Origin of the sequence: Nitrosopumilus sp. (genome assembly GCF_025699125.1) — an archaeon.
Taxonomy (GTDB): Archaea; Thermoproteota; Nitrososphaeria; order Nitrososphaerales; family Nitrosopumilaceae; genus Nitrosopumilus.
In genome coordinates, this window is sequence record NZ_JAILWC010000003.1 from 113658 (window position 1) to 169983 (window position 56326).

The 56326-nt window shown below is 32.4% G+C and carries 71 protein-coding genes and 2 tRNA genes (2 of these 73 only partly in view); 40 read left to right on the forward strand and 33 right to left on the reverse strand.

The window, feature by feature from the left end:
- Both K5783_RS08120 and cobJ read left to right on the forward strand, forming a co-directional pair.
- Positions 1–274: the end of a hypothetical protein gene (locus tag K5783_RS08120; protein ID WP_297473607.1), read on the forward strand. 1190 nt of this gene lie to the left of the window's left edge; only the last 274 of its 1464 coding nucleotides appear in the window; its start codon lies beyond the left edge, outside the window; it ends in the stop codon at positions 272–274.
- 48 nt (positions 275–322) lie between these two features.
- Positions 323–1117, forward strand: coding sequence for a precorrin-3B C(17)-methyltransferase (gene cobJ / locus K5783_RS08125; RefSeq protein WP_297473610.1), 795 nt, complete (start codon positions 323–325; stop codon positions 1115–1117).
- Here the strand turns inward: cobJ and K5783_RS08130 are convergent.
- Positions 1114–2160 (reverse strand): tyrosine--tRNA ligase, encoded by a 1047-nt coding sequence (locus K5783_RS08130; RefSeq protein ID WP_297473611.1) that lies wholly within the window; start codon positions 2158–2160, stop codon positions 1114–1116. The genes cobJ and K5783_RS08130 overlap by 4 nt on opposite strands.
- A 95-nt stretch (positions 2161–2255) precedes the next feature.
- Between K5783_RS08130 and K5783_RS08135 the strand changes: the two genes are divergently transcribed.
- Positions 2256–2465: a hypothetical protein gene (locus K5783_RS08135; RefSeq protein ID WP_109877536.1), complete on the forward strand. Its 210-nt coding sequence runs from the start codon at positions 2256–2258 to the stop codon at positions 2463–2465.
- 11 nt (positions 2466–2476) lie between these two features.
- On the opposite strand, the gene K5783_RS08140 is transcribed toward K5783_RS08135, so the two are convergent.
- Both K5783_RS08140 and K5783_RS08145 read right to left on the reverse strand, forming a co-directional pair.
- Complete coding sequence (locus K5783_RS08140; RefSeq protein ID WP_297473613.1) at positions 2477–2665, reverse strand: C2H2-type zinc finger protein; 189 nt, start codon at positions 2663–2665, stop codon at positions 2477–2479.
- 54 nt (positions 2666–2719) lie between these two features.
- Complete coding sequence (locus tag K5783_RS08145; RefSeq protein WP_297473614.1) at positions 2720–3295, reverse strand: hypothetical protein; 576 nt, start codon at positions 3293–3295, stop codon at positions 2720–2722.
- Between the two features lie 82 nt (positions 3296–3377).
- On the opposite strand from K5783_RS08145, the gene K5783_RS08150 reads away from it, so the two are divergent.
- Positions 3378–4460 carry a DegT/DnrJ/EryC1/StrS aminotransferase family protein gene (locus K5783_RS08150; RefSeq protein WP_297473616.1) on the forward strand — a complete coding sequence of 361 codons (1083 nt, stop codon included), beginning with the start codon at positions 3378–3380 and terminating at the stop codon, positions 4458–4460.
- The gene (locus tag K5783_RS08155; RefSeq protein ID WP_297473617.1) at positions 4457–4933 is read left to right on the forward strand and encodes a tetrahydromethanopterin S-methyltransferase subunit A; all 477 of its coding nucleotides are present in this window, start codon (positions 4457–4459) and stop codon (positions 4931–4933) included. The genes K5783_RS08150 and K5783_RS08155 overlap by 4 nt, the downstream gene beginning before the upstream one ends.
- Here the strand turns inward: K5783_RS08155 and K5783_RS08160 are convergent.
- Genes K5783_RS08160 through K5783_RS08170 form a run of 3 tightly spaced genes read right to left on the reverse strand, consistent with a single transcriptional unit; the run spans position 4930 to position 6674 of the window.
- Positions 4930–5265, reverse strand: coding sequence for a dUTPase (locus K5783_RS08160; RefSeq protein WP_297473619.1), 336 nt, complete (start codon positions 5263–5265; stop codon positions 4930–4932). The two genes, K5783_RS08155 and K5783_RS08160, sit on opposite strands and share 4 nt — an antisense overlap.
- 51 nt (positions 5266–5316) lie before the next feature.
- Positions 5317–6210, reverse strand: a complete 894-nt coding sequence (locus K5783_RS08165; RefSeq protein WP_297473623.1) for a PfkB family carbohydrate kinase — start codon at positions 6208–6210, stop codon at positions 5317–5319.
- Positions 6211–6221: 11 nt separating this feature from the next.
- Entirely contained in the window at positions 6222–6674 is a 453-nt protein-coding gene (locus K5783_RS08170; RefSeq protein WP_109877531.1) for a hypothetical protein, read from the reverse strand.
- 131 nt (positions 6675–6805) lie between these two features.
- Between K5783_RS08170 and K5783_RS08175 the strand changes: the two genes are divergently transcribed.
- Both K5783_RS08175 and K5783_RS08180 read left to right on the forward strand, forming a co-directional pair.
- Positions 6806–7291, forward strand: coding sequence for a hypothetical protein (locus K5783_RS08175; protein ID WP_297473625.1), 486 nt, complete (start codon positions 6806–6808; stop codon positions 7289–7291).
- Positions 7292–7489: 198 nt separating this feature from the next.
- Positions 7490–7666 (forward strand): hypothetical protein, encoded by a 177-nt coding sequence (locus K5783_RS08180; RefSeq protein WP_297473627.1) that lies wholly within the window; start codon positions 7490–7492, stop codon positions 7664–7666.
- Here the strand turns inward: K5783_RS08180 and K5783_RS08185 are convergent.
- Together K5783_RS08185 and K5783_RS08190 are read right to left on the reverse strand one after the other, a co-directional pair.
- Complete coding sequence (locus K5783_RS08185; RefSeq protein WP_297473628.1) at positions 7653–8549, reverse strand: hypothetical protein; 897 nt, start codon at positions 8547–8549, stop codon at positions 7653–7655. The two genes, K5783_RS08180 and K5783_RS08185, sit on opposite strands and share 14 nt — an antisense overlap.
- Positions 8550–9026 carry a peptidylprolyl isomerase gene (locus tag K5783_RS08190; RefSeq protein WP_109877528.1) on the reverse strand — a complete coding sequence of 159 codons (477 nt, stop codon included), beginning with the start codon at positions 9024–9026 and terminating at the stop codon, positions 8550–8552.
- A gap of 248 nt (positions 9027–9274) precedes the next feature.
- On the opposite strand from K5783_RS08190, the gene K5783_RS08195 reads away from it, so the two are divergent.
- Together K5783_RS08195 and K5783_RS08200 are read left to right on the forward strand one after the other, a co-directional pair.
- Positions 9275–9505: a hypothetical protein gene (locus K5783_RS08195; RefSeq protein ID WP_109877527.1), complete on the forward strand. Its 231-nt coding sequence runs from the start codon at positions 9275–9277 to the stop codon at positions 9503–9505.
- An 85-nt stretch (positions 9506–9590) separates the two neighbouring features.
- Positions 9591–10061, forward strand: a complete 471-nt coding sequence (locus K5783_RS08200; RefSeq protein WP_297473630.1) for a hypothetical protein — start codon at positions 9591–9593, stop codon at positions 10059–10061.
- 572 nt (positions 10062–10633) lie between these two features.
- On the opposite strand, the gene K5783_RS08205 is transcribed toward K5783_RS08200, so the two are convergent.
- The 3 genes from K5783_RS08205 to bluB all read right to left on the reverse strand — a co-directional run bounded on the left by K5783_RS08205 (position 10634) and on the right by bluB (position 12037).
- On the reverse strand, positions 10634–11158 hold the full coding sequence (locus K5783_RS08205) for an NADPH-dependent FMN reductase (RefSeq protein WP_297473632.1): 525 nt from the start codon (positions 11156–11158) through the stop codon (positions 10634–10636).
- 51 nt (positions 11159–11209) lie between these two features.
- Positions 11210–11302 (reverse strand) — tRNA-Arg (locus K5783_RS08210).
- Positions 11303–11326: 24 nt separating this feature from the next.
- Positions 11327–12037, reverse strand: coding sequence for a 5,6-dimethylbenzimidazole synthase (bluB, locus tag K5783_RS08215; RefSeq protein ID WP_109877524.1), 711 nt, complete (start codon positions 12035–12037; stop codon positions 11327–11329).
- Positions 12038–12104: 67 nt separating this feature from the next.
- Between bluB and K5783_RS08220 the strand changes: the two genes are divergently transcribed.
- Positions 12105–12178 (forward strand) — tRNA-Val (locus tag K5783_RS08220).
- Positions 12179–12180: 2 nt separating this feature from the next.
- Here the strand turns inward: K5783_RS08220 and K5783_RS08225 are convergent.
- On the reverse strand, positions 12181–12675 hold the full coding sequence (locus K5783_RS08225; RefSeq protein WP_297473634.1) for a hypothetical protein: 495 nt from the start codon (positions 12673–12675) through the stop codon (positions 12181–12183).
- A gap of 81 nt (positions 12676–12756) precedes the next feature.
- On the opposite strand from K5783_RS08225, the gene K5783_RS08230 reads away from it, so the two are divergent.
- Positions 12757–13254 carry a CopD family protein gene (locus K5783_RS08230; RefSeq protein ID WP_297473636.1) on the forward strand — a complete coding sequence of 166 codons (498 nt, stop codon included), beginning with the start codon at positions 12757–12759 and terminating at the stop codon, positions 13252–13254.
- Here K5783_RS08230 and rtcA read toward each other — a convergent pair.
- A complete protein-coding gene (gene rtcA, locus K5783_RS08235; RefSeq protein WP_297473638.1) occupies positions 13234–14259 on the reverse strand; it encodes an RNA 3'-terminal phosphate cyclase in 1026 nt (341 codons plus the stop codon). The genes K5783_RS08230 and rtcA overlap by 21 nt on opposite strands.
- Before the next feature lie 63 nt (positions 14260–14322).
- Here rtcA and K5783_RS08240 point away from each other — a divergent pair, with 63 nt between their 5' ends.
- From K5783_RS08240 to K5783_RS08250, 3 genes are read left to right on the forward strand one after another with little or no spacing between them, the layout of a single operon-like run.
- The gene (locus K5783_RS08240; protein ID WP_297473640.1) at positions 14323–14817 is read left to right on the forward strand and encodes a nicotinamide-nucleotide adenylyltransferase; all 495 of its coding nucleotides are present in this window, start codon (positions 14323–14325) and stop codon (positions 14815–14817) included.
- Positions 14818–14856: 39 nt separating this feature from the next.
- The gene (locus K5783_RS08245; protein ID WP_297473641.1) at positions 14857–16002 is read left to right on the forward strand and encodes an alanine--glyoxylate aminotransferase family protein; all 1146 of its coding nucleotides are present in this window, start codon (positions 14857–14859) and stop codon (positions 16000–16002) included.
- Between the two features lie 41 nt (positions 16003–16043).
- On the forward strand, positions 16044–16802 hold the full coding sequence (locus K5783_RS08250; protein ID WP_297473643.1) for an FKBP-type peptidyl-prolyl cis-trans isomerase: 759 nt from the start codon (positions 16044–16046) through the stop codon (positions 16800–16802).
- On the opposite strand, the gene K5783_RS08255 is transcribed toward K5783_RS08250, so the two are convergent.
- Positions 16799–17863, reverse strand: a complete 1065-nt coding sequence (locus K5783_RS08255; RefSeq protein WP_297473645.1) for an NAD(P)-dependent glycerol-1-phosphate dehydrogenase — start codon at positions 17861–17863, stop codon at positions 16799–16801. The genes K5783_RS08250 and K5783_RS08255 overlap by 4 nt on opposite strands.
- A 76-nt stretch (positions 17864–17939) precedes the next feature.
- On the opposite strand from K5783_RS08255, the gene psmB reads away from it, so the two are divergent.
- Both psmB and K5783_RS08265 read left to right on the forward strand, forming a co-directional pair.
- Positions 17940–18572: an archaeal proteasome endopeptidase complex subunit beta gene (gene psmB / locus K5783_RS08260; RefSeq protein WP_297473647.1), complete on the forward strand. Its 633-nt coding sequence runs from the start codon at positions 17940–17942 to the stop codon at positions 18570–18572.
- 7 nt (positions 18573–18579) lie between these two features.
- Positions 18580–20520, forward strand: a complete 1941-nt coding sequence (locus K5783_RS08265; protein ID WP_109877516.1) for a beta-CASP ribonuclease aCPSF1 — start codon at positions 18580–18582, stop codon at positions 20518–20520.
- Here the strand turns inward: K5783_RS08265 and sepF are convergent.
- Both sepF and K5783_RS08275 read right to left on the reverse strand, forming a co-directional pair.
- A complete protein-coding gene (gene sepF, locus K5783_RS08270) occupies positions 20512–20790 on the reverse strand; it encodes a cell division protein SepF (protein ID WP_109877515.1) in 279 nt (92 codons plus the stop codon). The two genes, K5783_RS08265 and sepF, sit on opposite strands and share 9 nt — an antisense overlap.
- Before the next feature lie 74 nt (positions 20791–20864).
- Positions 20865–21878, reverse strand: a complete 1014-nt coding sequence (locus K5783_RS08275) for a tRNA (5-methylaminomethyl-2-thiouridylate)-methyltransferase (protein ID WP_297473651.1) — start codon at positions 21876–21878, stop codon at positions 20865–20867.
- A 71-nt stretch (positions 21879–21949) separates the two neighbouring features.
- Between K5783_RS08275 and K5783_RS08280 the strand changes: the two genes are divergently transcribed.
- A complete protein-coding gene (locus K5783_RS08280) occupies positions 21950–23014 on the forward strand; it encodes a Xaa-Pro peptidase family protein (RefSeq protein WP_297473654.1) in 1065 nt (354 codons plus the stop codon).
- Positions 23015–23016: 2 nt separating this feature from the next.
- Here the strand turns inward: K5783_RS08280 and K5783_RS08285 are convergent, their stop codons facing one another.
- From K5783_RS08285 to K5783_RS08315, 7 genes are read right to left on the reverse strand one after another with little or no spacing between them, the layout of a single operon-like run.
- A complete protein-coding gene (locus K5783_RS08285; protein ID WP_297473655.1) occupies positions 23017–23499 on the reverse strand; it encodes a hypothetical protein in 483 nt (160 codons plus the stop codon).
- A 15-nt stretch (positions 23500–23514) separates the two neighbouring features.
- A complete protein-coding gene (locus K5783_RS08290; protein WP_297473657.1) occupies positions 23515–24360 on the reverse strand; it encodes a methyltransferase domain-containing protein in 846 nt (281 codons plus the stop codon).
- Between the two features lie 2 nt (positions 24361–24362).
- Positions 24363–24536, reverse strand: a complete 174-nt coding sequence (locus K5783_RS08295; protein ID WP_297473660.1) for a hypothetical protein — start codon at positions 24534–24536, stop codon at positions 24363–24365.
- The gene (coaBC, locus tag K5783_RS08300) at positions 24533–25780 is read right to left on the reverse strand and encodes a bifunctional phosphopantothenoylcysteine decarboxylase/phosphopantothenate--cysteine ligase CoaBC (protein ID WP_297473662.1); all 1248 of its coding nucleotides are present in this window, start codon (positions 25778–25780) and stop codon (positions 24533–24535) included. The genes K5783_RS08295 and coaBC overlap by 4 nt, the downstream gene beginning before the upstream one ends.
- Positions 25770–26609 carry a 3-methyl-2-oxobutanoate hydroxymethyltransferase gene (gene panB, locus K5783_RS08305; protein WP_297473664.1) on the reverse strand — a complete coding sequence of 280 codons (840 nt, stop codon included), beginning with the start codon at positions 26607–26609 and terminating at the stop codon, positions 25770–25772. The genes coaBC and panB overlap by 11 nt, the downstream gene beginning before the upstream one ends.
- Positions 26602–27366, reverse strand: coding sequence for a 4-phosphopantoate--beta-alanine ligase (locus tag K5783_RS08310; RefSeq protein ID WP_297473665.1), 765 nt, complete (start codon positions 27364–27366; stop codon positions 26602–26604). Before K5783_RS08310 ends, panB begins: the two co-directional genes overlap by 8 nt.
- A gap of 10 nt (positions 27367–27376) precedes the next feature.
- On the reverse strand, positions 27377–28288 hold the full coding sequence (locus K5783_RS08315) for a GHMP kinase (protein WP_297473667.1): 912 nt from the start codon (positions 28286–28288) through the stop codon (positions 27377–27379).
- Positions 28289–28353: 65 nt separating this feature from the next.
- On the opposite strand from K5783_RS08315, the gene K5783_RS08320 reads away from it, so the two are divergent.
- On the forward strand, positions 28354–29334 hold the full coding sequence (locus K5783_RS08320; RefSeq protein WP_366939177.1) for a phosphate uptake regulator PhoU: 981 nt from the start codon (positions 28354–28356) through the stop codon (positions 29332–29334).
- Here the strand turns inward: K5783_RS08320 and K5783_RS08325 are convergent, their stop codons facing one another.
- Together K5783_RS08325 and K5783_RS08330 are read right to left on the reverse strand one after the other, a co-directional pair.
- Positions 29335–29850 carry an NUDIX hydrolase gene (locus K5783_RS08325; RefSeq protein WP_297473669.1) on the reverse strand — a complete coding sequence of 172 codons (516 nt, stop codon included), beginning with the start codon at positions 29848–29850 and terminating at the stop codon, positions 29335–29337.
- A gap of 25 nt (positions 29851–29875) precedes the next feature.
- Positions 29876–30778, reverse strand: a complete 903-nt coding sequence (locus K5783_RS08330; protein WP_297473670.1) for an AsnC family transcriptional regulator — start codon at positions 30776–30778, stop codon at positions 29876–29878.
- Positions 30779–30923: 145 nt separating this feature from the next.
- On the opposite strand from K5783_RS08330, the gene K5783_RS08335 reads away from it, so the two are divergent.
- From K5783_RS08335 to K5783_RS08365, 7 genes are all read left to right on the forward strand, one after another.
- Positions 30924–32081: an FtsX-like permease family protein gene (locus tag K5783_RS08335; protein ID WP_366939182.1), complete on the forward strand. Its 1158-nt coding sequence runs from the start codon at positions 30924–30926 to the stop codon at positions 32079–32081.
- Between the two features lie 28 nt (positions 32082–32109).
- Complete coding sequence (locus tag K5783_RS08340) at positions 32110–32778, forward strand: ABC transporter ATP-binding protein (RefSeq protein ID WP_297473951.1); 669 nt, start codon at positions 32110–32112, stop codon at positions 32776–32778.
- Complete coding sequence (locus tag K5783_RS08345) at positions 32778–34082, forward strand: hypothetical protein (protein ID WP_297473672.1); 1305 nt, start codon at positions 32778–32780, stop codon at positions 34080–34082. The genes K5783_RS08340 and K5783_RS08345 overlap by 1 nt, the downstream gene beginning before the upstream one ends.
- Before the next feature lie 43 nt (positions 34083–34125).
- Positions 34126–34458 (forward strand): hypothetical protein, encoded by a 333-nt coding sequence (locus tag K5783_RS08350; protein WP_297473674.1) that lies wholly within the window; start codon positions 34126–34128, stop codon positions 34456–34458.
- Positions 34459–34649: 191 nt separating this feature from the next.
- Complete coding sequence (locus tag K5783_RS08355) at positions 34650–34838, forward strand: hypothetical protein (RefSeq protein ID WP_297473675.1); 189 nt, start codon at positions 34650–34652, stop codon at positions 34836–34838.
- A 241-nt stretch (positions 34839–35079) separates the two neighbouring features.
- Positions 35080–35463 carry a hypothetical protein gene (locus K5783_RS08360; protein ID WP_297473676.1) on the forward strand — a complete coding sequence of 128 codons (384 nt, stop codon included), beginning with the start codon at positions 35080–35082 and terminating at the stop codon, positions 35461–35463.
- 3 nt (positions 35464–35466) lie between these two features.
- Positions 35467–37020 carry an AarF/ABC1/UbiB kinase family protein gene (locus tag K5783_RS08365; RefSeq protein ID WP_297473677.1) on the forward strand — a complete coding sequence of 518 codons (1554 nt, stop codon included), beginning with the start codon at positions 35467–35469 and terminating at the stop codon, positions 37018–37020.
- Here K5783_RS08365 and hsp14 read toward each other — a convergent pair whose 3' ends face one another.
- Entirely contained in the window at positions 37021–37413 is a 393-nt protein-coding gene (hsp14, locus tag K5783_RS08370; RefSeq protein WP_297473679.1) for an archaeal heat shock protein Hsp14, read from the reverse strand.
- 77 nt (positions 37414–37490) lie between these two features.
- Here hsp14 and tmk point away from each other — a divergent pair, with 77 nt between their 5' ends.
- The 3 genes from tmk to pyrH are packed head-to-tail and all read left to right on the forward strand — an operon-like array spanning position 37491 to position 39984.
- Positions 37491–38072, forward strand: a complete 582-nt coding sequence (gene tmk, locus K5783_RS08375; RefSeq protein ID WP_297473681.1) for a dTMP kinase — start codon at positions 37491–37493, stop codon at positions 38070–38072.
- Positions 38069–39304: an HD domain-containing protein gene (locus K5783_RS08380; protein WP_297473683.1), complete on the forward strand. Its 1236-nt coding sequence runs from the start codon at positions 38069–38071 to the stop codon at positions 39302–39304. Before tmk ends, K5783_RS08380 begins: the two co-directional genes overlap by 4 nt.
- Positions 39301–39984, forward strand: a complete 684-nt coding sequence (gene pyrH / locus K5783_RS08385; protein ID WP_109877496.1) for a UMP kinase — start codon at positions 39301–39303, stop codon at positions 39982–39984. The genes K5783_RS08380 and pyrH overlap by 4 nt, the downstream gene beginning before the upstream one ends.
- On the opposite strand, the gene K5783_RS08390 is transcribed toward pyrH, so the two are convergent.
- Positions 39985–40341 (reverse strand): hypothetical protein, encoded by a 357-nt coding sequence (locus tag K5783_RS08390; protein ID WP_109877495.1) that lies wholly within the window; start codon positions 40339–40341, stop codon positions 39985–39987. It abuts the gene before it with no gap.
- Between the two features lie 71 nt (positions 40342–40412).
- Between K5783_RS08390 and K5783_RS08395 the strand changes: the two genes are divergently transcribed.
- Entirely contained in the window at positions 40413–40970 is a 558-nt protein-coding gene (locus K5783_RS08395) for a hypothetical protein (RefSeq protein WP_297473684.1), read from the forward strand.
- Positions 40971–41218: 248 nt separating this feature from the next.
- Here the strand turns inward: K5783_RS08395 and K5783_RS08400 are convergent, their stop codons facing one another.
- The 4 genes from K5783_RS08400 to K5783_RS08415 all read right to left on the reverse strand — a co-directional run bounded on the left by K5783_RS08400 (position 41219) and on the right by K5783_RS08415 (position 43915).
- On the reverse strand, positions 41219–41866 hold the full coding sequence (locus tag K5783_RS08400; RefSeq protein ID WP_297473685.1) for a hypothetical protein: 648 nt from the start codon (positions 41864–41866) through the stop codon (positions 41219–41221).
- A 33-nt stretch (positions 41867–41899) separates the two neighbouring features.
- Entirely contained in the window at positions 41900–42136 is a 237-nt protein-coding gene (locus K5783_RS08405; protein WP_297473686.1) for a hypothetical protein, read from the reverse strand.
- A gap of 10 nt (positions 42137–42146) precedes the next feature.
- The gene (locus tag K5783_RS08410; RefSeq protein ID WP_297473688.1) at positions 42147–43184 is read right to left on the reverse strand and encodes a V-type ATPase subunit; all 1038 of its coding nucleotides are present in this window, start codon (positions 43182–43184) and stop codon (positions 42147–42149) included.
- Positions 43185–43246: 62 nt separating this feature from the next.
- The gene (locus tag K5783_RS08415) at positions 43247–43915 is read right to left on the reverse strand and encodes a hypothetical protein (protein ID WP_297473689.1); all 669 of its coding nucleotides are present in this window, start codon (positions 43913–43915) and stop codon (positions 43247–43249) included.
- 127 nt (positions 43916–44042) lie between these two features.
- On the opposite strand from K5783_RS08415, the gene K5783_RS08420 reads away from it, so the two are divergent.
- From K5783_RS08420 to K5783_RS08430, 3 genes are all read left to right on the forward strand, one after another.
- Positions 44043–45602 carry an ammonium transporter gene (locus K5783_RS08420; protein WP_109877489.1) on the forward strand — a complete coding sequence of 520 codons (1560 nt, stop codon included), beginning with the start codon at positions 44043–44045 and terminating at the stop codon, positions 45600–45602.
- A 73-nt stretch (positions 45603–45675) separates the two neighbouring features.
- The gene (locus tag K5783_RS08425; protein ID WP_297473691.1) at positions 45676–46452 is read left to right on the forward strand and encodes a sulfurtransferase; all 777 of its coding nucleotides are present in this window, start codon (positions 45676–45678) and stop codon (positions 46450–46452) included.
- Between the two features lie 108 nt (positions 46453–46560).
- Complete coding sequence (locus tag K5783_RS08430; protein ID WP_297473692.1) at positions 46561–47355, forward strand: hypothetical protein; 795 nt, start codon at positions 46561–46563, stop codon at positions 47353–47355.
- Between the two features lie 5 nt (positions 47356–47360).
- On the opposite strand, the gene K5783_RS08435 is transcribed toward K5783_RS08430, so the two are convergent.
- The gene (locus K5783_RS08435) at positions 47361–49460 is read right to left on the reverse strand and encodes a V-type ATPase 116kDa subunit family protein (RefSeq protein WP_297473693.1); all 2100 of its coding nucleotides are present in this window, start codon (positions 49458–49460) and stop codon (positions 47361–47363) included.
- A gap of 72 nt (positions 49461–49532) precedes the next feature.
- On the opposite strand from K5783_RS08435, the gene K5783_RS08440 reads away from it, so the two are divergent.
- The 6 genes from K5783_RS08440 to K5783_RS08465 all read left to right on the forward strand — a co-directional run bounded on the left by K5783_RS08440 (position 49533) and on the right by K5783_RS08465 (position 54438).
- Positions 49533–50150 carry a V-type ATP synthase subunit E gene (locus K5783_RS08440; RefSeq protein ID WP_366939178.1) on the forward strand — a complete coding sequence of 206 codons (618 nt, stop codon included), beginning with the start codon at positions 49533–49535 and terminating at the stop codon, positions 50148–50150.
- A gap of 1 nt (position 50151) precedes the next feature.
- Positions 50152–51930, forward strand: a complete 1779-nt coding sequence (locus K5783_RS08445) for a V-type ATP synthase subunit A (protein ID WP_297473697.1) — start codon at positions 50152–50154, stop codon at positions 51928–51930.
- Entirely contained in the window at positions 51927–53312 is a 1386-nt protein-coding gene (locus K5783_RS08450; RefSeq protein ID WP_297473699.1) for a V-type ATP synthase subunit B, read from the forward strand. The genes K5783_RS08445 and K5783_RS08450 overlap by 4 nt, the downstream gene beginning before the upstream one ends.
- 4 nt (positions 53313–53316) lie before the next feature.
- Positions 53317–53949 (forward strand): V-type ATP synthase subunit D, encoded by a 633-nt coding sequence (locus K5783_RS08455; RefSeq protein ID WP_109877482.1) that lies wholly within the window; start codon positions 53317–53319, stop codon positions 53947–53949.
- The gene (locus K5783_RS08460) at positions 53949–54080 is read left to right on the forward strand and encodes a hypothetical protein (RefSeq protein ID WP_297473701.1); all 132 of its coding nucleotides are present in this window, start codon (positions 53949–53951) and stop codon (positions 54078–54080) included. Before K5783_RS08455 ends, K5783_RS08460 begins: the two co-directional genes overlap by 1 nt.
- A gap of 67 nt (positions 54081–54147) precedes the next feature.
- Entirely contained in the window at positions 54148–54438 is a 291-nt protein-coding gene (locus tag K5783_RS08465; RefSeq protein WP_109877481.1) for an ATP synthase subunit C, read from the forward strand.
- 37 nt (positions 54439–54475) lie between these two features.
- On the opposite strand, the gene pyrI is transcribed toward K5783_RS08465, so the two are convergent.
- Positions 54476–54937 (reverse strand): aspartate carbamoyltransferase regulatory subunit, encoded by a 462-nt coding sequence (gene pyrI / locus K5783_RS08470; RefSeq protein WP_109877480.1) that lies wholly within the window; start codon positions 54935–54937, stop codon positions 54476–54478.
- 41 nt (positions 54938–54978) lie between these two features.
- Between pyrI and pyrB the strand changes: the two genes are divergently transcribed.
- Both pyrB and K5783_RS08480 read left to right on the forward strand, forming a co-directional pair.
- A complete protein-coding gene (gene pyrB / locus K5783_RS08475; protein WP_297473703.1) occupies positions 54979–55908 on the forward strand; it encodes an aspartate carbamoyltransferase in 930 nt (309 codons plus the stop codon).
- Between the two features lie 51 nt (positions 55909–55959).
- Positions 55960–56326: the 5' portion of an LON peptidase substrate-binding domain-containing protein gene (locus K5783_RS08480; protein ID WP_297473704.1), read on the forward strand. The gene runs 344 nt beyond the window's last position; the window shows 367 of its 711 coding nt (coding positions 1–367); the start codon lies at positions 55960–55962; its stop codon lies beyond the right edge, outside the window.

Sequence of the window (56326 nt, forward strand, 5' to 3'; positions counted from 1 at the left end):
GGTTGATCTTTTCCAATTTAAAAATGGAATTAAAGGATCTGGTCCATTAGGATATCAAGCAGGAATTGCAGGCGCTGCACTTGATGATAAAAATTACAGTCCTATGTGGCGAATTTATCTAGTTGAATGGAATGATCCAGAATCCGCTAAAATTTTGGAGACAAAAGCCGATATTGATTCATTTCGTGCTGATGGTTTACTCTCTGTTAGTATTGCAAGACCGCTAAACAGCGATCATATAGTTAATTGTCCATTCATCGATCCATTCCAATAGAATTATCACTAAAGGGATAAATTACTTGGTAAAAAAATTATTTTGAAATTGTCTGGTAAACTCTACATTGTTGGTGTTGGTCCTGGACATCATGATCACATGACATTTAGAGCCAAAGAAGTAATTGAAGAAAGTGATACAATCGTTGGTTATGAAACATATGTAAATTTAGTTCAAGATCTAATTGAAGGAAAAACCGTTTATCGTTATGCAATGACACAAGAAGTTGAGAGAGCTCATCAATGCATTGACCTTGCAAAATCTGGAAAAATTGTTTCACTAGTATCAAGTGGTGATCCTGGAATTTATGGAATGGCTGGATTAATTTATGAAACACTTGCAGAATCAAATTGGAATCCAAAAGATGGTCTACAAGTAGAAATTATTCCAGGCGTATCTGCACTTAATTCGTGTGCATCAATTATTGGCTCACCATTAATGACTGATTTTGCAGTAGTTAGTATGAGTGACTTACTAGTTCCATGGGAAATTATTGAAAAAAGAGTTGAAGCAGCAGCACAAGGTGATTTCGTAATTGTCATTTACAATCCAGCAAGTAAGAAAAGAATTCATCAATTACAAGATACAAGGAAAATTCTTTTAAAATATAGAAAACCCACAACCCCTGTTGCAATAATTAAAGGCGCGTTTAGAGAATCAGAAACAATTGTTATGACTGATTTGGAAAACTTACCTAATCATTCGGACAAATTAGGAATGATTAGCACTGTAATTATTGGAAATTCATCTACATACACTTACAAAGATTTGATGATAAATCCAAGAGGATACAAATCAAAATACAATTTAGAAGAACAAACAAATCCTGATCTTAAAGTTTAGAAACTTTTTCGTATAGCATCATTAACTTCTTCGCTTAGATTTAGCTTTTCTCTAATAGGAGAAATCACTTTAACCAAATAATTTCCAACTGTTTGTTTCAAATCTCCTGGATGAAGTTTCTTTTCAGCAAAATCTGTTTCTAGTTGTTCATAATCAGTATATGATACATTTCCACCGAATTTTTCAGGTCTCTCTACTTTTATTTCATCAAAATCATGAAAGATTACAGTTCTTGCAATCTCTAGCAATGGGTTATTTTCAATATTTGCTTCTTCACACCATGCCTTGCTAATCTTTTTCATAATTTCATCATCTGTATTATGAATAAAGATACCTGAATTTGGATCAGATTTGCTCATTTTGCCTAATATTTGAGAATCACTTGTATCTGCAGGTTTTGAAAGTCCAGGCAATAGCTTATGATGTATTGCGACAGGAACTTTCCATTTCATTTTAGGAAAAATCTCTCGAACTAACATGTGGATTTTTCTTTGATCCATTCCGGCATGAGCAATGTCTACATCCAATGAGTGAATATCTACTGCTTGCATTGCAGGGTATAGTAATTTGGCCAAGTCAATTTTTTTATCATCTTCTGAACGTCCCATAATTGTAAGAGTTCTCATAGTTCTTGCAATTGACATATGTTTTGTAAATTTCACAAGTTCAGACCAGTATTCAGCTTTTTCTTCATACAATTTTGAACCTAAAACAATTTCTGCTTCTGGACAAACTAACTTGAATGCATCTTGATAATATTTTGAAACTTTTGATATTGTTTCCCAATCTCCACCTAACTTATCATTAATCAACGTGTGCCAATCTGCAAGAAATACTGTGCATTTAACACCTGCTTTAACAAAGTCATTAATTTTGAAACCTGTACTGATTAAACTACCAAGGTGTAAGAAACCAGATATTTCAAGGCCAATGTAATGTTTTGGTGATGAATTTGATTTGAATAATTCAATTAACTCATCATGAGTTACTACCTCTTCGGTTGGTGGTCGTTCAATCAGATCTACTTTTTCTGTAATATCCAAATCAAAACAACTTTTATGATCTAAACGTATAAAGTTATTCAAAAATTCTAGATGAATTTAGAAACTTTGAATATGGGGCAATGTCTATTCTCTTTATGACTCTTGAAGATGGATTAAATTTGATAGAAAATTACAAGAAAGCACTTCAAAAATTTCTAGATACATTACCTGAACAATCTGTCCAATTAGGCTCAGAAATGATCCAAACTCTTACAATGAATTCTAAAAATGAAATGAAAAACTTGGACGCTATTGAAAAAGCATTAAAAAAACCACCACAATACGAATCTGGTTTATCAGAATAATTTTCAAAATTTTATTTGCAATTCTTTTTGTGTTTTCTTAATTCCTCTTGAGTATCAAATTCAGTTCCACATATTCTGCATTTTTCTTTTTTCTTATTGTGTGCCTTTTCATGATGTTTCTTTAATCTTTCAGAATCAGAAAGAACTGTTCCACACTTTTTACATTTTAATTCATTACTACTAGATCCAAATAACCCCATGTAGAAAGTATTCACGCATACTAGAAATAGTTTTTTTGAATAATGTTGAATTGTCTACTCTACTTCAGATACATCCAGGCTTTTTCTAGGCTTTGTACTAAGATAAAATGCATGGGTACTGATAATAAACGCTGCAAGAAATACCTTAGTTGCAAAAACCAAATTCCACGGTCTGTCAGGATCTGGATATGCAACTGATAATCTATCTATATCTGGAACCATCCCATCGATAATTCCTGCTGTCATTTGTGCATTTAATACTGTAAAATTGTATATTACCTCATAAAGTGTAATGATTGAAAAACCTAGTAACATTAACTGAAGCAACGCCATCTTTATTCCAACAATTTTATTTCCTGCAGTTCTCCTCCAACCTATTCTTGAAACACAATACCATCCAATAATTGTAGAAAAAAATATCCATGTAGATACTCTTGCAAAATTTTCAAATGGAATTGTCGTATTGTGAATAGCTTCTCCCATCACATAGGTTCCATTTTCTATCCATTCTATCATAGTAACATATACGCCAAAAGCAAGAGATGACAACATTATGAATCCACAAATATAGAAAATATACAGATAAACTTTGTAGCCTGAATCTGTTTTTTCAAGATGACGTGGTTTCATAATGCCGTTTGCAAAATTTTGAAATATAAAAATTCATGTTTCATCGATGAGATTTATAGACTAGTTATAAACAGCATTACTGTTGAAGATTGCAATTAACATCCCAATCGTAGGCAAAGAAGAGATATCTGCTGTTACTAATATTCTGAAAAATGGTGCTTTAACCTCCTCTGCTAGTCAGGGTGGAAAACATGTTCAAGACTTTGAAAGAACTGCGGCTTCTTTTGTTAAATCAAAATATGCTATAGCAGTAAATTCAGGAACAGCTGCACTACAAGCCGCTTTACACGCATTAGATATTAAAAAAGGAGACGAAGTTTTAGTTCCGTCATTTACCTTTGTTGCTACCGCAAATGCTGTTATTTCAACTGGAGCTAAACCTGTTTTTGTTGATATTTTAAAAGAAAATTATACAATTAATCCAGATGATTTAGAAAAAAAGATTAACAAAAAAACTCGTGCTATTATCCCGGTGCATCTATATGGAAATGCAGCACATGTGGAAAGACTTTCTGAAATTTCTAAAAAGCATAATCTTCCAATCATTGAAGATTCTGCACAATCATTAGGAACAACTTACAAGGGAAAACATACCGGTACTTTCTTTGAAATGGGTTGTTATAGCATGTATCCTGCAAAGGTAATGACTTCAGGCGAAGGTGGATTTGTTGTCACTAATAATAAAAAACTTCGAGATAAGTTATTGATGATTAGAAATCATGGAATGGTTCATGGATATGATACTAGAATCTTTGGACTAAACTTACGATTACCTGAAATTAATGCCGCAATTGCAACTGTTCAAATGAAAAAACTTCCAAACTTTTTAAAATCCAGAAAAAAAAATGCAGAACTATTATCAAAATTGATCTCTGATCTAAAACTTGTACTTCCTAAGCAAAGAAAAAATGAAAATGTAAATTGGTATCTTTATACAATTGCTATTGAAAAACGTGATGAAATTTTGAAAAAACTCAATGAAAAAGGAATTGGCGCTGCATCTTATTATCCAATACCAGTTCACAAAACTCCATTTTACAAGCTAAAAACTAAACTTCCTGTTACAGATTGGGCTGCCTCACATGTGCTTTCTTTACCTATTCATCCGGGCGTAACTCAAAAAAATATTGAATTCATTGCAAAAACACTGCATGAAATACTATGAATGCTATAGGCGAAATAATCGGAGAACTCTGCAAGGCTATTTTGCCTATACCTGAAGAATATTTCACTGGAAATCCTAACTCATCTATAGCAATTTGCACTCTTTCTAGCATAGATTTACTCAAAAAATTTTCCAATTCTGAAATACTAGATGATGTTGCTATAGTAGGACGTCTGTTATCTGAAAATAAAGGAATTGATTCAATCATTGAATATGTAAATAATAATCAAAAAATTAAAACCATTATAGTTTGTGGAAAAGAAGTTTGGGGTCATAAATCTGGAGATTCATTATTTCAATTACATAAAAATGGAATTGATAAAAATTTTAAGATAATTAATTCTTCTAGTCCTGATCCATATCTTACAGTTTCTGAATCTAAAATAAAATATTTTCAAAATAATGTTAAACTTGTAAATTTAATTAACGAAACTGATTATGAAACAATTCTAGCCAAAATCAGATTCTTCTAGTAACCATTCCTCTGCCTTTCTCTATTGATTTCATTTTTCTTTTTGTATTCATCCACAATATCGTCTGGTGTAAGATTGAGTTCAAGTGATGCTTGAACAACAAAATGCCATATGTCAATTAATTCTTCTCTAGCTTCAGCTTCGTTAAATTGTGTTGGTGTTTTCCACCATTTCCAATTTGTAGTTCTTTGCAGCTCTACTGCTTCATGCATAATTGCAGTACATAATACAGAAACTCTTCCTTCGGAATCTTTTGGATATCTATCTAAATTCATCATTTCAGATAGCCCTTTTTGAAGTTTGAATATTGTATCTAATCTGTCTTCAGACATTTCTTGTGTCAAGGATAAATTAATTTGAGAAATTATTGAACTTAAGTCTTTTTAGAAGCGGATCATTTTTTCATAAATTTTGACTCGTTTTGAAATATCCTCATTTTTGATCTTAAGTAATCCATCTAAACCATATTTTTCAACTGCAAAAGATCCTAATACATTTCCATAAACAACTGCTTTTTTTATTTCAGACATGCTAGTTGATTTCTTGCTTGCAAGATATCCTATCATTGCCCCTGCAAATGAATCTCCTGCTCCTGTAGGATCTACTACATCTTCTAATGAAAAACCTGCTGTTGGAAAAATCACATCATCATAAAACATCAAGGATCCATGCTCACCTTTTTTGATAATTACGTATTTTGCTCCCCAACTCATCATTTTTTTTGCACATTTAATCAAGTTGAATTCTTTAGTAAGGAGTTTAGCCTCTTCATCATTAATTACTACTGCATCAACAGCTTTTATCATTTTGATGACTGCATCTCGCTTGGTCGAAATCCAAAAATCTATAGTATCACACATTGAAAATTTTACTTTATCAAATTCTTTGATTAGTGATGTATTTTGTTCAGGATCATTATTTGCTAGATATACAAATTGAGATTTTCTATAATCTTCAGGTACAGCTGGTTTAAAGTCAGCTAATACATTTAATTCTGTTTTTAAAGTTGATCTAGTACTTAGTGTGTTATCATAACTTCCATCATAGCGAAACGTTTTACCTTCTTTGATAGTAAATCCTTGTAAATCCAAACGTTTGGATAAAATATCGTGGTGTCGTTTTGGAAAATCTTTACCAACTACTGCAATCAATCCTGTCTTTACAAAATTACTAGCTGAGATTGCAGCAAAAGTTGCTGCACCACCTAAAACATTTTTCAACGTTTTTTTTGGAGTTCTAATTGTATCTAATGCTGTAGAACCAAAAACAGTAAGCATTAACAAAGAAATTAATTTTGATGTATAAATTCTCTTGCTTGTTCTTCTGTTGGATAATAAACAAATGGGACATCAATAGATGTTATCCATAAATCATATTTTGTAATGCCAGTAATTTTTACTGATTCAGATTCTGCATTATCATTTGAATCTGTATGGAATGTGCCTTTTACATGACTACTATCTAATGGATACAATGTGAATGACTCTAGTTTACCTTTTCCTATCATTTCTTCATTTGAAATAACAAAGAATTCTGTTTCACCTGCAGTCATAATTAATAATGATGGATTCTTAAATTCTAATTCTATGTTATAGTTTGAAGTCTCATCATTTTGGTGTAATAATTCACTCTGAGAAACACTTACTCCTATTTGTGATGCAGAAGCATACTGTGAATATCCAAAAATACTCATTCCTAATACAAAGAGCACAAATAAACCGCCTTTTTTGGATGATTTCATGACTAGTAATTACAAAATTGCATTTTAACTAAAAAGGGAAAAAATACCAATAAATTGTGTAAAAGTTTTGATCTAATCTTTAAGCTCCTTAGAGCTAACAGAATAAATCAAAATTAAACGATAATTTTTTGTTGGCTAGAATTAAAGTAAAGATAGGTGAAAACGAAATTGAAGTCGATTCTAGAGATTTTTATGTTGATAATCAAACTTTAGGTGAAATAATTAACAGTATTTCAAATCATTTACCAGAAAACCAGGCAAAAATTGTTTACGAAACAGAACCAATTCCAAAATCATCTGAAATCAAACAAGATAGTCAATATGGTTTAGAATATTTGGATAATGCTGAAGTAAGTGAACCAGAATTTGATGAACCACAATACATTACTTCTAATGAAATCAAATCAAAATTAAGAATTTTAGAAACAAGTCGATTTTTTGATTCCCCAAGAACAGTGACCGAAACTGTTCAACAACTTAGAGAATATGGTTGGTCTGCTAGTCCTTTGGATGTCTCAAAAGCCTTGGCCAAGATGGCATCAAACAAAGAAATTATGAAAAATTCTTATGAAAATAGAACTCATTACTTTGTTGAAGAAACATTAGTTGCTAACTAGAATAATCACATTTTTCACAAATTGAAAAAGTTTCGCCATCTAAGTGATCAAAATGTGTATTACACTGATTGCATGTATGATGCATATCAAAATACCCATCCTTCTCAGTTTCACCTATTCTGTTAGATTCAAGATCAGTACCATTACATTTTATGCAATGACAGCCACATTCGATTTTCATCCGATATTCATGTATATATGAAATACCTATACAAATCATTGGAAAAGAAAAGAGAAATTCCTATAGAAATTGATGATCATTTCAAGCTTTTTGGAAAAGAACCGTGGGAAGTAGATTACGGTGAAAAATGCCCGGTTTGTGAGGTTAGAATCGATGAATATGGTTTTTGTTCATGTGGTTCTAGCGGAGATTAACTTTTCTAATTAATGGAGCAATAACAATTATCAAGAATCCTATTGCCAATGGAGCTATTATTGGAAATTCAGGAACCACAGTAGTTCCAATAATTGTCACTTCTCCTGTAGTTTCAGGTCTTATGTTAAGCCATACATGAGTTCCATTGTTGATATATTGATTAAAGTAAATTTTTTCATCATCAAGAAATACTGCATATGGTCCCCATAACAATTCTAATGGGATTATTGTAGTAACAAACCTATTCTTTTCAGAAACATCAAATGTAATGCTCTTTGTTGGTTGATCAAAAACAAATTCGTCTATATTTGAATGACTTCTAATCTCTACAAGAAATTCTTTATCTTCCCATTTTATGTTTTGATAAATTTTTGGTTCATTAATGGAATATTCCAAAATCATTTGACATCCATGACATGTTATCCCTTTTTTTTCATCAAGATATACTGGTCTTTCATTTGCAAATATCAAGTCAGCTTCTTCAGGTAAAATAAAAGAAGTTGTTTCAAGATATCTAAAACTCCATGTCCATACATTATCTTTTTTAGAAATTGCATGATCAAGATCATACTCTACAATAGAATTATTATCAGATGGAAAAATCAATATTCCTGCATTATTACCAATGACAGAGAATTGTTTTTCTTCTCCTTTTTCATTTGTTACTGATAAATTTGAAACTGTTCCGTAAATTAACTCAACTTGTTTTGGCAAATCGGTTTTACTGACAACATGCTTCACATGCACATCTCCTACTGAATTTATTACTATTTCAACAGATTTTTGTGAGGCTTTTTCACCAAACGAAATTTGAGCGTCAATTGTAGGAATAATTGAAATTATTAATAAAATTACTAAAAATCCAAAGATCTTGCTATTCATTTATTCCACAGTTACATGAACCATTTGTGCTTTTTCCAAAGGACAATCATTTCCGTCTCTTTGAAGATTCACGATTTTATCTGCAACATCCATGCCTTCTGTCACTTCTCCAAACACAGTATATTGCCTATCTAAAAATGCACTATCAGTGGTAACAATGAAAAACTGAGAACCCGCACTATCTGGATCTTGTGATCTAGCCATAGATACTATGCCTCGTAAATGCGATCTTGAATTAAATTCTGCCTTGATATTATATCCTGGTCCTCCCATTCCCCATGATCCTTTGTTATCCGTTTTTGTGTTGGGATCTCCTCCTTGTATCATAAATCCCGGAATGACTCTATGAAATAGAGTGCCATCATAGAATCCATCTTTAGCTAATTTTTCAAAATTTCTAACTGTCTCAGGTGCTAATTCAGGTAGAAGTTTAAATGCAATCTTTCCAAAATTTGTTTCAATATTTACATTGCTCAATATGGACTCTTTTATCGTCTTATCATAAGAGTCTTTTGTGAATTCTGATTTAAAAAATTAATTTAATATTTTAAGTATGTTGGAAAATTCATATCAATCAGTACGTTTTTCGTTGATAATTTTTTTAGGTGTGGACTTTGAAAAAAATAATAATTTTTTCAAAACAGAAAATCAGAATTTCTTATATGTTACTTTTTAGAATTTGAAAAGTTATAGTCTTATATAGAACAATTAAAGTTTAGAATCTGTTGAATCGTACAAACCAAAGCACGATAATTAAAGAAGCAATTAATTCTTATCTTGACAAAGGGGTAACGGACAAACAAGATATCTACACCAAAGTAGTTGATGAACTTGGTGTTCCAAGACCAACTGTAAGAAGAGTTGCAAGAGATCTACGAACTGAACTATTGCAAAAAATCCAAATCTTACAATCTGATATGCCCAAAGTATCTACAACCTCTGAAGAAGACGAATAAATTCGGCTCCTTTTTCTTTTTAATTATAATACCATTTTGTGGTATTCAGCATTACTGTTATAAATAATGAATTTTTTAAATCATCATGGGATATTTGGGCAATCATTTGGCCACAATTACCACTGGAATTTTTGCTGCGGTATTGACAGGACTTTGGCCATACTTTATAGACTTTGCACCAATTCTTAACTTCGTGTTCATCATGGCAGTGCCCATTACATGGTTTTTGACATTTACATGTTGGATATCACAAAAAAGTACTGATTATATGCATAAACACGCATCATCTCATGCTCAAACTGAAAAAAAAAGCTTGAGTAGCTCACAAACAATTCAAACAACAACCAGTGGTAATCAAGTTACTCTTTCAGAAATTAAACAAATTCAATCAGAATTATCTACAGAACTTAACAACCTAAAAGAATCTGTAAAACTAAAAGATGGTGAAATTGAAAGATTAAACCAAGAAATTTCTAATTTACAAACACTTGTTCAAATTGAATCATTAAAAACCGAATTGGCCAATTTGAAAATGCTAGCGTCTAAAAGAAAATAAAATTCCAAGATCTAATTTTTACAATGAGAGCATTCTATACCGTGATTTTCCTTACAACCAGGGCAACTAACAGCTCCTCCATAATGACATTTACAAGAACACAATTCAGTAGGATCCTTTTTCAAACTTAGCAATATACATATGATGATGTTATTATTTGATTCTTCTGTTTTTAAGACAAATCAATTAAAAATCTCTAATTCAAATTATTAAATCTCTGAAAACCTATTTTACAAATATTACATTCCATATGTTAATCATTTATTTCTGATATGAATCAATTTTTAGAAACAAATGAACAATTCAAGAGAAATAAATTATAATTTTTCAAAATCTCTAACTTCAAATTCATATATCCTAAAATAATTAGTTACAAAATAATCACTAATAGAAAATACACTTTCATTTTGATAATTTTTCAAAATTCAAATTTTTTGAATATTTTATTTGTAATTTAAAATATTTGTACACCAATTTTGTCAAAACTTATTGAAATATTGTAGAAAAATTCGCAATTAAAAATTATATTATAAAATCATTTTTTGATAATAACTATTCTATAAAATCTAATCCTATCGTAATTTAGATCCCATCTCTAAAGTTTCATCCACCATCTCTTTTAGTCTATTTTGTGCATCTGCATCTAGCATGTTATTTTCCTTAACTGAATCTGTAGTTAAAAATACCGCCTTTGGATTCGTTATTACTCTAAAATATGATAATAACTGAGTTATCGATGTCTGAACGTCTATAAAACCAATACTTCCAGAAGCTAAAATTGTCATTCCTGCAACTTTTCCAGCCGTTTTTTTATAATTGATATATTCAAATAAATTTTTCAATGACGAACTAAAAAATGAATTATAGATTGGTGATCCAATTAACCACACATCTGCATCCATTATGTCATTTGCTGCGGTCTTTGTAGCTTCATTATATTCTTCATCTGGTCCTCTGTAACATTCAATCTGACCTTCTGATAAATTAATTAATTTTGTTTCTTGATTTTTTGATTTTGTATAATCATAAACATATTTCATAACAATTTGTGTATTAGCATTCTTTCTTGGACTGCCAGAAATAACTACAACCTTCATGTATCAAGAAATTTGTTTCTGTATTTAAGTTTCCATTAATTTTTAATTAAGCGGGCTTGGAGGGCTTCGATCCCTCGACCTGTAACTTAGGAGGCTACTGCGCTATCCATGTTGCGCGTCAAATTGACTCTGCGCCACAAGCCCAGCAAAAAAAATACTCTTAATTATTTAAGCGTAATCAAGATTATCCTTGATCATTTTTTGAATATTTTTCCAATTGTTATTTTCTTTATCATTCCATTTTTCAAAATATACAACATCTTTCAATTCTAGTCTTGGTAACCATCCAGCAGTTTCAAGATCTGGTTTTTCTGCAAAATCATCAACATAACCTAAACACAAGTATGCAACAGGAATTACATGTTCGGGCAACTCTAAAACTTCTTTTAGAGTTTCATTTGATAGTATGCTTACCCAACCAAGGCCTACTCCTTCAGTTCTTGCTGATAACCATAAATTCTGAATTGCACAGCACACACTGTAAAGACCTGCCTCAGGAATACTTGATCTACCAATAACAAATGGTCCAAATTTTGTGGGATCATATGTTACACACAAATTTACGGGAGATTCTGAAATTCCCTCTAACTTGAATGAAAGATATTTTGATCTTTTCGGCTCTTCAATCAATTGTGATGAACGTTTTTTTTCATCCTGAAAAGATTCTTTTATTTTCTTTTTTGTTTGATCATCTTTAATTAAAATAAAATTCCATGGTTGTGAAAACCCAACTGATGGAGCATGATGTGCAGCATGAAGAATTTTTGATAAAATCTCATCTTCTATAGGTTTGGAGGTAAAATGAGATCTTACATCTCGTCTTGAATAAATTGCCTTATAGAAGCCTCGTTTTTCATCTTCGGTAAAATCATCTGTCAATATATTTCTCCTTTATTCTTCTTTTGTTAAACGTTAATAATGTCAATCTTTAGTTTTGTACTTCATTGGGCCGGTAGTCTAGCTGGTTAGGATACCGCCTCGACACGGCGGTGATCGTGAGTTCGAATCTCACTCGGCCCATTTTAATAACCAGTTTTGAATTCTTTCTGTGCTTCGCTCCAAGAAGATTGAGTAGTGATACTTCCTTCAGCACTAAAACTAGTGATTTTATTATCTATTATTGCTTCATAAATTTCTGTATTAACATCGTCCTTACTTAAAACAAATGTATTTTTCAAAGGAATTTCGGCACCTGAACTAAACAGCGCCCTTCCAGGCAATGCAATATCTGCCGTAGAATAAATTCCAGAACCTAATAATGTTTCATCCCCATAAAGATTGTATTCTATTACTGAAACTGTAAATGTTTTATCACTTGGATTTTTTACTAGAAATGTCACTTCAAATTTTGCTTGATTATTTATTGAACTAACATCTATCAATTCTACATTTGTTAATTCAATCTCAACTTGATCAAGATCTACATTATCAAGACTAGCGTAATAAACAATTCCTCCCATTAATCCTAAAACTCCAACTACTGCTGCATAAACTGTCATCTTGCTTTGAAGAGCCATTCCACTGTCTCAGATTATAGATAACTAAAAAACGTTATCAAGATCCAAATACATAATATTTAATCAGAAATATCATTATCTATGACTGCCTTAGAACAAGCAATTCTTACATGGATACATCTTGTTTCAGCTGCAATATGGGTAGGTGGTTCACTTTTCATTGGAATTGTTTTTTCTCCACTTCTAAAAACTATGACTAGTTCTCTTGAAGAAAGAATGCAAATTATGATTCGTGTAGGAAGACGATTTAACAAAATTGCTGTTCCCTCATTAATTATTTTGATGGCTACTGGATTATACAGTTCGCATATGTTACTTGGTAAACCTGATTTACTTGCTGCAACAAGCTATGGAACATTTCTTGTTATTAAAATAATTCTTGTTATTGCGTTAATAATTACATATGCAATACATGTTAGAGTAATTCGTAAAGACATTGAAGAAAAAATAATGTCAAACCAAATGCCTGAATCTCAAATTCAAAAATTAAGAAAAAAAATTATTATTCTTGGAGAAATTACTGTAGTGTTGTCAGTGGCAATTTTATTTTTTGCATCTTTACTTGATGCTGGAGTTTGATATTCCCTCGATAATTACTTCAAAACCATTAGTTAACTTCCCGACCCCATATTTACAACCTGTAATTTTTGACGTCACAAACAAATTTGTCTCCAAATGTTTTGTAATGTCTTTTATCAAAAATGTAGTTTTTCTAGGACCTAGGCTTGCAGGAACTACAAGCATATCTGCTAAATTTTCATCCACGCTTTGTAAATTATTAATAAATTTATCAAAATCCAAATCAAAACTTTGTGTTTTTTTATTAAATAATGAATCTACTCCAATAATGGAATTTTCATCAATACTGTAAATTAATAATGATGCACCCGAATCTATTGCATCTTCATTTTTAGTTTCTGTTTCTACATTAAAATTTTCATCTGATAACTTTTTTTTGATTCGTTTAATTTCATTTCTAATTATTTCAATCGGGATTTTTGAGAATGTACAAATTAATTTTACATTATTTGTTTTTCTTTTTGAAAATAATATTGATTTCAAACGAGAAGGATATACTTGTAATTTTACTTCTCCACCTCCTTTGGGATAATAACCTCGTTTAATTAATTGAAGAGAAAATTCTATACCCATTCTTGAATATGCTTCTTTTAGAATATGCTGTGTATACTCAAAAGAAGGGCTCCACGGAACATCTGTGCCTCCCTTAATTGTTAAACTTAATTTTTTTTGGGATATTGCAACTACCGGAATTAGTACTTGTAAAATTAAAGTAATACTTCCAGCAGTACCTATATCTTCACTTAATTCTAAATTATCAAGATCTCTTGGAATGAATTTTAATTCTGTAGAACCTATTTCTGCTCCAATTACTTTTGCATTTGAAATTTTTTGAAGAATTTTAACAGCTGTTAGATGTTGTGGTCTTAATCCAGGAACTTTTCTGTTTTTTCTTATATTTTCTAAATGAATTGATTGTTTTGTAATGCATGCAAGTGTAATTGCAGAACGTATTATTTGGCCTCCTCCTTCACCAAATTCTCCATTAATTTTCAAAAAACTCATAGTTTTTTTCACCAAGTACTCTTTATGATACTTTTTTTACAAAGAAATTTTCTATATTTCTGTATGAATGGATTGTTAATAGGACGTTTCCAACCTTTCCATTTGGGTCATCTTGAGGCATTACGATTTGCATTATCTAAAGTGGATAGATTATGGATAGGTTTGGGTAGCTCAAACAAGCCTACAGAAAAAAGCAATCCATTTTCTGCCGAAGAACGAAAAGAAATGATTCTTTCATCAATTAATGATTCTATGAAAAAGAGAATTTCAATTTATTTTATTCCTGATTTGGATAATCATGTTAAATGGATTGAGAAAATAGATACTATTGTACCTAAATTTGATATAGTTTTTTCTAATGATGAATTAACAAATCATCTGTATTCTAAAAGAACCGTCAAAGTAGTTCCAATTCCATTTTTGAAAAGAAATGAATTATCTGGAACCAATATTAGAGATTTGATAATTAGCGATCAAAAATGGGATCATCTTGTTCCTGAAGGGACAAAAAATTTTTTGATAAACACTAGTGCCAATGATCGTTTAAAAAATCTCTAATTATAAATAAACCCCATAACACACTGTGATAGATAACATATGGAATATCTTTCAATGCTCCCAGGTCCAACAAATGTACCTAATAGAGTAATGAGAGCAATGCTTGCACCTATTATTAATCACAGAAGTGATGATTTTGTTGAATTATACACTGATGTAGTAGGAAAAACTCAACAAGTATTTGAAACACAAAATGATATTGTTGCTTTATCTGCATCTGGAACTGGTGCTGTTGAAGCTGGTGTTGTAAATTTGGTTAAAAAAGATGATAAAATCATAATTCCTGTAAATGGAGAATTTAGTAATAGATTAGCACAACTAATTGAAGGACAAGGAGCTAATGTTGTTAAACTACAAACTCCGCCTGGAGAAAATGCAACTTTTGATCAAGTAAAAGAAGCATTTGATAATAATAAAGATGTTAAAGCATTCTATGTTGTTCACAATGAAACTTCTACTGGTACAATGGTAAATTATCTTGATAAAGTATCTGATTTGACATCTAGAAATGATGCATTCTATGTTGTAGATTCTGTTTCATTGCTTGGTGGTGCTCAATTACCAGTGGATAAATGGAATATTGATGTATGTATGACTGGTGCACAAAAAGCAATTGCAGCTCCGCCAGGTATTTCACCAATATCTGTTAGTGCTAAAGCCAAAAAATACATGATAGAAAATCCACCATCTACAATGTATTTCAATCTAGCTAGATATTTCAAATATTATGATGAAGAGAAACATACTCCTTTCACACCTGCACTTCCCTTACTTTATGCATATAGAGAAGCATTGTCAATAATGCTAGAAGAGGGATTACAAAATGTCTTTAATCGCCATAAAATTTGTTCAGATGCATTATACTCTGGATTAAGTGCAATGGGTCTTACTCCATTTGCAAAAGAAGAAGACCGTTCAATTTCAATTGTTGCATTAAATTACTTGGAAGGACTTGAAGACAAAACTTTCAGAAATACACTAGCTGATAAATTCAAAGTGTTAGTTGCAGGCGGATTTGGTAATCTTAAAGGTAAAGTGTTTCGAGTTGGATGTATGGGAGAAGTTAGTCCATATCATGTAATGAGAACCATCTCTGCAATTTCATCTACATTAGCAATGATGGGATATGATGTAGATGCTCAAGCAGGACTAAAAACTGCGGAAGAAAAACTGAAAGCTCTCTAAATCCTGTTAACTTAATATAAGGAAATTCGAGACCGATCACATTGACTTTCGATAAAGGATCATTAATTTTAGTAGACTATACTGCAAAAGTAAAAGACACTGAAGAAATATTTGATACCACTATTGAAGAAGATGCAAAAAAACATTCTATCTATGAAGAAAATGTAAAATATCAACCAAAATTGGTTTCAATTGGAGAAGTTAGTTATCCTGTTCTAAAAGGATTAGATGAAGCACTTGCAAAAACATCAGCTGGTGACAAACTAACAGTTGAAGTTACACCTGACAAAGGTTTCGGTGAAAGAGATTCTGGAAAAGTTAGAATGATTCCACTTAGAAAACTAGGTGAAGATGCAGAGAAAGTCTCCGTTGGTGATACAATAGAAGTTGATAATAAAAGAGGAATTATCCGTTTTATTGGATCTGGTAGAGTGCAAATAGACTACAACCACAGATACGCAGGAAAAACTATCTTATTTGATGTAAATGTAATAAAGTCTCTTGATTCTCCAAATGACAAAATTGATGGAATTCTTAAAAACAGATTACCTGTTGAAGATACAAAAATTTCATTTGTCTTAAAGGATAAAGAAGTGAACATCACAATTCCTGAAGAAATTTTACGTGCTGATGGATTACAAATCATGAAACATTTCATTCAATTAGATATTTTCAAGTTTGTTCCAACATTGGAAAAAGTGAACTTCATTGAAACCCATATAAACAAACAAACTCAGGCGAAGAATCCAGAAAAAACTCCTGAAAAAATAGAAAAAACACCTGAACAAAAAACAGCTTAAATTACTTTAGTACTCTTTGCAAGATTCATTGCTTTTCTTTCTGTCATTTCAATCTCTTTGAGAATTGTGTATCTCTCAGGTCTTAATTCTTGTGCAATTATTAGTGCATCAATGATTTGTTCTTCTTTCAAACCGATTTGTCTTGCAGTTGTAGGAGCACCAAGATCTTTGAGAGCCTTTGCAATTTTTCTCCAATCCTGTCCTTGAAGTTTTGAAATCATGATTGAACCCAATCCACATTTTTCGCCATGTAATCCTTTTCCTGGTGCAATCTTATCTAATGCATGAGAAAAAAGATGCTCTGCACCAGAACATGGTCTACTGCTACCTGCAATACATGATGCAACTCCTGCACTAATCAGAGCTTCTACAATCACTCTTGCATCTAATCCATTTTTGGCATATTTCCTTGAATTTTCTATCACAATATTTGCACTCATTAATGCTAAATCTGCTGAATATCTACCATAATATTCACCAGTTTTTTCATGACCTAATTGCCAATCCTTTACTGCAATTATGTTTGCAATCAAATCACCGCATCCACTTGAAAGCAATCTGGTAGGTGCTTTTTTTATAATATCAATATCTACAAAAACTCCCAAAGGTGCGCTGGCAACAATTGAATGTGGTTTATCTGTTTTTACTGAAACAAATGGGCTTGCCATTCCGTCATGTGATGCTGCAGTTGGTACGCTGACAAATGGAATGTCTAAATTAAAAGAAACCATTTTTGCAGCATCTACAGAGCGACCTCCTCCAATTCCAGCAACTATATCGGAATGATCTTTTTTGACATCTTTTTCAATTTTTTTTAGACTAGAAATTTGATTATCTTTTGATAAATGCCATACGAATTGAATTTTTTTTGATTTTAGTGATTTTTCAATTTTTTCTTTAAGAATTTTTTTTACATGACTTCCTGAAATCAGTGATACTTTCTTTGGTTTAGTGAGGTTATGGAGAAAACCCCCAAATTCAGAGATATTTTTTTCACCTACAACAATTTGTCTTGGCAATTCCATAGTATGTGATTGCATGCGATCCTGATTTTTTGTCATTATTTATGATTTCAAGTGATCAAAAAGTTATTTAAAAGGGTGAGATGCCATTCACTTTATCTTAAAAGGTGTATTTTTGTCAAATAATGTTGAAGAAAAAATTCTGCACGGGACTACCACTGTAGGTATCAAGGCTAAAGACGGCGTTGTCTTATGTGCTGATATGAGAGCCAGTGCAGGCTATTTTATTGCAAATAACAATACCATGAAAATCCAAAAAATTGACTTACATGCAGGATTGACTCTCGCTGGTGGCGTTGCAGATGCTCAAAACATTGTTGATATTTTACGTTATCATGCAAATCTTCACAGAGTTGAAAAACAAGGCCCAATTTCTATTCATTCACTTTCTAGACTTTGTTCATTGATATTTCATCAAAATAGAGGCTATCCATTTATGGCTGACATTTTAGTTGGTGGTTATGATGCAAATGGTCCTGCTTTATTTAATATTGATATGTTTGGTTCAGTTGAAGAAAAATCATATGTTACAACTGGTAGCGGCTCACCAGTAGCTTATGGTTTGCTTGAAGAAGAATATAGAGAAGATCTCACAGTTGAAGAAGCTAAAAAAATAGCTCTACGAGCTGTTAAAGCCGCAATTGTTAGAAACATTGGAACAGGCGATGGAATTAACATCGCAATAATGGATAAAGACGGATTCCGTCTTTTGACCGATGAACAAAAGAAAGCAGTTATCGAACTTTAGTGATTTAATGCAAAGAAAACAACAACAAAAAGAATTACCTCCTAGTAGCCAGAATATAATGGCAACCATACTGCAAAGTATACCAAAAGAGGCAAGTGTAACAAAAATCGAATACGAAGGACCACGAATTGCTCTTTATACAAATGCTCCTAGATATCTTATGGAAAATAATGAAACAATTTCAAACCTTGTAAATATTATCAAAAAAAGGATTGTTGTAAGAACTGATGAGTCAATTAGAAAACCTGAAGATGAAGCTAGACGAATTATAGCAGAATGTGTTCCAGAAGAAGCAAAACTACAAGGAACAATCTTTGATACTGCAACCGGCGAAGTTTCAGTTGAAGCAAAGAGACCATGGTTACTACAAAGAAACGCAAAAGAGTTCAATCATGCTGAAGTCACCGAAAAAATGGGCTGGAAATTGCGTATTAGAAAAGCAACTACTATACCTTCAAGAACAATTCAAACAATCAATGCAACTCTGAAGCAATCTTCTGCTGAGAGAAGCAAACAACTCAAACAAGTAGGAGATGAAATTTTTAGACCTAGGCTGTCTCAAAGAACTGAAGTTTCACTTTATACTTTAGGTGGATTTGGCCAAGTTGGAAGATCCTCCTTATTACTATCTACTCCCGAAAGTAAGATCTTAATTGATTGTGGAATTAATCCTGGTGCTCGCTCTCCAATGGATGCTTTTCCTAGACTGGATTCTCTAGATATTACCCTTGATGATCTTGATGCAATAGTAATTGGACATGCACACTTGGATCATACAGGATTTTTACCGGCTTTATGCAAATATGGCTATAAAGGTCCAATCTATTGTACTGAACCAACTCTTCCTATGATGAATCTCATTCAATTAGATGCAATCAAAGTAGCTTCTGCTCAAGGCAGAACTCCAATTTATTCAGAAAGAGATGTAAAACAAATAATGAGACAGACTATCACTCTACCTTATGGAACTGTAACTGATATTTCTCCTGATATCAAATTAGTTCTGGCAAATGCAGGCCATATACTTGGTTCTGCTTTATGTCATTTTCATATTGGAAATGGTGATCATAACTTTGTTTATTCCGGTGATATCAAATTTGGAAAAAGTATTTTGTTTGAAGCTGCTAGTTGGAATTTCCCAAGAGTAGAAACATTATTGATTGAAAGTACATACGGACTAAAAGAAGACATACAACCAACCAGACAAGAGGTAGAATCCGCTTTCATTAATGCAGTTAACAATACATTAGCTGATGGAGGCAAAGTTCTAATTCCAATTCCTGCTGTTGGACGTGCCCAAGAGATAATGATGGTAATTGATCATTATATGAAATCAGGAGAAATGATTGAAGCTCCAGTATTTACAGAAGGAATGATCTCTGAGGCATCTGCAATTCATGAATCATATCCCGAATATCTTGCAAAAGAACTAAAACAAAAGATCTTAGAGACTGATGACAATCCATTTGATTCAGAATATTTCACTAATATTGAACACGGAGATGCAAGAGAGGAACCAATGAGAGAAAATTCACCATGTATTATTTTAGCAACATCAGGAATGCTAGAAGGTGGACCTGTTTTAGAATATTTCAAAAATATTGCACCTGACAAGAAAAATAAAGTATTATTTGTTTCATATCAAGTTAATGGAACTTTAGGAAGAAGAGTTCTTGATGGCTCCAAACAAGCAACTATGTTGGGAAAAGAAGGTAAAGTTGAAGTTGTTACAATCAATTGTGGTGTAGAAAAACTAGATGGTTTCAGTGGTCATAGTGATTATAATCAATTAATGTCATTTGTACAAAGGTTGAGACCAAAACTTCGAAGAGTCCTTGTTAATCACGGAGAACGCAAGAAATCAGAAAATCTTGCAATGAATATTAGGCGAATGTACAGAGTGCCTGCCCATTATCCTCAAATTCAAGAAGCAATTAAATTATTTTAAATCGTATTCTGGTTTCCAAATTTTTATGTTAGATGGAGCAACAATAATTCTTTCTTCTCCCAATCTTGCAATATCTGCATCAGCAGCTTTTGCAATAGAATACAATTCTTCAACAACCTTTCTTAGTTGCTCTACATCTTTCTGAGCTAATGGTGTAACTCTCAAAATCAAAATCATTTCTTTTTTGATGTCTTCTTTTATGGAATGAACATCACTGATGTCTCTAATGGTTATAGCCTTTAGATATGTGGGGCTTTCTTGCTTTTGCATCCTTATTGAAAATGGCGATCTACTCCCTCAAAAACTCTTCCTTAGTTCTAACTAATTTTTAAAAAAATTCACGCCTACATTCTGAATTTAATATAGGATTGCTCTTCTGCACATTGGGAATTAATTTCCTCAGTTAAATTCTCATTTTTCACAGTTACAATACAATCTTGATTTTTTGGCGCGTCTGAATATCTTAGTGTTACAGATGCTGCGAATTCTACATGATCTTTTGCATTTTTGCCACGTAAAATTGAAATGGGTCCTAGATGATCTTTGGCTTCAAGCAAAATATCTCCTGGTAATGCAATTGCTTTGATCATTTCATTTTCATCTTTGTTTCTTCCAACAACGAATTTTGTTTCTTCATCTAATCTAAAATGTCTTCCAATTTTCAACAAATCAATATCGTTGATTGTTGGAGTTTCAACATGTTCAAACAAATCCTTAGCTTTAATTCCAAATTGTGGTTCTGTTAACAAACAACCTCCACCTGCATTAGGTGGATTTTCAATTCCATATTTTTTTGCCATTTCTAATTGATTTCTTCTTGTTCTACCTTTTATCATTCCAAGATTTTCTCTTTTGATCAATCCTTCTTTTTCAGGATCTGTTTCTGGAAGTAATCCCGCAGAAAGTGGTCTTACTATTTTTCCAATCAATCCTGATTCTTTTTCAATAATTCTTAATGCAGGTGCGTGTTGACTCATTGGACGTTGTCCTAAAACTTCTCCGGATATGATAAATTCTGCACCGATCTCCTCCATGTGTTTTTTTGCAGCATCAAACATCATAGTTCTACAATCAACACATGGATTAAAACCCGCACCAATTCCATGTTTTGGGTGTTTTAACATCTCAATGTATTCATCACCAAGATAAACCGTCTTTAAATTAACATTTAGATCATCAGCTCTTTCTCTAATTTCAAAACCACACCCTCTTCCACAATCAAAATCACAAAAAGGAGTCTTTATTGCAACAGCTGAAACATCAAATCCTTGCTCTTGCATCATACGCACTGCAAGCTGGCTATCTAGACCTCCAGATAACAAAGCAACTACTTTTTTCTTTTCTTTTTCTTCTGTCACAGCGATCAAACTTAATTTTCCATATACAAACTTTACATCATACATAAATTGAGAATGTGTGATATTTTTGTATGAAGCAACGAAGAAAAAATCTTTTAAAATTCGCTCAAAAAATTGATTGTGATACACTAGTTACATTTGAGCCTGAAAATCTGTTCTATATGACTGGCTTTTGGGGAGAAGCAATAGGGTTGCTAGAGAAAAATGGTAAAACTACGATAATTGCTCCAGAATTAGAAGTAGGTAGAGCACAAGAAGAATCTGAAGACTGTGATGTAATCACAGCAGAAAGAGGCACTGGTTTGATATCCTCTTTAATTGAAAAAATCAAAAAAAATCAAGTTTGTACTGATTGCCAAAATTACTCTGTTATGATGTCTCTGAAAAAATCCATTCCAAAGATTACATCATCTACAGAACCATTTTATGATTCACGTATAATCAAAGACGAAAAAGAAATCCAAATTCTCAAAAAAGCATCTAAAATAATAGATGAAATGTTCAATCTATGCTCAAAAAAGATGAAAGTAGGTCAAAAGGAATCCGAATTGCAAACAATTCTGATGACATATGCAATGGAACAAGAAATGTTTGACACTGGTTACAAATCTACATTAAATCCTCTGATAATAGCTGGAGGTCCAAATGGTGCACTTCCTCATGCACAAGTAACACAAAGAAAATTCAAAAACGGTGATTTGATAGTGACTGATCTTACTTTACGATACAAAGGATATGTTTCTGATGCGACTAGAACATTTGCAATTGGGAAAATTTCACAACAAGCAAATGAAGCATATGAAATTGTCAAGGAATCACAAAAACTTGGCATTAAAGCTGTAAAACCTAATGCATACTGTAAAGATGTTGATTTTGCTTGTAGAAAATACATTGAAGAAAAAAATTATGGTCAATACTTTATTCATTCTACTGGTCATGGAATTGGATTAGAAGTTCATGAGCTTCCAACAATTTCTTACAGAAGTGAAACAAAATTACAAAAGAATATGGCAATTACTGTTGAACCTGGAATATATATTAAAAATAAATTCGGAATTCGTATAGAAGATTCATTGATAGTAAATGAAAAACCAATTGTAATGCATAAATTTACTAAAGATTTAGTACAAATTTGAGTCTAATCATAAAAATCTACTAAATCAATAATATGTTTTGAATCTTGATTGTTAGATGTAATTTTCCCTGAAATCTTATTTACATTCCAATCATAATTTAATTCACCTTTGTATGATTCAAAATCTAAGATAAAATGATATTCTTCATCATTTACTTTTGAGACTGATAATTCAACTATGGTTTTTTTATTATCAAAAATTTTTTCATCTGGATATTCTTCACTAATTTTGTTTGTTATTGCCTCCATTACTGTTAGTCCTGATTCATTTGGTCCGTTGTAGTTCATCAATATATCAACAACCTGTTTTTGTTCCGATGTGAGTTCAGGAAATCTACTTTGAAGATCACTCTTTGTTAATTCTGGAATAGCAAAGATTACAAAGATTGTAATAATTGCAAGATAAATTGGTGCTCTTTTACGAAGAAATGATTTGAAATCATTCTTTTTTGGTTTTTCTTCTTTTTTCTTGTTATTTTTTACCATTACTTTTCCTAAATTCTAGTGTTTTGCAGTTAAAATTAAAACTTGCCAAGGAAATAGAATTTCTCCATTTTTCTTTGTATATTGTAATGTCTTCTCTTTTACAACCTGTTTCAATTCTTTTCTTTTTGAATAATCTAATTCATTTAACTTCTCTTTTAGTGGTTTTGCGATGTATTTGATATAATTATTCCAATAATCTGTAAATTTCCCAGGACTGTAATGAAAAATAAATTCTTTAACTGAAATTTTTGAGAACCCTGCCTTACTAATTTCTGTGCTTAATGCAGATTTTGTGCCATATCTATCAAGATCTGGGGATCCTGGTGGAACATATTCAGGGATGAATTCTTTTACTGAATCTAAAATACTGCTAAAAAATGGAACTTTATCTCCCCTACCATGAACGGATATTCCTATTTTCCCTGATTCTTTGAGGCTATTTTTCATATTTTTTAATGCTTTATCGGCATTTGGAAAGAAAAACAATGCATACTGACATGTAATGATATCAAATTTCTTTGAAAAGTTAAAATTTTCCGCATCAATATTTAGAAAATCTACATTTGATTTTTTTCCACTCCATTTTTCTGCAATTTTGATTGCAGTGCTTGAAGTATCTGCACCTACTACATATCCTGAATTTCCTACTTTTTTTCTAATATCTTTTGTAACAACACCAGTTCCACATGCTATATCAAGTACTGAATCTCCTTTGTTAATTTCAACTAATTCTATTAATTTAGTTGTACTTTGGAATGGTCCTTTACTAACACTTGCCCATCTTTTATGGTAACGTGGTGCTACTTCATTCCATACTGTAATGTTTCTTTTTTTGTACTCAAGTGATTTTAACAAAGACAACTTTAGATTAATTCCCCCAGATCTGATTTTAATTTTCTTCCTGTCTCATGAAAATATCTATGTTCAATTATCTTTAGAGTTTCTGAAATTTTAAAACTATTTGCATGTTTCTTTTCCTTTTTTTCTTTAAGTTCTTTATATTGTGATATTAATTTTTTAAGCTCAGAATTTTTCATTTTAGTTTCTGTTCAATTTCTTTTCTAATTAATTTAGCAATCTTTTCTTTTTGCTTCCAACCTGATGATTTTATTTTATTATTATCTATAATTAAGATCTGATTACGATCAGGATTTTTTTGATATTTACTACCAATATCATTTGCAATCATAATGTCGGCATTAGCATCTCTCATCTTTTTTTGAGCCGATTTGATTAATGCACTTTTTGTTATATTGGATTCTGCTTTGAATCCAACCAACAGTGTATCTTTTTGCAATTTTTTTACTTGTTCAATTATTTTAGGCACTTTTTTGAGCCTAATTGTAAGGAATTTTTTATCACTTTTAATTTTGGATTTTGATACACTTTCTGGAGTATAGTCTGATACAGCTGCTGCCATAATAACAACATCAAATTTTTTCTTTAATTCTTTTTTAGTTATATCTAACATCTCTTTACTTGTTGTAACGTTGATAACTTTTGCACCTTTAGAAGGTTTTTCATTTCCTGGTCCGTAAATAATAGTGACTTTTGCTCCAGCAGAAATCAATTCAGATGCTAAAAGAATTCCAGTTTTTCCTGAACTAATATTTGTAATTACTCTTACAGGATCAATGTATTCTAATGTAGGACCTGCAGTAATCAGTACTTTTTTATTTTTTAAAATTGACGAGAATCCAAATTTTTTCAACACAATCTCTAAAACATCCTCTGGTTCTGGTGCTTTTGCTTTTCCTTCAATCATTTGGGGACTAATGAATTGAATTTTATTTTTTAGAAATTCAATATTTTTCTTAACTGCTAAGTTATCATACATTGATTCATGCATTGCTAAACACATCAGAATTGGAATTTTGGATCCAAATCCTACAGTAAGCACTGTTGAAACTGGAGTATCATCAATTCCATTTGCAAGTTTACCAAGTGTATTTGCTGTTGCAGGATATACAATCACTAAATCTGATTGTTTATAATCTGCTAATCTAATATGTTCTAATTCACCAGTAAGTTTTGTTATTACTTCATTTCCAGTAGCCCATTTAAAATAATCTGGTTGTATCAATTTAGTTACCGCATTACTTGTAACACATGTTACATCAGCACCATGTCTCATTAGTAATCTTGCTAATTCAATTGCTTTGTATGCTGCAACACTACCTGCCACACAAAGAACTATTTTTTTCCCTATAATCTCAACACCTTTTGAAGTAACTATATCAAGTGATGGATGATCTTTTTTCTTTGCTTTCTTAACTGCCAATTTGCTCACGTAGTTTTTTCAACTCTTCATCATCCATAGAAAACCAGTTTTCTTCTGCAGGAAACGCTCCTGAATTTACATCTTTTTTGTAATCTTCAAGGGATTTTACAATATCTTCAGATAAATTCATGTATCTTTTAGCAAATTTTGGTTTAATTTTATCATACATTCCAAGTAAATCTTGAACAACTAGAACTTGTCCATCACAACCAATACCTGAACCAATTCCAATTGTAGGAACACTAACTGTTTGAGATATTATCTCAGCAACTTCATGGCTAACCATTTCTAATACAATACTGAATACACCTGCTCCTTCAAGCTCTTTTGCATCTTCAATTAACTTCATTGCAGATTCTTTTGTTTTACCTTGAACTTTGTATCCTTCTGAAAGCATTGTTGTTTGTGGCTGTAATCCAATGTGTCCCATTACTGGAATTCCAATGTCAACTATGGCACTAATTGTTTCAGTCATTATTGAACCTCCTTCAAGCTTTACTGCATCAGCTCCTGCTTTGATTAATTTTCCTGAATTATTAATCGCGTCTTCTATACTAGATTGGTATGACATAAATGGTAAATCTGATATTAAGAGTGCATTTTTTCTTGCTCTGCTGACTGCTTCTGTAAACATACACATTTGATCCATTGTCACAGGAATTGTATTTTCATATCCTAACATTACCATTCCTGCACTGTCTCCGACTAAGAGTACATCAATTCCTGCTTTATCACAAAGTGATGCTAAAGTGTAATCATAACTTGTAATGACAGAAATTTTTTTCTTTTCTTTTTTCATTTTTAAAATATCTAATACTGATTTATGCAATCTTAGCACCTCTTGTTAGATTTTTTCTAATCTCAAGTATGTTTTCTGAAAGATTTTTTTTATTGTCAAAATCATCAACTATTTTTCTAAGTGAACTGTGATTTTTTTTAGATAATTTCTTTGAGTCATATATTAGTAAATCAATTGCGCGTGTTACATTATCTACAATTGTAATATTTGCAGTTTGGGAAGTTCTAGAAAGAGGATTTAGATCAAATGTAATGACTATTTTTCCTGCTTTTCTTAGAGCTATTGTTCTATCTCCATCTTCTAATGGTACTACTACAACATCTGCAGCAAAAATTCCATTTTTATCAACTATTCTTCTTGCTGAATCAATTCCAGGTAATTTTGTAGATGTACTGAGATTTGAACCTAAAATCATCTTTGCACCTGATTTTTTGAGAGTCTTGATGATTGCCTGTTTTCTATTTTTGTTAGTATAAAACAGATTTACCTCAAGTTTAGCCTTGGTTTGCTTTGATAGTTTTACAATTTCTTTAGGGCACAACGCAGCTATATTTCCATTGACAGATATTACTGGTCTTTCTGCTAAAAGAATCTGAGCTGCAGCAGCTCTTATTGCCTTTTTTGCAGAGTTTGTTGTTTTCTCACCTAATAGATAATCAAAAGCTTCACCTCTGCCTTGTGCTAGCAACCCTTCTTTTGCAACTAAACCATTATCAAATCCTTTCACAAGTTTCTCTCTAATAAGTAATGATTTAGCTCTTGGATGTGATTTAGGAATTAGTGACATGTAATTTCAATCAATTAAAAAGAACTCTGGCTCCTTGATCATCTAATTCTGATTTTATTATTGAACCATCAGAATATTTATGTAAAATTTCTAAAACATCATTTTCTTTCTCTTTTGGAATCATTGTAAAAACTGTTTCACCAAATAATGCAATTCCACATTTGATATTCTTTTGTGATAACTCATCAACCAATTTTTGCATTCTTGGTGTCATAACATCTACATATTTTGCAAATTCTAAAGACATATCTTGAAAATGTTCATAATTTTTTGATTCTAATAACTTTTTTACCATTTTCCCACCTATGCCATTAATCTGTGATAAACGTTCTCTGATGAACTTATTTGTAGAAATTGGAGAGAAACATATCATCAATATAGTAATTTTATCTGTGAAAATTTTTTCAACACTCCCAATTCCAGGCGCACCTGGTTTAACACGAATTTCAAATCCTCCATGATATGAAGCTAAAACATCTCCTAGTCCTGTTTTACAATTTACCTCTGCGTTATGTGCAATTTGTCCAATTCTTGTTTTATCCAATTTAGTATCAAGAGCTTGATCTAGTGCATAAGATAACGATAAAGCAACAGCACTACTAGAACCTAAACCATACCCAACTGGAATCAAAATTTCATGTTCAATATCAAAAAATGTATCTGAAAATTCTCCAAGCTTTAAAAATTCATTTAAAACATATTCTGATACATCGGTTTTATCTGATTGATATCCTTTTGTTGTAATATGAAAATTTGATTGCTGATTATTTTTTGTATTAATTTTTACTTTTGTAGTTACGCCATGTTTAATTGAAAATCCAGCGCCCATCGAACCTAAATTTTCTAAATTATTTTGAGAGTCCTCTAAATGAGCCTTGAAAAAACCTGTAATGTGGGCAGGACAAAATGCCTTAGCTTCCATTGATCTCAGTTTAAATTTTACACAAAATATAAGAATATGGTTTAAATTAATTAAATTAGTATAAATTGACTAAATTTATTCGACGCCTACAAAAAATTGGAAGCACCATCCTAGTGTCATTGCCAAAAGAATGGATTGATGCAAACAATCTAGATAAATCCAGTCAGGTTGAGATTGAAACTGGACATGATAGCATTTCAATATCTCTAAACAAAGAATCACGTACAACAAAAGAACTAGTTATTTCATATCCATTACCAAAAGAGGAAAACATAGTAGCTGACATTACAGGTGCTTACCTTTTAGGATATGATGTATTCAAAATAAATTCCAAATCCAGCATACCAGGAGAAGATAGAGAAAAAATTCGTAATTCAATGAGAAGATTAGTAGGTATGGAAATCATTGAAGAGGATGCATCTCATATCAATATGCAATTTCTTTTAGATGCAACAACACTTGATCCAGAAAAAATTCTAAAGAGAATGAGTTCAATTGCACTTGGAATGTATGATGACGCATCAAAAGGATTAATTTCAGATGATAAATCTAATTTAGAAACATTATCAAAACGTGATGTCGAAGTGAATCGACAATATTTTTTGTTAGTTCGTTTAATCCGAAGTGCGCTTGTTGATAAAAAATTAGCTAATGCATTTAATTTAGAAAATATTGATGTACTTGATTATAGGGTTGCAGCAAATCTTCTTGAAAATGCTGGTGATTCTATAGTTGAACTTTCAAATTTTATTTACAAATCAACTTTATCACAAGAGCATTCAAAAAAGATTTTTGATATGGTAAAAGATTTTAGCATACTTGCAGAAAAATCAATTGATGCATTTACAAAACCTGATAGACTTTTAGCAATTGAAGCAATATCATTACATAAAAAATATGAACAAAATTTAAGTAAATTAAGAATTGCATTAGGAAATAAAAAACAAATTCCAATTGAATTTCTTGATTTAGTCTATATGTATGAAAAAATTGCACAATCTTGGGCCGACGTTGCAGATCTTGTTAAACCAATCTATAATGAATGATTAGTAAAGTTTCTTTTTGGCTGCATAAGTCAAAACCGCACATATTGTTTTTGAATCTTGAATTTTTCCAGATTTAATTAATTTCAATAGTTTCTTCAAATCCATTTTTATAACTGACAAAATCTCATCTTCATCTAGTTTCAAATCTGCAATTTTCTTTAATCCTGAGGCTACAAAACAATGAATTATCTCTGTGTTATAACCTATAGATGGATAATATGTAATGAGGGGCGTCATCTTTTTTGCTCTATATCCAGTCTCTTCTTCTAATTCTCTGTGGGCACATTTTATTGGTTCTTCTTTTTTTTCTAAAGTTCCTGCAGGGATTTCTAATACGTATCCATGAGGAAATCTATGTTGTTTTACAAGAATGATCTTTTCTTCATCATCAAAGGCAAGCATTGCAGCAGCTCCTCTATGTTCTATCATTTCACGTTTTACTTTCCTTCCTTCTATTTTACCATCATAAACACTAAGGCCTAAAATTTTTCCTTCATAGATCTTCTTTTTCTTCATCTAAAATCTTAGAAATTATTATTATTTAATTTGTTTGATAAGTTAGATGTAATTTTGATGATTTCTTAAAATCTTTAATAGCTTTTTCTAACCATTTGATATGAAATGAAATTTTCTTAGGAATAAACAAGTCTGCTGATTTTACATTCTTAACAGTTCTAACTTTTTGTGTTATTTCATCCATTTTGAAAATATTATCACTATACATAAACAAAACTATTTGATTTTTAGCAATAAATGGAATTTGTAAATATGATTTTGAAAATATTCTGTTCATATTTTCTATTGTTTCTTTAAGATCTCCATCTATCCAAGTTAATATGGCATGAGGAATATATCTTTCAATTTTTTTTGGATCATAAATCACTGTAAACTGAACTCCATCATTTTCTTGTAGTTTTTCAATGCATCTGGTAATTGTTTTTGTGGACATGTTTGTCTTTTCTGCAATTGTTTCAATTTTCGCTATGGGGTTTTTGATTAATTTATCTAGTATCTCTAAATCTGTTTTAGTAAGATTTGAATTAAATCCAGGATTCTCTGCTTCAAAAATAGACAAAACTCTAACATCTTTCATCAATTTATTTGCAAGTTGAATTTTTTGTTCCATGTTATCTTTTACAACAATACTACAAACAGTAATTCCACCTACACATGGAACAACAAAAAATGGTTCCCCTACAAGGACTATCTGATCTAAAATTTCATTAATATCTTCACCTGATACTACAAAATACAAAACACCATATCCCAAAACAGGAGGTTCAACTTTAATGAAAAATTCTTCAATAATTTTCATTTCTTCCATTTTTCGAATTCTTGCACGCACTGCTCCTCCAGAAATCCCTAATTCCATTCCAATTTGTCTATCTGACTCTCTACAATTATTCAATAATCTGCTTAGAATTTTCATATCTAAATTGTCCATTATATCACCTAGACCAACTCAATAAAATAAAAAACCAACTAATATGATATAAAACTGTCTATTTTGTTAGCAGATATATCAAATATATTAAATATCAGACTATTTTATAATTTTTGTGGAATATAGGTTACGATTAGCAAAACGAATGCTGTTCAACAAAAAAGGCAGTTTGATTGGAGCAGTATTGGCAGTAACGATTGGAATTTTAGTAATTCATGTAAACTTTGTAATTTTTCAGGGACTCTTTGATGCAATTGTTAGGGATATCAGTGATTATCGAAATGGTGATATTCTTGTCACTGATGATGCAGATTTTATTGATAAATCTGATTTGTCTCTTGTGAATTGGTTTGAAAGAATTCCCTATGTTGAAGCTGCAACTCCGCGGCTTTCATCGACGGCAGAAATGAATATGACTAAAAGTGGAAAATTAGTAGAAGAAACCAGAGTTCCTATTGTAGGTGTTGATCCATTCAGGGATATTCTTGCATCAACTGTTGCCCAAACTGTTACAGATGGTTCCTATGTTTTCTCTAGAAATTCTATAGTATTAGGATCAAATGTTGCAAGAGATCTTGGTGGAGCTCAAGTTGGTGATAGTGTTAAAGTTCTCATAGTTGATAGATATGGACAAGATCAAATTCGAAGATTTACCGTATCTGGAATTGCTCAATCACCCGGTGGCCAAGGATTTGATTATACTGCTGTAGTACATATTGATACTTTACGTGATATGATGAATAGACATGGTGACACAGGATCTCTAATAGTAAAACTTAATGATCCATCAAAGGCATTTGAAGTAAAAGAGTTCTTCTTAAGATCATTCCCAAATGATGATTTTATTGCAGAAACCATAGAAGAATCAGCTGAACAACAATTAGCTGGTTTTAGATCAGGTATTGCAATGATTAACATGATTGGATATTTTGGAATGATGTCATCAGCATTTGCAATTGTTACAATTCAAATGATGTTAGTAAATGGTAAAACAAGAGAAATTGGAGTAATGAGAGCAATAGGAGCTAAACGAAAAGATATTTTGATAATTTTTATTTTCCAAGGAATGATTATTGGAGCAATAGGAGCTGGTGTGGGTACTGCGGCAGGATTGGGCTACACATTTTATGCCAAGGAAACAAAAATGTCTTTTAATAACAGTCTACCTCTTGAAGTAAGCTATAACTGGGAAAAAATTATACAAACAGCATTAACGTCATTTGTTTTGGCAATTATTGCATCATTATATCCCTCATATAGAGCAACAAAATTGTTACCAGTGGAGGCGATGAGAACTGTCTAAAGTACTTGAAATAAGTAATCTAAGTAAGATTTACGGTGAAGGAGAAAACAAAGTAAAAGCTCTTGATGATGTATCATTTTCAATTGAGAAAGGAGAAATTGTTCTAATTGTGGGAAGTTCTGGTTCTGGTAAATCTACTTTGCTTAACATGATTGGATTATTAGATCGTCCTACAAACGGAAAAATTTTCATTGATAACATTGATACTACAACCCTTGATGACAACAACGTTTCATCATTTAGAAATAAAAAATTAGGATTCATCTTCCAATTTTCAAATTTATTAAGTGATCTTACAGTTTTAGAAAACATTTTGTTACCAAGGCAAATTGCTGGAACCAATCATACATCAGAAAAAGATGCAAGAGATTTACTAAAGGCCGTGGGACTAGAGGATCAAATGAATAAACGAGCAAACAAAATTTCTGGTGGACAAGCTCAAAGAGTAGCAATTGCTAGAGGATTAATCAATAAACCCTCAATTGTTTTAGCAGATGAACCAACTGGTAACCTTGATTCTGTAACTTCAGAAACCATAGTTCAATTAATGAAATCAATGGCAAAAAAACTAAATCAAACATTTGTTATAGTCACTCACGATAGACAGCATTTTGGTGATGTAGACAAAGTAATCACTATCAAAGATGGTAGAGCATTCGAAGGTGATCACCCCTCAAAAATGGAAGTAACTGCATAATGATTCTAAAGATTATGTTTGCATTATTTGTAATTGGACTTGTGCCATTTATTTTTGAAAACTCTTATGCTCAAATAAAATCAGGCGGTTTTGGTGATTCTCCATTTGAAAGAGATTTTGGCGATGTAAAATTTTTAGATGCTTATTTTGGAACAATAAATGAGAAAATTGAAGTAGACTCAGGAGATAGTAACGTTCCATTTACAGTAGTATTTGCAAATGTGGGCACACAGGATATTACAGGTATTAGAGGCCAGTTGTCATTACCATTAGGTTTCTCTGCATCTGATGGTCCCGGCTCAATAATCCGTGCTGATAGCGATTCTAATTCTTTGGCTGGAGAAAATTTCTATCTCACATTTTTTGTAAATCTTGATAAAAATATAAGAATTCAACAGTATCCTGGAACTGTAAAAGTTGATTATTCTAGATTAAGAGAATCTGGAGTTAGAACAGCATTTGCAGATTTTGATTTCAAAGTAACTGGCGATAGTGTGATCAATGTAAAAGCAATAGAGCCATTTCTTACTTCATTAAGAACCAATGACGTAGTTATTGAAATTTCAAATAATGGAACTGCACCAATTTCTGGTGTAGATATAACTGCAACTAACACACAAACCGAATTGGCTTCTACATCATCATCAATTACCAATATAGAAAATGTTGTAATTTTAGAATCAAGCTGGGATATTGGAAACATTGATCCGAAATCTGTAAGATATCTTACAGCAACAGTTTATGTTCCAGAATCACTTAGAGGAGATACACTAAGACTTCCTTTGTCTATCTCATACTTTAATACCCATGGAGATGAAAAAGTCATTTCAAAAATTGTAGACTTTTACATTAAAGGATTAATTGATCTTACTATTTTCAACATAGATGTAATTGATTTGTCTGGTAAACAAATGGTTATTGGAGAAATAATTAATGAAGGAAATGAAGATGGATTATTTGGTTTTGTAACAATTGAACCTCGTGGTAATTCTAATATCAAATCAAGTACTCAATTCATTGATGAGATTGAAGTTGACGCACCAGTACCATTTAATGTTCCGATAGAATTTGATGGAGAGCCCAGATATGGAGAACATGACATTACTATAACTATAAGATACAAAGACAGTACTAGAGATGAAGTATTTTTAACACATGATGCAACCATCCTTGTTAAAGAACCATCAAATGATAATAGTGGTAACCTTGATTCAACTTTGATCGTCATTCCAATTATTCTGGCAGTTGGTGCTGGAATCTTTATTGTTCGTAGGCGTAAAAAAGCCAAAATTGAGACTAATTAAAGATTAATTTTTAATCCGAATTGTATACTTAAGGTTAGTTAAATTGAGATCAAGTATTGTTATTTTAATTGCAGTTGTAGTTGTGGGAAGTGTAGTGATAATTCTTGGATTTTTAACAAACCAAGAGTATGTAGAAATTTCTGAAATATCTAATCAATATGAAAAATTAGAAAATTACAAAAATGAATTAGAAAAAATGAATCAATACCATCAACAAATTCTAGAAGATTTAGAAAAACAAATCAAAAATTCTGATGATTCATCCTTAGAACAAATTCGTAAAGAAATTGATATAGTGAAACGTGTTATTAACGACAATAAAGTAGAGCTCGAAAAAGTAATTGAAAGGCTATCTCAAACAGAATCTGCTCCATGAATTATTATTGATTCCATTTTTGGGAAATTTACATCATAATTATATCAAATCTAACAAAATTATAACTGGGTATGGCAAAGGGTGTATTTCTGTTTCTAGTAGGTAGTGTAGTTGGATTTATCACAACTCCTCTTCTTTGAATATTCTTATTTTTTCTAAATTCATATTAGTTATTATCATTCTTTTTCTTATTGGAAACTCATCACAAATTAACAATAATTGGTGTAGTTTTGTTGATTCTCACTTTTCTGATAAATAATTACCATCAGGAAGTTCATCCTGATGATGAAATTAATTATGCTTATGTCACAGGTATTGGAATGTTAATTGCATTTTCAATTAGTTTTGTAATGTTTACAAAAGATCGATTAAAATCTTAAAATTATTTTTACCTTTGATAGATTGAATAATACCGTTTTAGGGAAAAACCTCTCTATCCTACTATTTGATACAAACATGTTAAATTTGAATATTATATTCTCGTAGAAATTATTAATTAGATCTAAATACTAATTTGTAAAATTTTTGTCTAATCGTTACCAAAGCATAATTCATTTCTGGTCTTAGATTTAGGCACTTTGAATACCGTAAGATTATAAGCAATTACTAGATCTTGCGATTATGCCTGGGGATGAGATTGAAGTCCCAAAGGAATTAAGAGAATTCATGCTTGAAGGAGCAGAAGAAACATTCCTTGGACAAAAAAATGGAGCAAAAAAACAATATCGTTATGGTAATTTACACATTAGAGAATATGATGAGAAATTTCTTCTTCATACTGATAAAATTGATCCAAGAAAAGATCCTATTGGACATTTAGTTCATGATGCCCCTGAAATTTTGGTTGGTCTTGCATGTGCAATCTTTGGTGGTTCACAAGTCACAAAAAAAATTCTTAATAACAACTCAAAAAAGAAATCTTTTGCTTCTGGTTTACTTTCATCAATTATTATTGGATATCTGGGATATTCTGCAACTAAAAAAATTAAAAATTATTGGGAATGAATAATGTCTACGACCAGAACGATTTATGTCCTCATCAAACTTTTCCCATCAATTCTTGCATTACGAAAAGATAGGAAAAAATGGATTTACCATGAAGGAAATGAAATAGATTTAGAACAATTTAGAAAAAATGCTCGTAAAGCACTTGATACATTCATCTCATTAGGACCTGTCTATATTAAATTAGGACAATGGCTTTCTTCAAGAGCAGACATTTTACCTCAACCATATTTGGAAGAACTTTCAAAACTTCAGGACAGTGTTCCAGCTGCACCTTTTGATCAAGCAAAATCAGTCATTGAAAAAGATCTTGGTCCAATTAATGAAACATTTGATCAAATAGATCCGAATTCTATTTCTGGTGCATCATTAGGACAAGTTTACAGAGGTTCCATTTCTGGTAAACAAATAGTCATTAAAGTAAAAAGACCTGGAATTGAAAAAATTGTTGCAGAAGATATTAGGGTTTTAAAAAAAATTCTTCCATTAGCATTAAGATTTGTTGATCCAAACTTACGTTATTCAGCAAGAGCGATGCTTTCTCAATTTATTGAAACAATACATGAAGAAATGGATTATACCAACGAATCAGAAAATCTCAAAAAAATTAAACATGATTTAGAAAATAATAACAAAGTTGTAGTCCCTTCAGTATACGATGAATATTCATCAAAAAATGTCCTCACAATGGAATACCTTCCGGGCATTAAAATTACTAATATTGAAGCCCTAAATGAAAAGGGAATTGATAGACAAAAACTGGTAATTGACGTTCATAAGGTCTTCTTTACTATGCTTCTCAAACACTCAATATTTCACGCAGATCCTCATCCAGGAAACATTTCAGTTACTGATGATGGAAAATTGATTTTGTATGATTATGGGATGGTTGGAAGACTAGATGACGAAACTAGACTAAGATTGATCCGTCTATATCTTGCATTAGTAGAAAAAGATCCTCCAAGAACTGTTAATGCAATGTATGATCTTGGAATGCTTACACCCGATTTTAATCGCTCAGTAATTGAGAAAGGAATTGAACTAACTGTTCGTGCAATGCACGGTAAAAAACCAGATGAGATGGAAGTTGAAAGTTTGATGGAACTTGCCAATAAAACTATGAGTAAATTTCCCTTTATTCTTCCAAAAAATTTGGCTCTGTATATGAGAATGGCATCAATTATTGAAGGCATTTACAAAACACACAAAGTAAATTTTAAGTTTGTAAAAATTCTAAGAGAAATTTTAGAAGAAGAGAGCCTAATCAAAGATGCATACATTGAAGAAATAAAGCATTCATTTGAACGATTTGCAAAATCAATTGATGCTACAATTTCTATAGCACCAGAACTCAAAAAATATCTTGATGACAACAGATCATTGAATCTCTTAAATACAAAACCGAAATCTAATATTTTACTTTCTGGCAGTATTCTTTCTGCTGCAATTTTTATTGGCTCTTCATTTTTGTATACTACAAATGAATTAATTGGAATTACTGGAATGATTGGTTCATTAGTTATTATGAGTATTTTTACAATATTTAGAAAACGATAACTATTCTATTTTGATATCTTTCCCATGTTTTTGGACAGGAACAATAATTGTCAAAACTCCTTGCTCGTATTTTGCAGAATTAACTGATTCTTCTCCCTCCTTTAACTCAATAGGCAATCTTATTTTCTTATCAATTATGTTTGGTCTCTGATTACAAATCATATTGTGCTTGTCTTGTTCAGAAATTTCTTTGCATGCTTGAATTGATAAAATATTTCCATTGATAGATAACTTGATATCTTTTTTTTCAAATCCTGGCATGTCGACTAATAATGTTAATTTATCCTCATCAAGATACATATCAACTGGAGGTAAAACAAACTCATAAAATTCTCTTGATTTATTTCCAATTTCTTTTATCATTTCATTTGCCATAGATTTTACTAATCCCATTTTGAGATATATGCTCAATTTTTGGTTATAAACCTTGATAGATTTTTAATCAATTAATTTCACATCTTTGATAACTTATGATTATTGTAATAGAAGGTGGAGATCAAGCAGGAAAATTAACTCAGTCAACTCTTTTGGAAAAAGCTCTAAAAAAAAGAAAGATCAAAACTAAGTTATTTCATTTTCCTGATTACAACACCCCAATAGGACAAGAAATAAGAAAGTATTTGGATGGAAAACGAAAATTCCCCCCACAAGTAATTCACTGTTTATTATCTGCAAATAGATGGGAAAAACTCGATGAAATAATATCAGCACAAGAAAAAAATTCAATTCTCATAATGAACCGATATTATCATTCAAATCTAATTTATGGAATTGCAAATGGTTTGAATCCAAAATGGCTTGAGAATCTTGATGCCGGTCTACCAAAGGCTGATCTTGTAATTTTACTTGATGTATCACAAAAAGAATCCTTTGATAGACAAAAAACTCATCGCGACAAATTTGAAAAAAATGAAGAATTTTTAAGAAAAATTTCTAAAATCTACAGAACTATTGCAAAGAAAAAAAATTGGAAAATAATTGATGCATCAAAATCTAAACAAGAAGTACATGAAGAAATAATAAAAACATTTTCGAAGAAAATAGGATTATGAAAAAAAATTATCTCGATATAATTGATCCTATTCATGATTTTATCCGTGTTTATGAACATGAATTATCAATAATTGATAATCCTATTTTTCAAAGATTAAGACGAATAAGACAACTTTCAGGGGCTCATTTAACTTATCCTGCAGCTCAACATACAAGATTTGAGCATTCACTAGGTGTAATGCATATTGCAAGTCAAGCAGGTAATGCATTAAATGAAAAAGGGATTTTGAAATCTGATGACATTGAAATTCTAAGATTGTCTGGGCTCTTACATGATATAGGGCATGGTCCATTTTCTCATCTATTTGAGGAAATAATACAAGAAAAAAAATTTTCACATGAAGACTTTGGTAAAAAAATTATTCTAAAATCTGAAATTGGAGATAATTTATCAAAAAATGGATATGACAAAAAACTTGTTACAAAAATCGCTTTTGGGGATTCTAAATTTCAATACCTAAATGAAATTGTTTCAGGTGCACTTAGTGCGGATATGATGGATTATTTACTTAGAGATGGTTATTTTACGGGAGCAGAACATGCAAAAATTGATCATAAAAGAATTACTCAATCCCTTGATGTTCATAAAAAAAAATTATCTTTAGAACGCTCCGCATTGTATTCTTTTGAATCAATGATGCATTCAAGATATCAAATGTTTAAGGCCGTTTATTTTCATAAAACTGTACGAGCGGCAGAAGTAATGTTGCTTGAAGCCCTTAGATTATCTGATGATGAATTTGGTTTTACAACTTTTAATCTAACTGAATTTGTTAACCTTACAGATGAATATATTTTATCTACTTTAATCTCATCCAAATCTATGAAATTAAAACGTGCTAGACAATTTGCTCAAGATTACCAAAATCGAAAATTGCTAAAATGTGTATTTGAAAGAATATTGACTAGTCATATTGATCTGAAAAAAACAAGAACCGATGAACTAAGATCAACAATTTCTAAAAAATCTAAAGTTGAAGAAAACGAAATCTTTGTTGATAGTTCTGTTACTCCGTCAATTCCTCTTGCACCATCAAAAAATGAATCTAAATCTATAATTTTAATCTCAAATGAAAATGGAAAATCATCGGCAAAAGAAATGCCAATTTCTGAAATTCCAGTCGTTTCAGCAATTTCAGGCTTTATGAATATTCTTAGAATTTATACTCATCAAAAGAACAGAAAGAAAGTTGAAATTGCCGCAAAATCGATTATTGGTGATCTAAAATGAAAAAAAGAATTGTCATAAAATTATCTGGTAAAATTTTTGGAATGGACAATGTCAAAGTACTAAAAGATTATGCAGAATTTCTAGTAAAAATTAGTAATATTTGTCAGCCAATAGTTATTGCTGGGGGTGGAAATATTGCACGACATTACATTTCTCATGCAAGATCTTCAGGCGCTGATGAATCAACTCTTGATGAATTAGGTATTGAAATATCAAGACTCAATGCAAAGTTATTGATTTATGCTCTAAAAAATAAAGCATATTCACATCCACCAACTACATTACAGGAAGTTAGACATGCAGTTGATGATGGATTAATCGTTGTAGCTGGCGGTTTACATCCTGGACAGAGCACTAATGGTACTGCAGCTTTGATTGCAGAAAAAGTACAAGCAGAACAATTTCTTAATGCAACTGATGTTGATGGCGTTTATGACAAGGATCCAAATAAATACAAAAATGCAAAAAAATTTAGACGTATTGAACTTAAGAATTTAAAAAATATGCTTATCCATGAAGATTCTGTTGCTGGAGGTTATGATCTGATGGATATTGTGGCTCTAAAAATTATAGAACGTTCTAAAATTAAAACCAGGATTCTAAAGGCTACTCCAAAAAATATTGAAAGTGCTATTAAAGGTGTTAATGTAGGCACAGAAATTGTTCTTGGTTCAAAATAATTATTCAGATTTTTCATTTTGAATTGTCTGTCTTGTTTCAGACCAAATTTGAATCTCCTTCTCTGGATATTCTTGCATTCCTGCATCTAGAAGTTTTTTGAAAATTGAAATAGCTTCATCTTTTTTTAAAGCCTTTGATTGAGCCTTTGTAAATCCATCTTTATCTACAATAACTGCTACATATCCATCTGGAGAATTAATAACTGCTGTAAATTCTTCTTCTCCCACTGGATGAAATTTCCCATCAATTTTTTTGGTAGTTAACGTTAACATTGCAAATCCAGCTACATCAAACATCTTCATTTGTGATTTACTTGCTCGTAATTTTCCTTGTTGAACTGCTTGAAAATACTGCATAATTCTTTTCTACCTCCAATGGTATAATAACTATCTTAACATTTAAGACATCAAGAGGAAATGAAAAAATAATGAATCCTAAAATTTTTGTTGGTGTTGCAGTTGCAGCACTTGCTTTGATATTAGGTGGGATTCTTTTAGTAGGACCAACGATGGTGATTTCATCTCAGGATGATTCTTTAGCTGCAACCCCAATTGTTCAGCAAGTAAAACCCTTAGAAATTGAATTAGAAGATATTTCAGTGGCAAAAATTTCAGAACGTTCAGCAACAATTGATATTGCCTTCAAAATTTCTAATCCTAACCCACGTTCTGTAATAGTTCAAACTATGGATTATCAATTATTTGAAACAGGCTATTCAGATTTTGAGCAAATCTCAGGTGGTGAAATTGGCAGTAGACCAGAGGGAATGGTGGAATTTGGCTCAAATTACTATACTCTTCTTGGTGAAAATTCTATTATTCTAAGAGATAAAGTTGTGTTGAGAAACACTGGTAATACTCCTGATTTGTGGAAAGCCTTTGAGGATGGTACGAATACTTGGCGAGTTTCTGGTGATGTCTTTTACAATCTCAGCTCAATGACTAGTGGCCAAGAAAATGAGCTTCATTTCGAATTTACAAGGTAAATTCCTATAGTATCATAGAATTCAAAAATTATGATATTTTGTTTTTAGAGAAAAAATATTGGCAAAGTTATAAAAGCTCGTAAAGTGGGTTTTTATCAAATGGCAGAAGCAGGTATGGCCGCGTTTGGCGCAGCAGCAGGAGTCGCAATAGCACTAGCAGTAGTGACATTCGCTCTTCGTGGTAAAGGACACCCAGAACCACTCGATTAACCAAAAGGAATTTTTCCTTTACAATATTTTTAATTCATCTAATTATTGTCGCCCATTCCTAACATTTCTGCTAGAGATATCTGCTTGGAATTCTTCTTTTTCATAAAACATCTTTCATAATATTGACATTCAGAGCATTCAGTTGATGGCTCTAAGATTGGAATTTTTTGTTCTTTTAGAAGATCATTTAGAACTCTTACTCTTCTAATTACTTCCTCAAACATCTTTTTGTTTCGTGTTAATGAGAATGTTGTCTCTTTTCTATCTCCTGAAATATATACAACAACTCCATCATTTTTGTCATAAATCCACATACATGCATTAAGATACAAAACATCATTTGCTTGAGGACTTTCTAATTCAACAGGTGCTGGTCTGAATAAAAGAATAGTGTCATCTACTATCATATCGACTTGGCCTTTTAGCCTAATGTCATCTATGGCAAATTCTTTTGGTTCACTTCCATACTCTAGTTTTCTTAGTAATCCTGAGAGAAGCTCATTGAATCCTCGTCTTTCAATTTCTTGAGGATCTACTCTATCATAGTAAGAGCGTCTAAGACATTGAACTACTTCATGAAGATGTATAGTTTGAATATCCTTTGAATCTATTTGAACCTCTAACTCTTTTCCAATAGATTTAACAGCACTTTGAATAATTTTTCGAAAATCTCTATCTCCCATCATGACAATTTACCTTCTTTTATGATCCCTTTTAGTTTAGCTCATGATTTTGGTTATAATTTTCGAAATTCTTCCTGAAAATGCTAATATCACAAAATGGACACCAAAACCAATAACCGCCCCCATGATAAGCTCGCCTGTGAAATAGTAAATTCCTAGAAATAATCCCAACGGAGGTAATGTGAAAATCATTGCTAAGAATGAACTCACCCAAATGAATCTGATTAGAACTTCTGTAGAAATTTCTGTTTTTTTCTTTGGAAAATTAAACATGTTATAATTCCTATTCTTCTTCTAGGATCAACTTTGACATTGTAATGTCAGTTGGAATTTTTTGTTCAACTGCAAAAGCAATAGCTGCAAGATTTCTAATTTCAAATGAAGTCAATTTAGTAATTCCAACAATGGTTGCAAAACTAAACATCTTAGTGAATGATCTCAGTGATGCACTGTATATTGCCATCTCAAATGCTCTTTCAAATTCTGCAATAGCATCCAATTCATTTTCTACTTGAGGAACTAAATCCTTGTATTTGGTGCTGGATAATTCATTAAATGCATCTCTGGCTGTTGCTGCTGCCATCATTCTTCCAAGCAATTCTCTTGCAGGTGGACTTGTACTAATAACTAGATCTTGGATTTGTTCTTCTTTCAATCCCCAAAACTTTCCTCTGATTACACTCAAAATATTATAAAAATCAATATCCATCGAAACTAGTTTTGTAGCTTCCTTATCAGAATAATTTTTCATTGCACCTGCTAGATGTTGATATAATATTTTATCAAAATATGTATCAAAGATTTGCACATTCTTTTTTTCATTGTATAATGCTGCAGCCTTTGCAATCTCTTCTCCAAATTTAACTGAATTTAAGCTTGCAACTGCTTCTTCAAGATCTTTTGAAACTAGAGCTTTGATTACAATATCTCTTTGTTTGATTAATTCTTCTGCATGAAGATTTACGTGAGTTTCAATCTCTTCTTGAGATTTACCTAGTACTTTGCCTTTAAGAATTAATTTTAGATTTGATATGATAAATTTCATGTAATATGCGTCTAATACACCCGAATTTCCTGATGTCTTTGCAATGGAATAATGAATATCTGCCAGTTTGCTTCTTAGGGCTGATTCGATATTTTGTGAAGTATATGGTTTTTGAACATCTGCTACAGAATCAGCATAAACTGTATTCTTAATTCTGGTCATTAATTCTTCTAAATCTCTTGATTCGGCAAGTGTTTGAAAATCAGCCTTTGTCAATAATTTACCTCTTTTACTATACGCTTTAACTGAGGCATAGACATTCTTTGAACCGCCCATTTCGATCAATCTCTATAGACAACTGATTTTAATGTTTGGCGAACTATTCCTAAGAACTAATCTTAGGTAATTTTATCTAAGAATATTATGGCCTCACCTTTTTCTTGCTTTGAGAGTTTTAAAAAGGCTAGTAGAATCTCTTTCTGAATTATTAATGATTCATCTGAAATATCCTTCAATTTTGATAGATCCAAGGGGAGTAACTCTTCAATTTTATTCTCACAAAACGCCTTGACATATTTTTGAAAAATTGAATAAGTAAAATTTGGACTTATTTTTAACAGACTTGTTAAAATTTTCTCAAATTCCTTTTCAGAGGATTCGGCCTTTGCGAAAAACTCTTTTAGTAATTCTTCTCTGTTTTTAATTTCACTTAATGATAGTGCTATCAAAATACCTTTTTTTGTTAAATGATAATATGGAATTCCCTTTTCTTGTAGTGCTTTTGGACCTCTTTTTAGGGGTAATCTACCATCTTCTTCTGCAATCTCCATAGGAAGCAAAATTTCATCAAGATCCCGAAATATCCCTGAATAGATATTCTTCCAAGATATCCCATGTTTTTTTGCTATTCTCTGAGAAATACCAGTACGTGTTCTTTCAGCAGCATTTGCATTACTTCCAAGTATTGTAATAATTGATCTTTGTCTATTTGCTTCTCCTGTCAAATCATCTCCTTTAGTCTTGAATGTATCAAAAATTGCAAGTTTAGTGTTTGATTTAATCTTCATTTATTACACCTTGACATAATTTTCATATTTTATGTTATTATCAGAATATACTAAAATATAATAATTTACTTTTTCACAGTCTTTCGAGTCTCCAATGCTTAAATAATTTTCAATTTCGATAAATTTAATGAATTCTAGGAACTACAAGTATGCTCTATTACTTGTAGCCGCAGTATCCATCACAGCAGCAGGTGCAATGTCACAGGCATATGCACAACAAGTTACTGATGGTATGGACGGATATGTAAAGGGAACCAGTGGAATTTACACAGGTAACCCTAACGAATGTTGGTATGAAGAAGATGGCGGCATGCTACCTTGTAAAATTGATACAGGTGATACAGCATGGATGCTAACTGCAACTTCATTAGTACTCTTCATGTCCCCAGGTGTCGGTTTCTTTTATGGCGGATTGGCCAGATCAAAGAACATCGTCAATGTACTTGGTATGACCTTAATTGTAATGGGTCTAATGTCAGTACAATGGGTTCTATGGGGATACTCACTAGCATTTGGCGGAATTGATTCAGATGCAAACTTATTCATGGGAAATCTAGATTACGCCGGATTTAACATGGTTTCACCATATGCACCATTAGGTGAAGCAGGTCCTTGTGGAGACACTTGGTCAGCAGCTTATCAAATGAATGCGATGGTTGAAGGTGATGTTTGTAGTCAAGGTTGGCCTGGTACAGTACCACACCAACTATTTGCAATGTTCCAAGCAACATTCGCTATCATTACACCAGTTCTAATTATTGGTGGATTGATTGACAGAATCAAATTCAGCGCATTAGTAATATTCGTACTCTTATGGGGAACCTTCGTTTATGATCCAATAGCACACTGGGTCTGGGGAGGAGGATACATAGGAGGAGGTTCACTAGACCTCGATCCAGACTTATCTCCATCATATGCATTAGACTTTGCTGGTGGTACTGTAGTACACATATCTTCAGGATTCGCTGCATTGGCAGGTGCCTTAGTCCTTGGTAGACGACTTGGATATGGCAAAGTTCCAATGGAGCCACACAACATCCCAATGGTAGTCCTCGGCGCAGGAATTCTATGGTTTGGATGGTTTGGCTTCAACGCAGGAAGTGAAGTTATGGTAGACGGCATTACCGTCAGCGCATGGACTGTTACAAATACAGCAACTGGTATGGCTGCAGTCACTTGGGTGCTCATGTCTTGGGCACATACAGGAAAACCAAGTGTCGTAGGAGCTGCATCAGGAGCAGTAGCAGGATTGGTAGCAATCACACCAGCCTCTGGTTGGGTAGGTCCAATGGCTGCGATTATAATCGGTATTGCAGCTGGTACAATTTGTTATGCAGCAATTGCATTCAAGAGTGCACGCAAATGGGACGACGCATTAGATGTATGGGGAGTACACGGAATGGGTGGTCTTACAGGTGCAATTTTGACTGGTACATTGGCTAGCCCACACATTTGGGATACTGGAGACGGTATCGGTGCATGGACTGGAACTGCAGAAGGAATGGAACAGCAAGCAATCAGCATCATTGGTGCTGCAATATCAATAGGCTATGCCTTTGGTGTTACAATTGTAATCCTCAAAGTAATGGATGCCGTATGGCCTGGCGGAATCAGAGTCACTCCAAAAGAAGAGGAGATTGGCCTCGATTTAGCACAGCACGGAGAAAGAGCATACGTAAACGAATAAGAAAAACCCTTTTCTTTTCTTCTTTTTATTATTCAATCCAAATCAATTTAGATTTGATCATTTTATCCAAATTATGCTAATCACCACAGCCGATCTTAATTCAATTATCAATGATCCTAATGTTATAATTGCTGACACTCGTTCTTTCAAGGAATATTCTGAAGAACATATTCCAGGATCTGTACATTTGGACTTGTTTGCATTTCATTGGATTGATACAACAAAACAAGGAATTGAGAATTTCAATAATCAAACCAAAAATCTTCTTTCATTCCTTGGAGTTACTCCAGAAAAAAAAATCATCTTTTATGATTCTGTTTCTGGAATGCTTGCCGCAAGAGGTGTTTGGATGCTGATGTATTTTTCACATGAAAATACATCCATGCTTGATGGCGGAATTACAAAATGGAAAAAAGAAAATCTTCCACTAGAAACAAAACCTAATGGATTCAAACCATCTAATTTTTCAGGAAAAATTAATCCAGAAATTATTTCAGGGTTTGAATACATTAGAGATAATCTGAAAAACGTAAAAATCCTTGACGCCCGCTCACCTGGAGAATTTGACGGAAGTATAGTCCGTGCTGCTCAGTCTGGTCATATTCCAAATTCAATCAATATTGACTGGAATCAAAATCTCAATGAAGATGGTACTTTCAAAAATGATAAGCAATTATTACAAATGTACAATTATCCAAAAGATACTGAAATCATTACCTATTGTCAAGGAGCATATCGAGCTGCAAATTCCTTTTTGGTTTTAAAAAAATTAGGATTCAAAAATGTCAAAGTGTATCTTGGGTCTTGGGGAGAATGGGGAAATAAACTAGAACTTCCAGTAGAAAAATAATTTCTCTAAAAATAATTCGAGCCTCTTGGAACTTGAATCTCTTAAATTTGCATCATTCCTAAATTTTCCTATATACATAAATCTCAAATCCTATTTTGATTAAAAATCATGAAAAAAATTCTTTACATTGCACTTCCAATACTTGCATTTTTACTAATATTTGCTAATACATTTTTTGGCCATTTAATTTTTTCATCAGAAACCCAACAGGTAATAAACAAATATTCAGTGTATGTTCATTTATTGTCAGAATGGCAAAGTGATTCAAAGAATATTATTTTTGACGTAACAAACTCTTGGTATAAATCAGATCAAATCAATGATGAAGATCATGTGTTTAATGCTAAATCCAAAGAATACAATACAAATCAACTTCAAGAAATCAACGGCAAATCATATGTTGAATTAAAACATGAATTTAGTGAGTGCCATGAAGAATGGCAACCGATGCTCTATAGAAAAGCAGTAGATACTGTAAGACATGAGATTGAATATATCCAAGGAAAGCAACTAAGTACTGATCCAGGCATCTCTGTGTATCCTGACATTGAGAATAGAAACTACGATAATTCAGAACAACAATCAAAAATCAAAAGTGGTTATATCCAATTTGTCCCTATTTGTACATCTAAAGAAATTACATCATATGATTATAGTGTCAAAATTGATAACAAAGATTTAGGTTTTGATGTGTATTTTGTTTCATCATCTAAACAGCGTGAAAACTTTGGAAGTTCTGACTTTGATTCTTACACAGAATCAGGATGCTTCGGACAAAACAAACAAAGCTATAGTGGAACGTGTAAAAACATAAAAAAAGATGGTGGATTATTATTAGTATTTCCTGATGAACTCAAACCATGGACTACAAAAGTTACAATAAACCTTTATGAAATAGATTAAAGATTCTATTTTCTTTTCCAGATAAATTGATTGTAAATCAATTCTGGTCTAATTTGTCTAAATGATTGTGAACCGCCAACATACCATTTTGTAAAAAATTCGTACAAGTGCAATCTGAGAGACTGGATGTATACAATTAATCCTTCAATCATCATAATTCCCAAGTTACCGCCAATGATCATTGCCATTGCTCCACCTGATTCTACACCGCCTAATGATGAAAATGCATTATTTACTGTCAACAGCAAAGCTGCATGCACCAGTAACATGATTCCAAGTCGAGCGTAACTAATTGTATGAGCTAAACTTTCAACTGTTTTTCCTAAGAGAACTTCCATTATGACACTTGCAGGATCTGCTCCATCTTCTGGATGCTTCTTTGCATGCATTACACCTCCAACCATCATGATAACCATTGATGCAATAACAATAACAACTGCAATTCTTGTAATAATCCAAACTTGTGCCCAATCACCTAGAAACATTGTTACCCAAGGGACTGCTTCTGTGTGGACTTTTGAATACATATTCATTACATCATACTGTGAGCCAATTGCACACATCATAATAACTACGATTCCTCCATAAAGTGTGATGTTTGGAATTGCTTCAGTAAACACTACTAGTTTGTGTCCGTCTTTCAATAATCTGATTACACGTAGAGTCATTGCCCAAACTAAATGAACAATTCCGATGAATAATGATACTTTGAGAATATTAATCACTTGTTCAAATGTTAATTCTGCAACACTGAGAATTCCAACTATCCAACTAACAGAATGTAACGCTCCACCTTCTTCCAGTAATCCTTCAAATGGACCCATATGATCAAGATGATATCCAAACGCTTCTCCTGCACCAACCCCTGCTATAGCTGCAGAAGCACCAGAAATTGCAATAAGCATTCCCCATTTAGAAAGTTCTCCTTGTCCTTTGAATTTGAATAATAAACCAAGTGCCATAAGTAACAATCCGTGACCCATATCTGCAAACATAAGTCCATAGAAAATTGGCCACATTAGAGCAATCATCGGAGTTGGATCTGGTTCTCCTGCTTTTGGTATTCCTTGACTTTTTGTAATTACTTCAAATGTTTTAACGAATTTTTTATTATCAAATAAAGTTGGAATTTCTTCTTTTAGTTTAGGATCTGTAATGTCTTCTACAACTGACATCCATTGTTTTGTTGACTCTATGAATTTTGATTCCATTTTTTGGGGAATAAAACCCTGAATTACTGCAAAATGTTTTGTTCCACCAGGCTTTCTCAAAGTCTCAAGTACATCTTTTGCAACTAGAGCCTTTTCATGTAAAGCTAGAATGTCTCGTCTAATCTTTTTTGTTAATCCTGCTAATTCTTTTTTGATTGATGCTTGTTTTGCAGTTAATTCTTTAATTTTTGATTCTGCAAGTTCATATGCTTCACTAGGAATCTGTGGAAATCCTTCTGGAATTTTAAAAGTATTGGAATTGAAACTTCTTAATACTTTTAGAACCTTCTCAGAATCTGCAGTATCTGAAATTACTAAAATTGCAGATTTTTCCTTGTTTTCTAAATCATATTTGTAAATTGTAATTCCCTCAAGAGAGCGACTTATCTCATCAAAATCGGCAGAATTGATAACAAAAAGATTTGTAAAAAAATACTTCATTAAACCAAATCCTGAAAGATCCATCTTCATCTTTCTGATAACTTCTAATGTATCTTTGAGTGACTTGTATTCCTCAATTGAAAGTCTAGTATTTGCAGCATTTTCTAATAATTTTGCAGGCTCATCAATAATTGAAGGGGCTTCTTTACTTAATTGCTCTACCATCTCTTCAATTTCATTAATCTCATAATCTTTTTTCTTGATAACAGTTCCCTTGAATAAAATCTCCATAATTCCTACGACTAGAGGAATTCCCATTCCCTTGATGACATCATCAATTGATTGGTACGTTTGCTGAGCCTTTAGTAGAAGATCATCAATTTCTGGAGTGACCAAATCACTAGGGGAATCAATTTTGTGATACCACTCAAATTCTGTTAACCTCGAAATTGCTTTAGGAGATTCACTTCTTGGTAAAATGACTGTTCCTAGTTTTAGATCGGCTGTTCCCAAGACAAATTTTGGGTATTTTCATTGAGTTTAATATCTTTCTGATTGCTTCTCTCCCAAACATTAAAATCCATTATGGGTCAACGGCACCCATTGACATCTAATTCAGCATTAGAAACTACGATTGACAAAATTCTAAACAACACTGAAAAAGATATTCTTTCAAACATCAAATCTACTCTTGTTGAATCTCAACAAAAATTAGATGATTCTGTACAAAAATTAGAGAGCGAATATGATAAAATTATTTCAGATGGCAAAAAAGAGGCAGATAAGATCGAAAAACAGATCATTGGAAGTTCAGATATTGAGGCTAGAAATAAGCAACTTATGCTATTAGAGGAAGCAGTTGCTAAGGTCTTTTCAAAAGCACTCGATCAAATTGCAAATACTGACAAAAGTGGTGATTATTCAAATTTGATTAAAACTCTAATAGACGAATCAACTCAAGTTTTAGGTACCAGTGAAATTACTGTTTTTACAAGTGCAAAAGATAGAGATGTAGTTCAATCCACATTATCACAATTCTCAGGAGCTGAGTTAGCATCTGATACAATCGATTGTCTTGGTGGAATTGTAGCAAAATCAAAAGATGGAGCAATGACATTTGATAATACAATTGATGCAAGAATTGAACGCCTGAAGCCTTTAATAAGGAAAGACATTGCATCAAAATTCGGAGTAGGAAATTAAGATGGCAGCTCAAGGTAGAATTGTTTGGGTAAGTGGCCCGGCTGTAAGAGCAGACGGGATGTCTGATGCAAAAATGTATGAGACAGTAACTGTTGGTAATTCAAAATTAGTCGGAGAAGTAATTCGTTTAACTGGGGATGTAGCATTTATTCAAGTTTATGAGTCAACAAGTGGATTAAAACCAGGCGAACCTGTTGTAGGTACTGGAAACCCCCTTAGTGTATTATTAGGTCCTGGAATTATTGGACAACTTTATGATGGAATTCAAAGACCATTAAGAGAACTATCAAAAGCTTCTGGTTCATTCATTGGCAGAGGCATTACGACAACTCCAGTAGACATGACAAAAAAATATCATTTCGTTCCAACTGTTTCTAATGGCGATGTAGTTCATCCAGGATTTGTAATTGGTACTGTTCAAGAAACTGAACTTATTGAACACTCCATTATGGTTCCACCAGATCATCCGGGTGGAGTTATCTCAAACTTAGTGTCTGAAGGAGATTATGATTTAGAAACTCCGTTAGCTTCTACCGAGAAAGATGGTCAAAATACTCCTATCAAGATGTATCACAGATGGCCTGTAAGAAAACCACGTCCATATCAAAAAAGATACGATCCTACTGTTCCGTTACTTACTGGCCAACGCGTAATTGATACATTCTTCCCAATCGCAAAAGGAGGAACTGGTTCAATTCCGGGTGCATTTGGAACAGGAAAGACTGTTACATTACACCAAATTGCAAAATGGGCTGATTCCCAAGTTGTAGTCTACATTGGTTGTGGTGAAAGAGGAAATGAAATGACTGAAGTTCTCGTAGAATTTCCACACCTCAAAGATCCACGTAGTGGAAAACCACTCATGGATAGAACTGTCCTTGTTGCAAATACTAGTAACATGCCAGTAGCAGCAAGAGAAGCAAGTATCTACACTGGTGTAACAATTGCAGAATATTATAGAGATATGGGCAAAGATGTTGTACTTGTAGCAGATTCTACAAGTAGATGGGCTGAAGCACTCAGAGAGATGAGCGGTAGATTAGAAGAGATGCCAGCCGAAGAAGGATATCCATCATATCTTGCATCAAGATTAGCAGAATTTTATGAAAGAGCAGGTCGTGTAAAAGCAACCGGAAGTCCTGACCGTGATGGTTCAGTAACATTGATTGGCGCTGTATCTCCCTCTGGCGGTGACTTTACAGAACCAGTTACAACTCACACAATGAGATTTATCAAAACTTTCTGGGCTTTGGATGCAAAACTTGCATACTCTAGACATTACCCATCAATTAACTGGATGAACAGCTATTCTGGTTATCTTGCAGATATTGCAAAATGGTGGAGTCAAAACATTAGTGAAGATTGGTTTAGCATTAGAAGTGAAACCTATGGTATTTTACAAAGAGAAGACACATTAAAAGAAATTGTCAGACTCTTAGGTCCTGAAGCACTACCTGATGAAGAAAAATTAATTCTTGAAGTTGCAAGAATGGTAAAGATTGCTTTGTTACAACAAAACTCATTTGATGACGTTGATACTTATTGCAGTCCAGAAAAACAATTCAAATTAATGAAATTATTAGTTGACTTTTACAAAAAAGGACAACAAGCACTCAAAGAAGGTGCAACATTATCTGACATTCGAGCATTAGATGTAGTATCGAGTATACTCAAGGCAAGAATGGATATCAAAGATGATGAGATGCCAAAACTTGATCAATTAGATAAAGACATGCAAAATCAATTCAAATCAATTACAGGAGTTAAAGTTACAAATTGACAACACAAGGCGGAGTTCAATACAGTAAGATTGCAGAAATTAAAGGCCCATTAGTTATTGTAGATGATGTTGAAAATGCAGCATTTGATGAACTCGTTGAAATTGAAACTACTGATGGAGAACGAAGATTAGGCAAAGTTCTCGAAGTAGGAAATGGTAAAGCAATCGTCCAAGTCTTTGAGGGAACAACTGGATTATCAATTTCAGGAACTAATGCAAAATTTGTAGGTAAAGTTATGGAAATGCCAGTATCCAAAGAGGTACTGGGTAGAGTATTTGATGGATTAGGCAGACCAAAAGACGGACTACCAGATCCAATTGCTGATAAATTTATTGACATTAATGGTGAACCAATGAATCCAGAGCAACGTGAATATCCAAAAGATTTCATTCAAACTGGTGTATCTGTAATTGATGGATTGATGACTCTAGTTAGAGGACAAAAACTTCCAATCTTCTCAGGTTCTGGTATGTCTCACAATCTTTTGGCAGCACAAATCGCAAGACAAGCAAGTGTTATTGGTACAAGTGATGACTTTGCCGTAGTCTTTGCAGCAATTGGTGTGCAATACAGTGAAGCAGAATATTTCAGACGAAGTCTTGAAGAATCTGGTGCACTAAAGAGAAGTGTTCTATTTCTAAATACAGCAGATGATCCTGCAATTGAGAGAATCATTACACCTCGTGTAGCATTAACTGTTGCAGAATATCTTGCATTTGAATTAGGAATGCACGTTTTAGTTGTAATTACAGACATGACAAACTATGCAGAAGCACTAAGAGAGATTAGTGCAGCAAGAGAGGAAGTCCCTGGAAGAAAAGGATATCCTGGTTATCTTTACACTGACCTTTCAACAATTTATGAAAGAGCAGGAAAACTCAATGGCAAAAAAGGAAGTGTTACCCAAGTTCCAATTTTATCAATGCCATCTGATGATATTACTCACCCGATACCTGATCTTACTGGTTACATTACTGAAGGACAAATAGTAGTTGGTAGGGATTTGTTCAGACAAGGAGTTTATCCGCCAATCAATATTTTGATGAGTCTTAGTAGACTTATGAAAGACGGAATTGGTGAAGGCAGTACCAGAGCTGATCATAGTGAAGTTGCTAACCAAGTTTATGATGCATATTCTAGAGCACAAGAAGTAAGAGCACTTGCAGGAATTGTAGGCAAAGCAGGATTAACTGAAATTGATCTCAAATACATGGATGTCGGAGATACTTTTGAAAAAGAATTCCTTACACAAGCAACTGATGAGAACAGAACAATTGAAGAAACTCTTGCTCTTATGTGGAAGATTGTATCAAAATTACCAAAGAATGAGATTACTAAAATCAAAGACAAGTACGTAGAACAATATTACAAGGAAGAGTAACTGGATGTCATTTGGACAAAACGTTGCAGCAACAAAAATTGAGCTTTTTAAATATAAAAAATCGACTCAAATCGCTGTAATGGTTCAGCAAATTTTAGATGATAAACGTAAAGTTCTCTTAAAAAATATTGAAGAGATGATTCAAGAGGCATCTAAAGCAAGGGGTGGAATTTGGGAACCATTACAAGATATTTACAAATCAGTTAACGAAGCATATCTGGCATTAGGTACTAACACTGTTGATTCTGTTGCAGAATCAACACCACCGGTAATGGAAGTAGAACTTCATGTTAGAAGAGTCGTTGATGTAAAAATTCCTGCACTTACAGTTACTGAAAAAGATACAAAATCAATGCCTTATGGATTTGCAGACACCAATTCTTCAATTGACAGAGCATCAAAACAAATCAAAGAATTGATGCCAAAAATTTGTAAAGCAGCAGAATATGAAAATTCAATTTTTAGTCTTGCAAAAGCATTAGAAAAGACTCAAAAATTATTAAATGCGCTTGAAAACGTCATTGTTCCTCAATACAAAGAAAATATCCGATTTATTCTCTCTACTCTAGAGGAAAGAGAAAGAGAAGAATTCGCAAAGTTAAAAAAAGTGAAAGAAAAGATGGAAAGTGGAAAATAATGGCGAAGGAAGAAATTAAAAAATTACTTGAAAATTCAAAAAAAGAATTAGATGCAGATTATGATAATTTTGTTACATCTGTCAAAGATGATCTGAACTTTTTCAAAAAGAAAGCACTAGATCGAATTTGAATAAATTATCTCATCATGATTTAAATATGGACCTAAAGGAGCCACAACATAAATGAAAACTATCGTCATGTTACTTTTGGCAGCATCAGCAATTTCGATTCTAGGTTCAACTGGAGTTGCATTTGCTCAAGAAGATGGTGCGTCTAATGGCGACTCTATGAAACTCCTCGGTGCTGGTTTAGCATTTGGTATTGCAGCAGGTGGAGCCGGAATAGGTCTTGGTCAAGTAGGTGCAGCAGGTCTTGCAGTCATTAGTGAGAACCCAGCTTTACAATCTAAGGTGTTCATCTTCGTAGGTATGGTCGAATCAATCGCAATCTACGGTATAGTTATGATGTTTATCATCTTAGGACAATAGTCCTACAACATCTTTTTCAAATTTTTAAATTTTTCAATTAATTGTATTTTAGCTTGTTTACATCCAAAACTCGTGCACAATATCTGCATTTGAGTACTCTGCCTTCTTTGTCAATAACATCCATAATTGATTCAATGTGCTCTGTACTATTTGTAATGCAATCAGGATTGGAACAACGAAATATTCTATCTATTTCATTTGGAAGTGAAACTCTTCTTTTCTCAACAAGCTTGAAATCTTTTATCATGTTGATGGTAGCTTTTGGAGCAATAACGGCTAGCTTGTTTGTATCGTCATCTTTTAGGAATTTGTTTTCTATTTTTATGATGTCTTTTTTCTTAAATTTGCCACTTGGAACATTAAGTGCTATGGTAATTAATTCCCCATCTCTACCATCAATTCTTAAAGCGCTGAGTACCTGAAGGCCCTTACCTCCATCAATATGGTCAATTACAGTGCCTTCTTTGATTCGTCGAACCATAAGTTCGGACTGTTCCATCAGAATACTTTGTATAGTCACCTGTATATATTATTGAAAGAATGAACCAATTCTATCAAAAAGATATAATCTCGATTAAGGATTTTGACAAAAATTCACTAGAAACAATATTTTCAGCAACTGACAAAATCATGCAGCTAGATCCATCTGACAGACGAGAAATTTGCAAGGGAAAGACTTTGGGATATTTGTTTTATGAACCTAGTACTCGAACTCGTCTCAGTTTTGATGCTGCTATGGCATCTGTTGGTGGAAATTCATTGGGCATCTCAAATATGTCCTCATCTTCTACTCAAAAAGGTGAAAGCCTAGCTGATACTGTACGAGTAATGTCGATTTATTCTGATGTTCTTGTATTGAGACATACTCTTGATGGTTCAAGCAGATTTGCAGCCGAAGTTTCTGAGAAACCTGTAATCAATGCTGGTAGCGGAACAGAAGAGCATCCTACTCAAGCAATTCAAGACTTGTTTACAATAAAAAAAGAAAAGAGAAAGATTGATGGTCTCAAGATAGGAATTGTTGGTGATCTAAAGTATGGTAGAACCGTTTACTCTTTGCTTTATGGACTTGGAAACTATAATGTTGATGTCCACCTAATTTCTCCTGAGTCATTAAAAATTAGATCTGACTCTGTCTATGAAATTAAAAAGAGGTTAGACTTTACTGAATCAACTGACATTACAGAGACAATAGATGAATTTGATGTTCTTTATGTTACAAGAATTCAAAAAGAAAGATTTCCTGATGAAGAGGAATATCTCAAAGTTAAAGGAAGCTATGTAGTTGGATTAGACTTGATAAAACAGATGAAAGATGATGCAATAATTTTACATCCACTTCCAAGAATAGATGAAATCTCAGCGGATGTTGATAAGACAAAAAATGCAAAGTACTTTGAGCAAGCAGAATATGGAAAATACACACGCGCAGCAATTTTAGGCTTGATTCTAAATGACAATGGATTTTAAATCATTTTAAAATTCGTATTCCATATATCTAGAGACATTTCAATACAACTGTTGACACAAACAAAAGTGATCCCTATCTTTCCATTAGATTTAGTATTATTTCCACGGCAAGAACTACCTCTACGAATTTTTGAGCCACGTTACAAACAGTTAGTTGACGATTGTATGATAGGTGATGGCCAATTTGGTGTTTGCTTGCTTGATGAAAATAATACTGTAAAAGGTTGGAATTCTCCTAAATTAGTTGGAACAATTGCCAAGATTACAAAATGTGAAGACATTGAACTTGATGGATTGCAACTACACATTGAAACTATAGGAAGAAATTCATTTAAAATAAAAAAAATTATTCCGCCATCAATTTCACAACCTGAAAACTATGATCCATTATCAGTTGAAGGACATAAGGAAATATCTG

Excerpts from the sequence above, each read along its gene's own strand:
- K5783_RS08135 (WP_109877536.1), top strand. The coding sequence starts at position 2,256 with ATGACTCTTGAAGATGGATTAAATTTGATAGAAAATTACAAGAAAGCA.
- K5783_RS08140 (WP_297473613.1), bottom strand. The coding sequence starts at position 2,665 with ATGGGGTTATTTGGATCTAGTAGTAATGAATTAAAATGTAAAAAGTGT.
- K5783_RS08145 (WP_297473614.1), bottom strand. The coding sequence starts at position 3,295 with ATGAAACCACGTCATCTTGAAAAAACAGATTCAGGCTACAAAGTTTAT.
- K5783_RS08155 (WP_297473617.1), top strand. The coding sequence starts at position 4,457 with ATGAATGCTATAGGCGAAATAATCGGAGAACTCTGCAAGGCTATTTTG.
- K5783_RS08160 (WP_297473619.1), bottom strand. The coding sequence starts at position 5,265 with ATGTCTGAAGACAGATTAGATACAATATTCAAACTTCAAAAAGGGCTA.
- K5783_RS08165 (WP_297473623.1), bottom strand. The coding sequence starts at position 6,210 with ATGCTTACTGTTTTTGGTTCTACAGCATTAGATACAATTAGAACTCCA.
- K5783_RS08170 (WP_109877531.1), bottom strand. The coding sequence starts at position 6,674 with ATGAAATCATCCAAAAAAGGCGGTTTATTTGTGCTCTTTGTATTAGGA.
- K5783_RS08180 (WP_297473627.1), top strand. The coding sequence starts at position 7,490 with ATGAAATACCTATACAAATCATTGGAAAAGAAAAGAGAAATTCCTATA.
- K5783_RS08185 (WP_297473628.1), bottom strand. The coding sequence starts at position 8,549 with ATGAATAGCAAGATCTTTGGATTTTTAGTAATTTTATTAATAATTTCA.
- K5783_RS08200 (WP_297473630.1), top strand. The coding sequence starts at position 9,591 with ATGGGATATTTGGGCAATCATTTGGCCACAATTACCACTGGAATTTTT.
- K5783_RS08205 (WP_297473632.1), bottom strand. The coding sequence starts at position 11,158 with ATGAAGGTTGTAGTTATTTCTGGCAGTCCAAGAAAGAATGCTAATACA.
- K5783_RS08225 (WP_297473634.1), bottom strand. The coding sequence starts at position 12,675 with ATGGCTCTTCAAAGCAAGATGACAGTTTATGCAGCAGTAGTTGGAGTT.
- K5783_RS08230 (WP_297473636.1), top strand. The coding sequence starts at position 12,757 with ATGACTGCCTTAGAACAAGCAATTCTTACATGGATACATCTTGTTTCA.
- rtcA (WP_297473638.1), bottom strand. The coding sequence starts at position 14,259 with ATGAGTTTTTTGAAAATTAATGGAGAATTTGGTGAAGGAGGAGGCCAA.
- K5783_RS08240 (WP_297473640.1), top strand. The coding sequence starts at position 14,323 with ATGAATGGATTGTTAATAGGACGTTTCCAACCTTTCCATTTGGGTCAT.
- K5783_RS08245 (WP_297473641.1), top strand. The coding sequence starts at position 14,857 with ATGGAATATCTTTCAATGCTCCCAGGTCCAACAAATGTACCTAATAGA.
- K5783_RS08255 (WP_297473645.1), bottom strand. The coding sequence starts at position 17,863 with ATGACAAAAAATCAGGATCGCATGCAATCACATACTATGGAATTGCCA.
- K5783_RS08265 (WP_109877516.1), top strand. The coding sequence starts at position 18,580 with ATGCAAAGAAAACAACAACAAAAAGAATTACCTCCTAGTAGCCAGAAT.
- sepF (WP_109877515.1), bottom strand. The coding sequence starts at position 20,790 with ATGCAAAAGCAAGAAAGCCCCACATATCTAAAGGCTATAACCATTAGA.
- K5783_RS08280 (WP_297473654.1), top strand. The coding sequence starts at position 21,950 with ATGAAGCAACGAAGAAAAAATCTTTTAAAATTCGCTCAAAAAATTGAT.
- K5783_RS08285 (WP_297473655.1), bottom strand. The coding sequence starts at position 23,499 with ATGGTAAAAAATAACAAGAAAAAAGAAGAAAAACCAAAAAAGAATGAT.
- K5783_RS08295 (WP_297473660.1), bottom strand. The coding sequence starts at position 24,536 with ATGAAAAATTCTGAGCTTAAAAAATTAATATCACAATATAAAGAACTT.
- K5783_RS08310 (WP_297473665.1), bottom strand. The coding sequence starts at position 27,366 with ATGTCACTAATTCCTAAATCACATCCAAGAGCTAAATCATTACTTATT.
- K5783_RS08315 (WP_297473667.1), bottom strand. The coding sequence starts at position 28,288 with ATGGAAGCTAAGGCATTTTGTCCTGCCCACATTACAGGTTTTTTCAAG.
- K5783_RS08325 (WP_297473669.1), bottom strand. The coding sequence starts at position 29,850 with ATGAAGAAAAAGAAGATCTATGAAGGAAAAATTTTAGGCCTTAGTGTT.
- K5783_RS08330 (WP_297473670.1), bottom strand. The coding sequence starts at position 30,778 with ATGGACAATTTAGATATGAAAATTCTAAGCAGATTATTGAATAATTGT.
- K5783_RS08335 (WP_366939182.1), top strand. The coding sequence starts at position 30,924 with ATGCTGTTCAACAAAAAAGGCAGTTTGATTGGAGCAGTATTGGCAGTA.
- K5783_RS08345 (WP_297473672.1), top strand. The coding sequence starts at position 32,778 with ATGATTCTAAAGATTATGTTTGCATTATTTGTAATTGGACTTGTGCCA.
- K5783_RS08360 (WP_297473676.1), top strand. The coding sequence starts at position 35,080 with ATGCCTGGGGATGAGATTGAAGTCCCAAAGGAATTAAGAGAATTCATG.
- K5783_RS08365 (WP_297473677.1), top strand. The coding sequence starts at position 35,467 with ATGTCTACGACCAGAACGATTTATGTCCTCATCAAACTTTTCCCATCA.
- hsp14 (WP_297473679.1), bottom strand. The coding sequence starts at position 37,413 with ATGGGATTAGTAAAATCTATGGCAAATGAAATGATAAAAGAAATTGGA.
- tmk (WP_297473681.1), top strand. The coding sequence starts at position 37,491 with ATGATTATTGTAATAGAAGGTGGAGATCAAGCAGGAAAATTAACTCAG.
- K5783_RS08380 (WP_297473683.1), top strand. The coding sequence starts at position 38,069 with ATGAAAAAAAATTATCTCGATATAATTGATCCTATTCATGATTTTATC.
- pyrH (WP_109877496.1), top strand. The coding sequence starts at position 39,301 with ATGAAAAAAAGAATTGTCATAAAATTATCTGGTAAAATTTTTGGAATG.
- K5783_RS08390 (WP_109877495.1), bottom strand. The coding sequence starts at position 40,341 with ATGCAGTATTTTCAAGCAGTTCAACAAGGAAAATTACGAGCAAGTAAA.
- K5783_RS08395 (WP_297473684.1), top strand. The coding sequence starts at position 40,413 with ATGAATCCTAAAATTTTTGTTGGTGTTGCAGTTGCAGCACTTGCTTTG.
- K5783_RS08400 (WP_297473685.1), bottom strand. The coding sequence starts at position 41,866 with ATGATGGGAGATAGAGATTTTCGAAAAATTATTCAAAGTGCTGTTAAA.
- K5783_RS08405 (WP_297473686.1), bottom strand. The coding sequence starts at position 42,136 with ATGTTTAATTTTCCAAAGAAAAAAACAGAAATTTCTACAGAAGTTCTA.
- K5783_RS08410 (WP_297473688.1), bottom strand. The coding sequence starts at position 43,184 with ATGGGCGGTTCAAAGAATGTCTATGCCTCAGTTAAAGCGTATAGTAAA.
- K5783_RS08415 (WP_297473689.1), bottom strand. The coding sequence starts at position 43,915 with ATGAAGATTAAATCAAACACTAAACTTGCAATTTTTGATACATTCAAG.
- K5783_RS08420 (WP_109877489.1), top strand. The coding sequence starts at position 44,043 with ATGAATTCTAGGAACTACAAGTATGCTCTATTACTTGTAGCCGCAGTA.
- K5783_RS08425 (WP_297473691.1), top strand. The coding sequence starts at position 45,676 with ATGCTAATCACCACAGCCGATCTTAATTCAATTATCAATGATCCTAAT.
- K5783_RS08430 (WP_297473692.1), top strand. The coding sequence starts at position 46,561 with ATGAAAAAAATTCTTTACATTGCACTTCCAATACTTGCATTTTTACTA.
- K5783_RS08440 (WP_366939178.1), top strand. The coding sequence starts at position 49,533 with ATGGGTCAACGGCACCCATTGACATCTAATTCAGCATTAGAAACTACG.
- K5783_RS08445 (WP_297473697.1), top strand. The coding sequence starts at position 50,152 with ATGGCAGCTCAAGGTAGAATTGTTTGGGTAAGTGGCCCGGCTGTAAGA.
- K5783_RS08455 (WP_109877482.1), top strand. The coding sequence starts at position 53,317 with ATGTCATTTGGACAAAACGTTGCAGCAACAAAAATTGAGCTTTTTAAA.
- K5783_RS08460 (WP_297473701.1), top strand. The coding sequence starts at position 53,949 with ATGGCGAAGGAAGAAATTAAAAAATTACTTGAAAATTCAAAAAAAGAA.
- K5783_RS08465 (WP_109877481.1), top strand. The coding sequence starts at position 54,148 with ATGTTACTTTTGGCAGCATCAGCAATTTCGATTCTAGGTTCAACTGGA.
- pyrI (WP_109877480.1), bottom strand. The coding sequence starts at position 54,937 with ATGGAACAGTCCGAACTTATGGTTCGACGAATCAAAGAAGGCACTGTA.
- pyrB (WP_297473703.1), top strand. The coding sequence starts at position 54,979 with ATGAACCAATTCTATCAAAAAGATATAATCTCGATTAAGGATTTTGAC.